The sequence below is a fragment of the Streptomyces sp. NPDC087906 genome (assembly GCF_055584925.1).
In genome coordinates, this window is the sequence record NZ_JBVJLC010000001.1 from 911,653 (window position 1) to 967,786 (window position 56,134).

55 protein-coding genes and 1 tRNA gene (2 of these 56 running past the window's edge) are annotated in these 56,134 nt (G+C 71.0%); 31 read left to right on the plus strand and 25 right to left on the minus strand.

The features are described from left to right. The 10 genes from ACZ63I_RS03955 to ACZ63I_RS04000 all read left to right on the plus strand — a co-directional run. Window positions 1-818: the 3' portion of a siderophore-interacting protein gene (locus ACZ63I_RS03955; RefSeq protein ID WP_469335046.1), read on the plus strand. 73 nt of this gene lie to the left of the window's left edge; the window shows 818 of its 891 coding nt (coding positions 74-891); its start codon lies beyond the left edge, outside the window; the stop codon is at window positions 816-818. 80 nt (window positions 819-898) lie between these two features. Continuing rightward, window positions 899-1,882: an ATP-binding cassette domain-containing protein gene (locus ACZ63I_RS03960; RefSeq protein ID WP_469335049.1), complete on the plus strand. Its 984-nt coding sequence runs from the start codon at window positions 899-901 to the stop codon at window positions 1,880-1,882. Then, a complete protein-coding gene (locus ACZ63I_RS03965; protein ID WP_469335051.1) occupies window positions 1,872-2,639 on the plus strand; it encodes an ABC transporter permease in 768 nt (255 codons plus the stop codon). Before ACZ63I_RS03960 ends, ACZ63I_RS03965 begins: the two co-directional genes overlap by 11 nt. A 94-nt stretch (window positions 2,640-2,733) precedes the next feature. Then, window positions 2,734-5,016 carry an ATP-binding cassette domain-containing protein gene (locus ACZ63I_RS03970; protein WP_469335053.1) on the plus strand — a complete coding sequence of 761 codons (2,283 nt, stop codon included), beginning with the start codon at window positions 2,734-2,736 and terminating at the stop codon, window positions 5,014-5,016. 43 nt (window positions 5,017-5,059) lie between these two features. Next, window positions 5,060-6,025 carry a threo-3-hydroxy-L-aspartate ammonia-lyase gene (locus tag ACZ63I_RS03975; RefSeq protein ID WP_469335055.1) on the plus strand — a complete coding sequence of 322 codons (966 nt, stop codon included), beginning with the start codon at window positions 5,060-5,062 and terminating at the stop codon, window positions 6,023-6,025. Window positions 6,026-6,202: 177 nt separating this feature from the next. Then, window positions 6,203-7,558, plus strand: coding sequence for a ThuA domain-containing protein (locus ACZ63I_RS03980; RefSeq protein WP_469335057.1), 1,356 nt, complete (start codon window positions 6,203-6,205; stop codon window positions 7,556-7,558). 103 nt (window positions 7,559-7,661) lie between these two features. Beyond that, window positions 7,662-8,084 carry a MarR family winged helix-turn-helix transcriptional regulator gene (locus ACZ63I_RS03985; protein ID WP_469335059.1) on the plus strand — a complete coding sequence of 141 codons (423 nt, stop codon included), beginning with the start codon at window positions 7,662-7,664 and terminating at the stop codon, window positions 8,082-8,084. Next, on the plus strand, window positions 8,081-9,850 hold the full coding sequence (locus ACZ63I_RS03990) for an MFS transporter (RefSeq protein ID WP_469335061.1): 1,770 nt from the start codon (window positions 8,081-8,083) through the stop codon (window positions 9,848-9,850). Before ACZ63I_RS03985 ends, ACZ63I_RS03990 begins: the two co-directional genes overlap by 4 nt. Further along, a complete protein-coding gene (locus ACZ63I_RS03995) occupies window positions 9,826-10,407 on the plus strand; it encodes a cysteine hydrolase family protein (protein ID WP_469335062.1) in 582 nt (193 codons plus the stop codon). Before ACZ63I_RS03990 ends, ACZ63I_RS03995 begins: the two co-directional genes overlap by 25 nt. Before the next feature lie 183 nt (window positions 10,408-10,590). Beyond that, window positions 10,591-12,264, plus strand: a complete 1,674-nt coding sequence (locus tag ACZ63I_RS04000; RefSeq protein ID WP_469335064.1) for a class I adenylate-forming enzyme family protein — start codon at window positions 10,591-10,593, stop codon at window positions 12,262-12,264. Window positions 12,265-12,305: 41 nt separating this feature from the next. On the opposite strand, the gene ACZ63I_RS04005 is transcribed toward ACZ63I_RS04000, so the two are convergent. Continuing rightward, window positions 12,306-13,601 carry a M6 family metalloprotease domain-containing protein gene (locus ACZ63I_RS04005; RefSeq protein WP_469335066.1) on the minus strand — a complete coding sequence of 432 codons (1,296 nt, stop codon included), beginning with the start codon at window positions 13,599-13,601 and terminating at the stop codon, window positions 12,306-12,308. A 306-nt stretch (window positions 13,602-13,907) separates the two neighbouring features. On the opposite strand from ACZ63I_RS04005, the gene ACZ63I_RS04010 reads away from it, so the two are divergent. Together ACZ63I_RS04010 and ACZ63I_RS04015 are read left to right on the plus strand one after the other, a co-directional pair. Continuing rightward, entirely contained in the window at window positions 13,908-14,567 is a 660-nt protein-coding gene (locus tag ACZ63I_RS04010) for a TetR/AcrR family transcriptional regulator (RefSeq protein WP_469335067.1), read from the plus strand. Between the two features lie 239 nt (window positions 14,568-14,806). Next, window positions 14,807-16,330 (plus strand): MFS transporter, encoded by a 1,524-nt coding sequence (locus ACZ63I_RS04015; protein ID WP_469335069.1) that lies wholly within the window; start codon window positions 14,807-14,809, stop codon window positions 16,328-16,330. A gap of 82 nt (window positions 16,331-16,412) precedes the next feature. Here the strand turns inward: ACZ63I_RS04015 and ACZ63I_RS04020 are convergent, their stop codons facing one another. Further along, entirely contained in the window at window positions 16,413-16,922 is a 510-nt protein-coding gene (locus tag ACZ63I_RS04020) for a MarR family winged helix-turn-helix transcriptional regulator (protein WP_469335071.1), read from the minus strand. A gap of 158 nt (window positions 16,923-17,080) precedes the next feature. On the opposite strand from ACZ63I_RS04020, the gene ACZ63I_RS04025 reads away from it, so the two are divergent. Continuing rightward, on the plus strand, window positions 17,081-17,863 hold the full coding sequence (locus tag ACZ63I_RS04025; RefSeq protein WP_469335073.1) for a dioxygenase family protein: 783 nt from the start codon (window positions 17,081-17,083) through the stop codon (window positions 17,861-17,863). A gap of 67 nt (window positions 17,864-17,930) precedes the next feature. On the opposite strand, the gene ACZ63I_RS04030 is transcribed toward ACZ63I_RS04025, so the two are convergent. Beyond that, the gene (locus ACZ63I_RS04030) at window positions 17,931-18,452 is read right to left on the minus strand and encodes a GNAT family N-acetyltransferase (RefSeq protein WP_469335075.1); all 522 of its coding nucleotides are present in this window, start codon (window positions 18,450-18,452) and stop codon (window positions 17,931-17,933) included. A 152-nt stretch (window positions 18,453-18,604) separates the two neighbouring features. Between ACZ63I_RS04030 and ACZ63I_RS04035 the strand changes: the two genes are divergently transcribed. Continuing rightward, window positions 18,605-19,600, plus strand: coding sequence for a sigma-70 family RNA polymerase sigma factor (locus ACZ63I_RS04035; RefSeq protein ID WP_469335077.1), 996 nt, complete (start codon window positions 18,605-18,607; stop codon window positions 19,598-19,600). Window positions 19,601-19,718: 118 nt separating this feature from the next. Here the strand turns inward: ACZ63I_RS04035 and ACZ63I_RS04040 are convergent, their stop codons facing one another. After that, window positions 19,719-20,696: a helix-turn-helix transcriptional regulator gene (locus ACZ63I_RS04040; protein ID WP_469335546.1), complete on the minus strand. Its 978-nt coding sequence runs from the start codon at window positions 20,694-20,696 to the stop codon at window positions 19,719-19,721. 63 nt (window positions 20,697-20,759) lie between these two features. Between ACZ63I_RS04040 and ACZ63I_RS04045 the strand changes: the two genes are divergently transcribed. Continuing rightward, window positions 20,760-22,241: an MFS transporter gene (locus tag ACZ63I_RS04045; RefSeq protein WP_469335079.1), complete on the plus strand. Its 1,482-nt coding sequence runs from the start codon at window positions 20,760-20,762 to the stop codon at window positions 22,239-22,241. Window positions 22,242-22,311: 70 nt separating this feature from the next. On the opposite strand, the gene ACZ63I_RS04050 is transcribed toward ACZ63I_RS04045, so the two are convergent. The 3 genes from ACZ63I_RS04050 to ACZ63I_RS04060 all read right to left on the minus strand — a co-directional run bounded on the left by ACZ63I_RS04050 (window position 22,312) and on the right by ACZ63I_RS04060 (window position 25,476). Further along, window positions 22,312-23,097, minus strand: coding sequence for a DUF6227 family protein (locus ACZ63I_RS04050; RefSeq protein ID WP_469335081.1), 786 nt, complete (start codon window positions 23,095-23,097; stop codon window positions 22,312-22,314). A 119-nt stretch (window positions 23,098-23,216) separates the two neighbouring features. Continuing rightward, window positions 23,217-24,257, minus strand: coding sequence for a P1 family peptidase (locus tag ACZ63I_RS04055; protein WP_469335083.1), 1,041 nt, complete (start codon window positions 24,255-24,257; stop codon window positions 23,217-23,219). Then, the gene (locus ACZ63I_RS04060) at window positions 24,244-25,476 is read right to left on the minus strand and encodes a low temperature requirement protein A (protein WP_469335085.1); all 1,233 of its coding nucleotides are present in this window, start codon (window positions 25,474-25,476) and stop codon (window positions 24,244-24,246) included. The genes ACZ63I_RS04055 and ACZ63I_RS04060 overlap by 14 nt, the downstream gene beginning before the upstream one ends. Before the next feature lie 60 nt (window positions 25,477-25,536). On the opposite strand from ACZ63I_RS04060, the gene ACZ63I_RS04065 reads away from it, so the two are divergent. Then, entirely contained in the window at window positions 25,537-25,743 is a 207-nt protein-coding gene (locus ACZ63I_RS04065) for a hypothetical protein (RefSeq protein WP_469335087.1), read from the plus strand. Between the two features lie 37 nt (window positions 25,744-25,780). Here the strand turns inward: ACZ63I_RS04065 and mscL are convergent, their stop codons facing one another. From mscL to ACZ63I_RS04105, 8 genes are all read right to left on the minus strand, one after another. After that, window positions 25,781-26,248: a large conductance mechanosensitive channel protein MscL gene (gene mscL, locus ACZ63I_RS04070; protein ID WP_469335089.1), complete on the minus strand. Its 468-nt coding sequence runs from the start codon at window positions 26,246-26,248 to the stop codon at window positions 25,781-25,783. A 123-nt stretch (window positions 26,249-26,371) separates the two neighbouring features. Continuing rightward, on the minus strand, window positions 26,372-26,974 hold the full coding sequence (locus ACZ63I_RS04075) for a hypothetical protein (RefSeq protein ID WP_469335091.1): 603 nt from the start codon (window positions 26,972-26,974) through the stop codon (window positions 26,372-26,374). A 125-nt stretch (window positions 26,975-27,099) separates the two neighbouring features. After that, entirely contained in the window at window positions 27,100-27,567 is a 468-nt protein-coding gene (locus tag ACZ63I_RS04080) for a Clp protease N-terminal domain-containing protein (protein ID WP_469335093.1), read from the minus strand. Between the two features lie 7 nt (window positions 27,568-27,574). Then, on the minus strand, window positions 27,575-27,778 hold the full coding sequence (locus ACZ63I_RS04085) for a helix-turn-helix domain-containing protein (RefSeq protein WP_469335095.1): 204 nt from the start codon (window positions 27,776-27,778) through the stop codon (window positions 27,575-27,577). A gap of 288 nt (window positions 27,779-28,066) precedes the next feature. Beyond that, window positions 28,067-28,900, minus strand: coding sequence for an S-methyl-5'-thioadenosine phosphorylase (locus tag ACZ63I_RS04090; RefSeq protein ID WP_469335096.1), 834 nt, complete (start codon window positions 28,898-28,900; stop codon window positions 28,067-28,069). A gap of 157 nt (window positions 28,901-29,057) precedes the next feature. After that, the gene (locus ACZ63I_RS04095; protein ID WP_469335098.1) at window positions 29,058-29,444 is read right to left on the minus strand and encodes an FmdB family zinc ribbon protein; all 387 of its coding nucleotides are present in this window, start codon (window positions 29,442-29,444) and stop codon (window positions 29,058-29,060) included. Window positions 29,445-29,510: 66 nt separating this feature from the next. Beyond that, on the minus strand, window positions 29,511-30,866 hold the full coding sequence (locus tag ACZ63I_RS04100) for an MFS transporter (RefSeq protein ID WP_469335100.1): 1,356 nt from the start codon (window positions 30,864-30,866) through the stop codon (window positions 29,511-29,513). Window positions 30,867-31,055: 189 nt separating this feature from the next. After that, entirely contained in the window at window positions 31,056-32,573 is a 1,518-nt protein-coding gene (locus ACZ63I_RS04105) for a potassium/proton antiporter (RefSeq protein ID WP_469335548.1), read from the minus strand. Between the two features lie 249 nt (window positions 32,574-32,822). On the opposite strand from ACZ63I_RS04105, the gene ACZ63I_RS04110 reads away from it, so the two are divergent. After that, a complete protein-coding gene (locus tag ACZ63I_RS04110; RefSeq protein WP_469335102.1) occupies window positions 32,823-35,711 on the plus strand; it encodes a penicillin acylase family protein in 2,889 nt (962 codons plus the stop codon). An 82-nt stretch (window positions 35,712-35,793) separates the two neighbouring features. On the opposite strand, the gene ACZ63I_RS04115 is transcribed toward ACZ63I_RS04110, so the two are convergent. Continuing rightward, entirely contained in the window at window positions 35,794-36,390 is a 597-nt protein-coding gene (locus tag ACZ63I_RS04115; RefSeq protein WP_469335104.1) for a 5-formyltetrahydrofolate cyclo-ligase, read from the minus strand. A 52-nt stretch (window positions 36,391-36,442) separates the two neighbouring features. Here ACZ63I_RS04115 and galU point away from each other — a divergent pair, with 52 nt between their 5' ends. The 7 genes from galU to ACZ63I_RS04150 all read left to right on the plus strand — a co-directional run bounded on the left by galU (window position 36,443) and on the right by ACZ63I_RS04150 (window position 41,812). Next, window positions 36,443-37,348, plus strand: a complete 906-nt coding sequence (gene galU / locus ACZ63I_RS04120) for a UTP--glucose-1-phosphate uridylyltransferase GalU (RefSeq protein WP_469335106.1) — start codon at window positions 36,443-36,445, stop codon at window positions 37,346-37,348. Further along, window positions 37,329-38,687 (plus strand): molybdotransferase-like divisome protein Glp, encoded by a 1,359-nt coding sequence (glp, locus tag ACZ63I_RS04125; RefSeq protein WP_469335108.1) that lies wholly within the window; start codon window positions 37,329-37,331, stop codon window positions 38,685-38,687. Before galU ends, glp begins: the two co-directional genes overlap by 20 nt. A gap of 72 nt (window positions 38,688-38,759) precedes the next feature. Further along, window positions 38,760-39,356 (plus strand): cyclic pyranopterin monophosphate synthase MoaC, encoded by a 597-nt coding sequence (moaC, locus tag ACZ63I_RS04130; protein ID WP_469335110.1) that lies wholly within the window; start codon window positions 38,760-38,762, stop codon window positions 39,354-39,356. After that, entirely contained in the window at window positions 39,353-39,844 is a 492-nt protein-coding gene (locus ACZ63I_RS04135; protein WP_469335112.1) for a MogA/MoaB family molybdenum cofactor biosynthesis protein, read from the plus strand. Before moaC ends, ACZ63I_RS04135 begins: the two co-directional genes overlap by 4 nt. Continuing rightward, window positions 39,841-40,464, plus strand: a complete 624-nt coding sequence (locus ACZ63I_RS04140; protein ID WP_469335114.1) for a GNAT family N-acetyltransferase — start codon at window positions 39,841-39,843, stop codon at window positions 40,462-40,464. Before ACZ63I_RS04135 ends, ACZ63I_RS04140 begins: the two co-directional genes overlap by 4 nt. A gap of 142 nt (window positions 40,465-40,606) precedes the next feature. Beyond that, window positions 40,607-41,677 carry a divisome protein SepX/GlpR gene (gene sepX, locus ACZ63I_RS04145; RefSeq protein WP_469335116.1) on the plus strand — a complete coding sequence of 357 codons (1,071 nt, stop codon included), beginning with the start codon at window positions 40,607-40,609 and terminating at the stop codon, window positions 41,675-41,677. Between the two features lie 61 nt (window positions 41,678-41,738). After that, a tRNA-Ala gene (locus ACZ63I_RS04150) sits at window positions 41,739-41,812 on the plus strand. On the opposite strand, the gene ACZ63I_RS04155 is transcribed toward ACZ63I_RS04150, so the two are convergent. From ACZ63I_RS04155 to ACZ63I_RS04170, 4 genes are all read right to left on the minus strand, one after another. Further along, window positions 41,794-42,177 carry a hypothetical protein gene (locus ACZ63I_RS04155; protein WP_469335118.1) on the minus strand — a complete coding sequence of 128 codons (384 nt, stop codon included), beginning with the start codon at window positions 42,175-42,177 and terminating at the stop codon, window positions 41,794-41,796. The two genes, ACZ63I_RS04150 and ACZ63I_RS04155, sit on opposite strands and share 19 nt — an antisense overlap. A gap of 234 nt (window positions 42,178-42,411) precedes the next feature. Beyond that, complete coding sequence (locus ACZ63I_RS04160; RefSeq protein ID WP_469335120.1) at window positions 42,412-42,684, minus strand: DUF6295 family protein; 273 nt, start codon at window positions 42,682-42,684, stop codon at window positions 42,412-42,414. A 25-nt stretch (window positions 42,685-42,709) separates the two neighbouring features. Beyond that, the gene (locus ACZ63I_RS04165; RefSeq protein ID WP_041988759.1) at window positions 42,710-43,453 is read right to left on the minus strand and encodes a dienelactone hydrolase family protein; all 744 of its coding nucleotides are present in this window, start codon (window positions 43,451-43,453) and stop codon (window positions 42,710-42,712) included. Between the two features lie 114 nt (window positions 43,454-43,567). Continuing rightward, the gene (locus ACZ63I_RS04170; protein ID WP_469335123.1) at window positions 43,568-44,725 is read right to left on the minus strand and encodes a damage-control phosphatase ARMT1 family protein; all 1,158 of its coding nucleotides are present in this window, start codon (window positions 44,723-44,725) and stop codon (window positions 43,568-43,570) included. A 179-nt stretch (window positions 44,726-44,904) separates the two neighbouring features. Between ACZ63I_RS04170 and ACZ63I_RS04175 the strand changes: the two genes are divergently transcribed. Beyond that, window positions 44,905-45,399, plus strand: coding sequence for a DUF5949 family protein (locus ACZ63I_RS04175; protein ID WP_328582332.1), 495 nt, complete (start codon window positions 44,905-44,907; stop codon window positions 45,397-45,399). A gap of 81 nt (window positions 45,400-45,480) precedes the next feature. On the opposite strand, the gene ACZ63I_RS04180 is transcribed toward ACZ63I_RS04175, so the two are convergent. The 5 genes from ACZ63I_RS04180 to ACZ63I_RS04200 form a co-directional block, all read right to left on the minus strand. Beyond that, the gene (locus ACZ63I_RS04180; protein WP_469335125.1) at window positions 45,481-45,672 is read right to left on the minus strand and encodes a hypothetical protein; all 192 of its coding nucleotides are present in this window, start codon (window positions 45,670-45,672) and stop codon (window positions 45,481-45,483) included. Window positions 45,673-46,186: 514 nt separating this feature from the next. Continuing rightward, window positions 46,187-46,426, minus strand: coding sequence for a chaplin (locus tag ACZ63I_RS04185; protein ID WP_469335127.1), 240 nt, complete (start codon window positions 46,424-46,426; stop codon window positions 46,187-46,189). A gap of 106 nt (window positions 46,427-46,532) precedes the next feature. Continuing rightward, the gene (locus ACZ63I_RS04190; RefSeq protein WP_469335129.1) at window positions 46,533-46,814 is read right to left on the minus strand and encodes a hypothetical protein; all 282 of its coding nucleotides are present in this window, start codon (window positions 46,812-46,814) and stop codon (window positions 46,533-46,535) included. A 139-nt stretch (window positions 46,815-46,953) separates the two neighbouring features. Then, window positions 46,954-47,709: a hypothetical protein gene (locus ACZ63I_RS04195; protein WP_469335131.1), complete on the minus strand. Its 756-nt coding sequence runs from the start codon at window positions 47,707-47,709 to the stop codon at window positions 46,954-46,956. 293 nt (window positions 47,710-48,002) lie between these two features. Further along, entirely contained in the window at window positions 48,003-48,242 is a 240-nt protein-coding gene (locus ACZ63I_RS04200) for a chaplin (RefSeq protein ID WP_469335133.1), read from the minus strand. Between the two features lie 267 nt (window positions 48,243-48,509). Here ACZ63I_RS04200 and ACZ63I_RS04205 point away from each other — a divergent pair, with 267 nt between their 5' ends. The 6 genes from ACZ63I_RS04205 to ACZ63I_RS04230 form a co-directional block, all read left to right on the plus strand. Beyond that, window positions 48,510-49,685 carry a DUF3344 domain-containing protein gene (locus ACZ63I_RS04205; RefSeq protein ID WP_469335135.1) on the plus strand — a complete coding sequence of 392 codons (1,176 nt, stop codon included), beginning with the start codon at window positions 48,510-48,512 and terminating at the stop codon, window positions 49,683-49,685. Between the two features lie 64 nt (window positions 49,686-49,749). Then, the gene (locus tag ACZ63I_RS04210) at window positions 49,750-50,985 is read left to right on the plus strand and encodes a glycosyltransferase (protein ID WP_469335137.1); all 1,236 of its coding nucleotides are present in this window, start codon (window positions 49,750-49,752) and stop codon (window positions 50,983-50,985) included. After that, a complete protein-coding gene (locus ACZ63I_RS04215) occupies window positions 50,982-52,526 on the plus strand; it encodes a sugar transferase (protein WP_469335139.1) in 1,545 nt (514 codons plus the stop codon). Before ACZ63I_RS04210 ends, ACZ63I_RS04215 begins: the two co-directional genes overlap by 4 nt. Before the next feature lie 59 nt (window positions 52,527-52,585). Continuing rightward, entirely contained in the window at window positions 52,586-53,917 is a 1,332-nt protein-coding gene (locus tag ACZ63I_RS04220) for an O-antigen ligase family protein (protein ID WP_469335549.1), read from the plus strand. Next, window positions 53,914-55,560: a lipid II flippase MurJ gene (locus tag ACZ63I_RS04225; RefSeq protein WP_469335141.1), complete on the plus strand. Its 1,647-nt coding sequence runs from the start codon at window positions 53,914-53,916 to the stop codon at window positions 55,558-55,560. The genes ACZ63I_RS04220 and ACZ63I_RS04225 overlap by 4 nt, the downstream gene beginning before the upstream one ends. After that, window positions 55,550-56,134, plus strand: the 5' portion of a protein-coding gene (locus tag ACZ63I_RS04230; protein ID WP_469335143.1) for a polysaccharide deacetylase family protein. It continues 228 nt past the right edge of the window; the window shows 585 of its 813 coding nt (coding positions 1-585); the start codon lies at window positions 55,550-55,552; the stop codon falls past the right edge of the window. The genes ACZ63I_RS04225 and ACZ63I_RS04230 overlap by 11 nt, the downstream gene beginning before the upstream one ends.

Below are 56,134 nucleotides of genomic sequence, written 5' to 3' on the forward strand. Positions count from 1 at the left end.
AGTTCAGTGCCGACCAGCTCGACGACTCCGTGGGGCATACGCCTGACCAGCAGGTCAAGCTCTGCTTTCCGCGGCCCGGCCAGCGCCTGCCGGTCCTGCCGGAGCAGAGCGACGACGCGACCGGCTGGTATCAGGCGTTTCTGGCCATTCCGGAGAGCGAGCGCCCCTGGATGCGCAGTTTCACCGTCCGCCGGCGCCTGCCCGGCACCACCACCGTCGAGATCGACTTCGTCCTGCACGGGGACACCGGACCCGCCACGAGCTGGGCCGGTGCCGCCCGGCCCGGTGACCAGCTCGGCATGGTCGGCCCTTCGGCCCTCTACGCCGCGCCCGTCTCGCTGACGGACTCGATCGCACACTCCGACTGGCTCCTCCTCGCCGGCGACGAGACCGCGCTGCCCGCCATCGGCACCCTGCTGGAGTCTTTGCCCGAGGGCGCCCGCGCCCTGGCCTTCATCGAGGTCGCCGACGCCGCCGAGCGGCAGAGCTTCGGGACCGCAGCCGACGCCACCGTCAACTGGCTGTACCGCGACGGGACTTCGCCGGGCCAGAGTGACGTGCTGATCGACGCGGTACGCAAGGCCGAGTTCCCTCCCGGCCGCCCGTTCGCCTGGCTGGCCGGCGAGTCGGGCGCGGTCCGGACGCTCCGCCGTCATCTGGTCGACGACCGGGGGCTGGACAAATCGTCGATCGACTTCAGCGGGTACTGGCGGTTCAAGCTGACCCAGGACGACGCCCCGACCACGGAGGACATGGCCGAGGCGCAGGAGCGGCTCGCGGAGTTCCAGGCCGCCGCCTCCGACGGTCGCCCGGAATGAACCACGCCGAGGGGCCCGGCAGTTGGCCGGGCCCCTCCGGCGGCCGACCGCACGCGGTAAGCGCGAGAGAGAAGGAACTCATGATCACGGTGCGAGGTCTCGCCCGGCAGTTCGCCCTCCGTGGGCGGACCGTCGACGCGGTGAAGGGCATCGACTTCGATGTGGCGGCCGGGGAGCTGGTCGGGTTCCTCGGCCCCAACGGGGCCGGCAAGACCACGACCCTGCGGATGCTGACCACCTTGCTGCGGCCCACCCGAGGCTCGGGCACGGTGGCCGGCCGCGATCTGCTCACCGACCCGCAGGGGGTCCGGCGCAGGATCGGCTACGTGGCGCAGGGCGGCTCCACCTGGCCGGAGTCCAAGGTCGGGGAGGAGATCGAACTGCAAGCGCGGCTCTACGGCCTGTCGAAAGCAGAAGCCCGACGGCGCGGCGCGCTCCTGGCGGACCGGCTCGACCTGTCCGGCCTGGACCAGCGCCCCGCCAAGACCCTGTCCGGCGGCCAGCGGCGCCGGCTCGACATCGCGCTCGGACTGGTGCACGAGCCCGAGCTGGTGTTCCTGGACGAACCCACCTCCGGACTGGACCCGCAGAGCCGGGCCAACCTGTGGGACCACGTCCGCCGGATGCGCGCCGAGCAGGGCATGACCGTCTTCCTCACCACCCACTACCTCGACGAGGCGGACGCCCTCTGCGACCGCATCCTGGTGACGGACGACGGCACGATCGTCGCCGAAGGGACCCCGGACGAGCTGAAGGCCCGCGTCGCGGGTGACGCGATCACGGTCGACGTCGCCGACCAGGCCGCCGAGGCCGCCGACGTGGCGCGGCGGCTGCCCGGTGCGCACGAGGTCACCGTCGTCGCCGACACCGTACGGTTCCGGGTCCCCCGCGGCGACGCCGTACTGCCCGAGCTGCTGCGGGCCCTCGACGGCCAGGGCATCACCATGACGTCGGTCAAGGTGAACAGGCCCACCCTGGACGACGTGTTCCTCAGCCTGACCGGGCGCTCCCTGCGCGACGGCGAGGCGGCGCCCAGGACCGTGGAGGCCACCCATGCTGCGTGACACCCAGCTCATCTTCGCCAGGGACATGAAGCTGTGCCTGCGCAATCCCACCTGGCTGATCATCGGGATCATGCAGCCCCTGCTGTATCTGTTCCTCTTCGGACCCCTCATGGTGACGGTGGTCGACCACACGCCCGGCTTCCCCTCCGGCAACGCCTGGGCCGTGCTCACGCCGGCGCTCATCGTACAGACGGCCCTGTTCAGCGGCTCGTTCGCCGGGGTCGGGCTGCTCACCGAGTACCGGGTCGGAGTGGTCGACCGCTTCCGCACCACCCCGGCCAGCCGGTCCGCGCTGCTGTTCGGCAAGGTCCTCGCCCAGGCCGTCCAGGCCACCGCGCAGTCGGTGCTCATCGTGCTCGTGACGTTGCTGGTCTTCGACCTGGACGCGCCGCCGTCCGGCATGCTGCTGAGTCTCGTGATCGCCGCGGTGCTGGCCGTCACCCTGTCCTCGGCGTCGTACGCCCTGGCCATGGTCCTCAAGAGCGAGGCGGTGTTCCCCTCCTTGATGAACGCCGTGCTGCTGCCGTTGCTCCTGCTCTCCGGTGTGCTGCTGCCGGTCAGCGCGCAACTGGCCCCCGGCTGGCTCTACAACCTGGCGCGGATAAACCCGCTGACCCATGTGGTCGACGCCGAACGTGCCGCGTTCCGCGGTGACTTGAGTTCGACGGGACTGCTGACGGGCTCCCTCGTGCTGCTGCTCATGGCCGCGCTTGCCCTGGTGTGGGGCACCAGGACGTTCCAGAAGGAGAACGCCTGACAGCGGTCTCTCTCCGCCCGCCCGCCCGTCCGACCGCCCGACCACGACCGGGGCTCCCCGCAGGGAGCCCCACCCGCACCATCGAGGAGCACATGTGAGTACCGACGCCATCAAGGTGACCGGTGCGCGGGAGAACAACCTCAAGAACGTCTCGGTGGAGATCCCGGCTCGGAGCCTCACGGTCTTCACGGGCGTCTCCGGCTCGGGCAAGTCGTCCTTGGTGTTCGACACCATCGCCGCCGAGGCCCAGCGCCAGCTCAACGAGACCTTCACCGCCTTCGTCCGCAACTTCCTCCCCGACCACGGCCGTCCGGACATGGACGCCATCGAGAACATCTCCGCCGCTGTCGTCATCGACCAGAAGCGCCTGGGCGGCAACCCGCGCTCCACGGTGGGCACGGTCACCGACATCAACCCGCTGCTGCGGCTGCTGTTCTCCCGCGCGGGCGACCCGGCGGGACTGCCGCCCAGCGCCTTCTCGTTCAACGACCCCCAGGGCATGTGCCCGGCCTGCGAGGGGCTGGGCAGGATCGTGGAACTCGACCTCGACGCGTTCGTCGACCGCACCAAGTCCCTCAACCAAGGCGCCCTGCTGCACCCCGACTTCTCCACGGAGAGCTGGTACTGGCTCAGTTACGTGAAGTCCGGCTTCTTCGACAACGACAAGCCGCTGGCCGACTTCACCGAGCAGGAGTGGCGTCTGCTGCTGCACGGGGAGCTGCCGCAGAAGCTCGGCCTGAGCTGGCAGGGCAACACCCTGAACGTCAAGTACGAGGGAGTGGCCGACAAGTTCAGCAGGCTCTACATCAAGAAGGAGGACATGTCCGAGCGCAGCCGCAAGGTCTTCCAGCGGTTCGTACGCTCGGCTCCCTGCCCGGACTGCGCCGGCACCCGCCTCGCGCCCGCCGCCCGTGCCTGCCGCATCGCCGGCCACCACATCGCCGACCTCACGTCGATGGAGGCCGAACACCTCGGCGCGGTCCTCGGGGAGTTGGACCTGCCCCAGGTGAAACCGGTCCTGGACGACCTGGTCGCGCGCCTGCGCCACCTGGCCGACATCGGCCTCGGCTATCTGAGCCTGGACCGGGAGACCCGCACGCTCTCGGGCGGCGAGTCGCAGCGGATCAAGATGGTCCGCCATCTGTCCAGCAGCCTGACCGGGATGCTGTACGTCTTCGACGAGCCGAGCGTCGGGCTGCACGCGCGCGACGTGCACCGGCTCAAGGAACTCCTCGTCCAACTGCGGGACAAGGGCAACACCGTGCTGGTGGTCGAGCACGACCCGGACGTCATGGCCATCGCCGACCATGTGGTCGACATGGGCCCGAAGGCCGGGACGCTGGGCGGCGAAGTGGTCTTCGAGGGGAGCTTCGCCGACCTCGTCGGGGCCGACACGCTCACCGGCCGCAACCTCCGCAACCGGCTGCCGGTGAAGGCCGAACCCCGCCGCCCGACCGGGAAGTTCACCGTCACCGGCGCGCACAGCCACAACCTCCGCGATGTCACGGTCGACTTCCCCGTCGGCGTCCTGACCGTGGTCACCGGAGTGGCCGGGTCGGGGAAGAGCTCTCTGGTCAACGACGACTTCCTCAGCCGGTATCCGGACGCCATCGTGATCGACCAGTCCGCCGTGGCGGGCAGCCGGCGGTCCAACACCGCCACGTACACCGGTCTGCTGGACCCGATCCGTAAGCTCTTCGCCAAGGCCAACGGGGTCAGCGCCTCGCTGTTCAGCGCGAATTCCAAGGGCGCCTGCCCCAACTGCCAAGGTCTTGGTGTGCTGTACACGGACCTCGCGTTCATGGAGACGCTCAAGTCCGTCTGCGAGGTCTGCCGGGGCCGCCGGTTCTCCGACGACGTCCTCGGTCACCGGCTGCGCGGCCGGTCGATCAGCGACGTACTGGAAATGACGGCGGTCGAGGCGGCGGACTTCTTCACCGAGCCCAAGCTCCGCCGGATGCTGAACGCGCTGAGCGAGGTGGGTCTGGACTACGTGGGTCTCGGCCAGCCGCTCAGCACCCTGTCCGGCGGCGAGTGCCAGCGCCTCAAGCTCGCGGCCGATCTGCACCGCGTCGGCAGTGTGTACGTGATGGACGAGCCCACCACCGGGCTGCACATGTCCGACACCCACCGGCTCCTCGGCATCGTCGAGCGGCTCGTCGACCAGGGCAACACCGTGATCGTCATCGAGCACAACCTCGATGTGGTCAAGAGCGCCGACTGGATCATCGACCTCGGCCCCGAGGGCGGCAGCGGCGGCGGCCGGGTCCTGTTCGAGGGCACCCCGGCGGAACTCCTCAAGACCAGCGGCTCCACCGGCTCCACCGGCTCGCACACCGCCGAATACCTGCGCCGCGACCTCGCGGGCGGTCGGTAGGGTCGGGGGCACATGGGGGCGGAGTGCGAGGAGCGTGGCGTCGATGGTGCAGGCACCGACCTTTCAGGACGTGGAGGCCGCAGCGGTGCGGGGGGCTTCCGCCGTGCACCGGACGCCCGTTTTGCGCTCGCGGCTGCTCGACGAACAGCTCGGCGTGGACGTGGTGTTCAAGTGCGAGAACTTCCAACGGGTCGGCGCCTTCAAGTTCCGGGGGGCGTACAACGCGCTCGCGCAGTTCACCCCCGAGCAGCGGCGGGCCGGGGTGGTGGCCTACTCCTCGGGCAACCACGCGCAGGCCGTCGCGCTCGCCGCGCAGTTGCTGGGGATTCCGGCGACCATCGTCATGCCGCACGACGGTCCCGCGTCGAAGATCGCCGCGACCAAGGCGTACGGGGGCCGCGTCGTCCCGTACGACCGGTACACCGAGGACGTCGTGGAGATCACGCGCACGCTCGCCGATGAGCGCGGGCTGACGCTCGTCCCGCCGTTCGACCATCCGCATGTGATCGCGGGGCAGGGCACCGTCGCCCGTGAACTGTTCGCGGAGGTCGGTGAGTTGGACGCGCTGTTCGTGCCGCTCGGCGGCGGCGGGCTGCTGTCGGGTACGGCGCTGGTGGTGCGGGAGATGGCGCCCGGGTGCCGGCTGTACGGGGTCGAGCCGGCGGCCGGCGACGACGGGCGGCAGTCGCTGCGGCAGGGGAGCCTCGTACGGATCGAGACGCCGAAGACCATCGCGGACGGTGCGCAGACCCAGCATCTGGGCGACCTCACCTTCGAGATCATCCGCCGTGAGGTCACCGACATCCTCACCGCGACCGACGACGAACTCGTCGACGCCATGCGGGCCTTCGCCACGTACATGAAGCTCGTCGTGGAGCCCACCGGCTGCCTGGGGCTCGCCGCGGTGCGCGGGGCGGCCGAGCAGTTGCGCGGGCAGCGGGTCGGTGTGGTGGTCAGCGGCGGCAACATCGACCTCGACCGGTACGCCGCGCTGCTGGCCGCCGGGTGAGCGGACCGGCCGCCGGGTGACCAGCGCCTTCGACTTATTGGTCCATACCAAAGCCTTGACACCCGATGTCTTCACTTCTTAAATCACGAGTGAGCCACGTCACTTGCCTGTAATTGGCATGGGCATGGCATATCTCGCATGGCACACCCCCCACGTGTGAAGAAGGGTCGTCGCCCGATGATCAGGAAGAGCTGGAACAGACCTCGCCCCAGGAAGGCCCGCCCGCTGCTGCTCGCGCTGCTGGCCGCGCTGTTCGGCCTGGTCGCCACCGCCACCACCGGCGGCGGAGCCGTCGCCGCGCAAGCCGCCTCCGCCGCACCCGCCGCCCCCGCCGCACCCGCGTTCAAGGTGCTGGCCTTCTACGACGGTACGTACGACGCCGCGCACATCGACTTCGTCAAGGAAGCCAACGCGTGGTTCCCGCAGACCGCGGCCGCCAACAACTTCTCGTACACCGCCACCAACAACTGGGACCAGCTCACCAACGCGAGCACCCTCGCCCAGTACCAGGTCGTGCTGTTCCTCGACAACTCCCCGCACACCGCCGCCCAGCGCGCCGGATTCGAGCAGTACATGCGCAACGGCGGCGGCTGGCTGGGCTTCCATGTCTCGGCGTTCACCACCGACTCCGGCGAATGGCCCTGGTACTACAACGACTTCCTCGGCTCCGGCGACTTCCGGACCAATACCTGGGGCCCGGAGGCCGCGACGCTGAGGGTCGAGGACCACTCGCTGCCCAACACCGCGGGGCTGCCCGCGACCTTCACCTCCGCCGTGAGCGAGTGGTATAGCTGGAGCAACGACCTCAGGCAGAACCCGGACATCAAGATCCTGGCGTCCGTCGACCCGGTGAGCTTCCCGCTCGGCACCGACCCCAACCAGGACTGGACCAGCGGCTACTACCCGATCCTGTGGACCAACACCCACTACAAGATGGTGTACGCCAACTTCGGGCACAACGACATGAACTACAGCACCAACCAGCGGCTCTCGTCCACGTTCGCCAGCGCCACCCAGAACAAGTTCCTCATCGACAGCCTCACATGGCTCGGTACGGGATCGGTGGGCGACGGCGGTACGCCACCGCCCACCGGGCCGATCTCCGAGACCGCCTGGTACGCGCTGGTCAACAGCGGCAACGGCAAGTGCGTGGACGCGAAGGCCGCCGCCACCGCCAACGGCACCCCCGTCCAGCAGTACGCCTGCAACGGCACCCAGGCGCAGCAGTACCAGGTGCGCGCCACCGACGGCGGCTTCTCGCGGATCGGCGTCCGTGCCGACCCGCAGCAGGTCGTCGACGTCACGAACGTGTCCGCCGCCGACAACGCGCCGCTCCAGCTCTGGAGTTACTCCGGCGGCAGCAACCAGCAGTGGAAGGCGGTCGCCGAGTCCTCCGGCGCGTACCACTTCACCACCCGCGCCACCGGCAAGTGCCTCAGCGCTCCGGCGAGCGCGGCGGACGGTGTGCAGCTCGTCCAGCGCGCCTGCGACGGCTCCGCCGCCCAGTCGTTCAAGCTGCTCCAGCAGCCCTGACGAAGGCGCGACGGAGCCGTATCACCGCACGTAACCGACCTCGGCGCCGCCTCGGTGGTGTCGAGGTCGTTACATGCTCTTGATAAGTCTATTGTTACTACTTATGGATGAAGAGATTGGAGCGGCGCTCCGCCTGTCCGTCGCCCGGATCGCCCGGCGGCTGCGCCAGAAGCACGCCGTCGGGGACGTGACCCTCTCCGAGGTGTCCGTCCTCTCCCGGCTCAGCCGGGACGGGGCCGATTCCCCCGGCTCCCTCGCCGACCTGGAGCGGGTACGCCCGCAGGCGATGGCGACGACGCTCGCCGCGCTGGAGGAGCGCGGGCTCGTCCTGCGCACCCCCGACGCAGCCGACGGCCGCCGCGCGGTGATGACGGTGACCGACCAGGGCCGCAAAGTGCTGATCGACCGGCGCTCCGAGTCCGTCCAGCGGCTCACCACCGTCCTGAACGAGGAGTTCACCGACGAGGAGCGCGCCGCGCTGCGCGGCGTACTGCCGCTGCTCGACCGGCTGGCGGAGCGGCTGTGACCGGGGCGCCGAAGGGCCGCGCGGCCCGCGAGGCGGCCCGCGGGCCCGTCACCGACCGCTACAAGTGGGTGGCGCTGTCCAACACCACCCTCGGCGTCCTGATCGCCACGATGGACAGCTCCATCGTGATCATCTCGCTGCCCGCGATCTTCCGGGGGATCGACCTCGACCCGCTCGCGCCCGGGAACATCGGCTATCTGCTCTGGATGATCCTCGGCTATCTGCTGGTCTCGGCCGTGCTCGTCGTCGTCCTGGGCCGGCTCGGCGACATGTTCGGCCGCGTCAAGATGTACAACCTCGGCTTCGTGATCTTCGCCTGCGCCTCGATCGCGCTGTCGCTCGACCCGTTCAAGGGCGGCAGCGGCGCGCTCTGGCTGATCCTGTGGCGGATCGTGCAGGCCGTCGGCGGCTCGATGCTGACGGCGAACTCCGCCGCCATCCTCACGGACGCCTTCCCGGCCGGGCAGCGCGGCATGGCGCTCGGCATCAACCAGGTCACCGCGCTGGCGGGGCAGTTCCTCGGGCTGCTGGCCGGCGGGCTGCTTGCCGTCGTCGACTGGCGTGCGGTGTTCTGGGTCAGCGTCCCGATCAGTGTGATCGGCTCCATCTGGTCGTACCGCAGCCTGCGCGAGACCGGCACCCGCAAACCCGGCCGGGTCGACTGGTTCGGCAATGTCACCTTCACGGCGGGGACGGGCATCCTGCTCGCCGCGATCACGTACGGCATCCAGCCGTACGGCGGGGACGCGACCGGCTGGTCCAACCCCATGGTGCTGGGCGGGATCTTCGGCGGCATCTTCCTGCTGATCGTGTTCTGCTTCGTGGAGACGCGGGTCAAGGAGCCGATGTTCCAGCTCGCGCTGTTCCGGGTACGGGCGTTCGCCGCGGGCAACCTCGCCGCGCTGCTGACCGCCATCGCCCGCGGCGGGCTCCAGTTCATGCTGATCATCTGGCTCCAGGGCATCTGGCTGCCGCTGCACGGCTACGACTTCGAGGACACCCCGCTGTGGGCCGGTGTCGCGATGCTGCCGCTCACGGTCGGGTTCCTGATCGCGGGCCCGGTGAGCGGCTATCTGTCGGACCGCTTCGGCGCCCGGCTGTTCTCGACCGGCGGGCTGCTGCTGGTCGCGGCCTCGTTCGGCGGGCTGCTCACCCTGCCGGTGAACTTCAACTACTACCTGTTCGCGACGCTGCTGCTGGTCAACGGGCTCGGGCAGGGCATGTTCTCCTCGCCCAACACCTCGGCGATCATGGGCAGCGTCCAGCCGGAGTACCGCGGGGTCGCCTCCGGGATGCGCTCCACGTTCCAGAATTCCGGTACGGCCCTGTCGATCGGCGTGTTCTTCTCACTGATGATCTCCGGCCTCGCCTCGTCCCTGCCGCACACCCTCAACTCCGGGCTCCAGGCCCAGGGGGTACCGGCGGCGACGGCGGACCAGGTGGCGTCGCTGCCACCGGTGAGCACCCTCTTCGCCACCTTCCTCGGCGACAACCCGATCGGACACCTGCTGGCGCCGAGCGGGGTGCTGGACAAGCTCTCGCACGCCCAGGTGACCACGCTGACCGGGCACAGCTTCTTTCCCCAACTGGTCTCGGGTCCGTTCCACGACGGACTCGTGATCGTCTTCAGTGTGGCCGCCGGCATGGCTCTGGTCGCCGCGGTCGCCTCCCTGCTGCGCGGTGGGCACCAGCGTGCCGACCAGCAGCCTCCCTCGGACAAAGATGAGAAAGGACAGCCCAAATGGCGAAAAGCGCCCTCCTCGTGATGGACGTCCAGCGCGGCATCACGGACCGGTTCGACGGGGACGCCGGCTATCTGCCACGGCTGCGCCGGGCCGTTGACGCGGCCCGCGCCGCCGACATCCCGGTGGTGTACGTCGTGATCGGCTTCCGGCACGGGCACCCCGAGGTCAGCGCCCGCAACAAGACGTTCGCCGCGATGGCCGCGCACGCCGCGAGTTCCGGTACGCCGGGCGGTTTCACGGACGCCGATCCGCAGGCGCGGATCCATCCCGACGTCGCACCGCGCCCGGACGAGGTCGTCGTCACGAAGAAGCGGGTCAGCGCCTTCGCCGGCAGCGACCTCGACCTCGTCCTGCGCGCGGGCGGGATCGACCGGCTCGTCCTCACCGGCATCGCGACGAGCGGTGTCGTGCTGTCGACCGTCCGCCAGGCGTCCGACCTGGACTTCGGTCTTACGGTGCTGGAGGACGGCTGCCTCGACGCCGACCCCGAGGTGCACCGGGTGCTCACCGACAAGGTGTTCCCGCGCCAGGCGGATGTCGTGACGGTGGACGAGTGGGTCGCGACGATCGGCAAGTGATCGCGAGTGATCGGCAAGTGATCGGCACGTAAGGGCCTGTGACGTCGTGCCCATGCCCGTGCCCATGTTCGCGGTCCGGTTGACCGCGTACCGGGCGCGGGCATAGCGTCACCGGGTCACTGAGCAAGCGCTCAGGCCCAGGCCCAGGCCCGTGCCCAGGTCAGGAAGGTGCTCCAGGTGCCCGTGCCCCACACCGAAGCCGAGGCCGGCGCCGCGCTGACCGCACCCGGCGCGCCCTTCGCCGTCGTACGCGCGGAGGACGGCTCGCTGATCTACGAGAGCGGTCCGCGCACCCTGCGCGAGTTCGTCGAGGCCACGTGGGCGTACGGCGACCGGCCGTTCCTCGTCGGCGAGGGCGGCACGTACACGTACGGCGCGTTCTTCGCCGCCGCGACCGCCCTCGCCAACCGCTTCGTCGAGACGTACGGGCTGCGCCCAGGCGACCGCGCCGCCATCGCGATGCGCAACCACCCCGAGTGGCAGATCGCCTTCTGGGCGACCCAGCTCGCCGGTCTCGTCGCCGTGCCGCTCAACGCGTGGTGGACCGAGGACGAGTTCCGTTACGCGCTGGCCGACTGCGAGCCGCGCGTGCTGCTGGTGGACGGCGAGCGGCTGCCGCGCGTCAGCGGCTGGGCGGCGAGCGCGGGTGCGCGGACGCTGGTCTTCCACTGCGAGGGCCCGGTGGAGGCGGGCGGCGTGGAGCGGTACGAGGACCTGCCGGCCCCCGATCCGGCCGCCGCCCCGCCCGACGTCGAGGTACGGGCCGAGGACGACGCCACCATCATCTACACGTCCGGCACGACGGGCCGCCCGAAGGGCGCGGTCGCCACGCAGCTCGCCCAGGCGGGCGCGGCGACGAACCCCCGCTACCTCGCGGCGCTCGCCGCGCTCGGCCGCGGCGAGATCCCGGGCCAGGGCCCGGCCCCGGTCGGTCTGATGACGTTCCCCTTCTTCCATGTGGCGGCCTTCACCAGCGTCTACTCGGTGATGGCGGCGGGCGGGACGCTCGTCCTGATGCGCAAGTGGGACGCGGCGCGCGCCCTGGAGCTGATCCGCGCCCACCGGGTGACGTACTTCGCGGGCGTCCCGTCCACCGCGCTCCACCTGCTGGACGCGGCTGCCGAGGCCGGAGACGACCTGCCGACGCTCACCATGCTGAACACCGGCGGCGCCGCCGCCCCGCCCGGCCTCGTGGGCCGCATCACCGACCGCTACGGCGAGCGCGTCGAGCCGCGCAACGGCTACGGCCTCACCGAGACCTGCGGCGGCGTGACGGCCAACTTCGGCGCGGCCTACCGCGCCTTCCCGGGCAGCGTGGGCCGCCCGACCCCGGTCACGGAGACCCGCGTCGTGGACCCGGCGGGCGCGCCGCTGGAGGCGGGCGAGGTGGGGGAGCTGTGGCTGAGGGGCCAGTCGCTGGTACGGGGCTACTGGCACGCCCCGGAAGCGACGGCCGAGGCGTTCACCCCCGCCGGCTGGTTCAGAACGGGCGACCTCGCGACGGTACGCGAGGGCCGCGTCAGCATCGTGGACCGGATCAAGGACATGGTCGTACGGGGCGGCGAGAACGTGTACTGCGTGGAGGTCGAGACCACGCTGTACGACCACCCGGACGTCCTCGAAGCCGCCGTATTCGGCGTACCGCACCCGGTACTCGGCGAGGAGGTCGTAGCCGTGATCCAACAAACCCCGACCGCGACGACAAGCGCGGACGACCTACGCGCGTACTGCGCCCTGACCCTGGCCCCGTTCAAGGTCCCCGCCCATGTACTGCTGCGAACGAACCCCCTCCCACGCAACGCGACGGGCAAGGTACTCAAACGCGAGCTGCGCGCCGCGGCTGCCGAGCTGTTCTAGCCGGAGTGGCGGCCCCGGATGCCGCGTCCCCCCGCCCCCGCTCAGGACCGTGTCACCCGCACCCGGTAGTCCCCGCTCGGTTCCTGTTTCAGGACCGTGATCTTGATGTGGTTGTCGGCGTCCGTGAACGACTCGCCCGCCTGGTACGGCGCGTCCGACAGTTCTGCCTGGACGTTCGGGAGGCGGGTGCAGCCGCCGCTGTCCTTCTTGCTGTCTTCGATGCTCACCGGGCCCCTGCCGGTGTCCACGGTCGAGTCCACGTGGTAGATCAGCACCCCCGGCTCGCACACCGCCTCGTCGTTGCCCGCACGCGTGCGTACCTCCGCCGCGTACCCGGACTGGCCCGACACGGGTATGAAGATCAGCTTGGAGCCACCGGGGGTGGCCAGCGGTTTCAGGGTGTATTCGCTGGTGCCCGGCGACGAGGCGCAGTTGATCTGGTTGTCGTCGAGCCAGCCCAGCTTCCACTTGTGCCAGCCCAGCAGGTCGTTGTCGGCGCCCCAGTCCTCGGACATGATGTCCCAGTGCCCGACGGCCCCGCCGCCGTCCGTGGTGTACAGGTCTGGCAGGCCGAAGACATGGCCGTTCTCGTGCGGTAGCACCCGGAAGCCGGTCTCCGCGTACGAGCCCGAGCCGTCGTCCTGGCGGCTGTAGACGAAGGACGTGTTGGACAGCGGCACGCCGTCCGCGTGGGGGGCGTCGTCGTTGCCCGAGAACGTCACGGACAGGACGGTGTCCAGCGCCGAAGGGCCGGCGTTCGGGGTGACCAGGATGTTCACCAGGTCGTACGCGCTGAAGTCCACCCGCGCGTCGGCCTCGCGCACGATGTCCTTGACGAGGTCGTGGTAGCCGGGCTCGTACGGTGAGCCGCGCTCGATCCCGTAGGCGGAGAACGCCTTCGGCATCCGCAGCCAGTCCTTCAGCGGGGCCTCGGGGTGGTAGTCGAGCCGCCCGTAGGAGCTGGTCCTGAACCACTTCGTGGTCTGCGGGAAGAATTCCGCGAGCCGGTCGAGCGCCCGCCCCTTGCCCGGCGCGTCCGGGAAGTCGATCATGAGGTTGAGGGCGTGCACCGAACCGGTCGAGGGCGAGTAGCCGGGCGGCGTCGGCAGCCCCTCGGACATCTGCACGGTCGTGGTGGAGGCGATCCGGCACGGGCCGAGCACCGCGTCGTTGTCGACCGCGGGTCCCGCGGAGGCGCGGCTCGGGTTGGGGAGCGTGCCGCTCGCCGTGGTCAGCGCCGCGAGGGTGAGGGCGGCCAGTCCGGCGAGCGCGCCGACCCGATGGGGCCTGCGGTGCCTGCCGTGAGGGCCTCCACGTATCCCGCGCGTGTGCTGCATACGGTCGCCGCCTTCGGGTCACCGGCAGCCGGCCGTCCTGACTGCCCGGGGCCGAAGGGGACCGCCCAGGGCCGACTGCGCTCTGTTCGATCACCCTGCGTCGCCCGGCGTGTCGGCGCTCGCTGGGTGCGCCGATCGTGGGTTCTTCCGATGCCGATCATGGGTTCTTCCGATGGTGTGACCCACGTCACGCGAACGAGTGAAATAACCGGGGATCTCTTCCCCGTTTGCACCTGTGTCCGAGCCAAACGGGGAAGCCATCCCCGGTTACGGCCGAGTTACCGCCCACTACGAGGGAAGGCCGACGTGACCGCCACAGCCGCCGTCGAGACCGAAGCGCGCCGGGCTCCCCGACCGCGCGCGGACGCTCTGCGCAACAGGGAGCGGATCGTCGCTGCGGCCCGGGAGATGTTCGTGGAGTACGGGCCCGAGGCCCCCCTCGACGAGATCGCCCGCCGCGCGGGTATCGGCAACGCCACGCTGTACCGGCACTTCCCCGACCGGGACTCCCTCATCCACGACGTCGTGCTCTCCGTCCTGGCCCGCACCGCGGACCTGGCCGAAGAGGTCGCGATGCGGGAATCCGACCCCTCGTTCGCCCTCCGCCGCTTCGTGCACGCGGCGGCAGACGAACGGGTGGGGGCCCTGTGCCCCCTGCTCTCCGGTGATTTCGACCGAGCCCGCCCCGAACTCGACGCGGCGCGCGAGCGCCTCGAAGGCGCCGTAGAAGCGCTGATGGAACGGGCACGGCAGGCCGGACGGCTGCGCACCGACGTCGCCGTCGGCGATCTGATGGTCGCGCTGTCCCAGCTCACCCGCCCGCTGCCCGGCACCGGCTGCGTCAACATGGACCGGTTCACCCACCGGCATCTGCAGCTTTTCCTGGACGGCCTCGAGGCGCCCGCCCGGTCGGAACTGCCCGGCAAGGCCGCGACTCTGGAGGATCTGCGCCGCGCCGCTCCGTGACGCGCCCTGAACCCACTCGACATACCTGACCCAGCGGCTCCGGCCCTTCGGCCCCCGCCCTCGGCCCCCGGCCCTCACCGGTTCCGGCCGTCACGCACACCAGCGGCAGGCGCTCGACCCCGCCTGTCCATCACACCGTCACCTCATGACCCGGGTGACTCAACGACCTCGTAAGACCGGCAGCGTCGCCTGTACTTACGCACCTTTTCGCCTTTTCGCACCCTTAGGTGGATACCTCCATGTCTCAAACAGCCGACACCCGGCTTCCCGATCCCAGGCGCTGGACGGCGCTCGTCTTCATCGCCGTCGCCCAGTTGATGGTGGTCCTCGACGCGACCATCGTGAACATCGCGCTGCCGCACGCACAGGCCGACCTCGACATCTCCGACGCCAACAAGCAGTGGATCATCACCGCCTACGCCCTCGCCTTCGGCGGGCTGCTGCTCTTCGGCGGACGCATCGGTGACCTCTGGGGCCGCAAGCGCGCCTTCGTCATCGGCCTGACCGGATTCGCCGCCGCCTCCGCGGTCGGCGGCGCCGCCGTCAACGAGGCGATGCTGTTCAGCTCGCGCGCGGCTCAGGGCCTGTTCGGCGCGCTGCTCGCGCCGGCCGCCCTGTCGCTGCTCGCCGTGACCTTCACCGAGGCCAAGGAGCGCGCCAAGGCGTTCGGCATCTTCGGTGCGATCGCCGGTGGCGGTGGCGCCGTCGGCCTGCTGCTCGGCGGCTTCCTCACCGAGTACCTGAACTGGCGCTGGACGTTCTTCGTCAACATCCCGTTCGCCGTTGTCGCCGCGCTCGGCGCGTACTTCGTCATCCGCGAGCCCGAGGGCCAGCGCAACCGCTCGCCCCTGGACGTCCCCGGCGTCGTGCTCTCCACGCTCGGCCTGGTCTCGCTGGTCTACGGCTTCACCCGCGCCGCCTCCGACGGCTGGTCCGACCCGATGACGGTCGGCCTGTTCGTGGCCACCGTGGTCCTGCTCGCCGCGTTCGTCTACGTCGAGTCGAAGGTCAAGGCCCCGCTGCTGCCGCTGCGCGTCGTCGCCGACCGCAACCGCGGTGGTGTCTACGCCTCGCTGGGCCTCGCCATCATCGGGATGTTCGGGCTCTTCCTCTTCCTGACGTACTACCTCCAGGTCGTGCAGGGCTACTCCTCGGTCAAGACCGGGTTCGCGTTCCTGCCGATGGTCGTCGCCATGATCACGGGCTCCACCCAGATCGGCGCCCGGCTGATGACCCGGGTCCCGGCCCGGCTGCTGATGGGTCCCGGCTTCGCGCTGGGCGCCGTGGGCATGCTGCTGCTGACCCGTCTTGAGGTCGGCTCGTCGTACGCCGGAGTGATCCTGCCCGGCATGGTCCTGCTGGGCCTCGGTATGGGTACGGCGTTCATGCCGGCCATGTCGCTGGCCACGCACGGCATCGAGCCGCGTGACGCCGGTGTCGCCTCCGCGATGGTCAACACCTCGCAGCAGGTCGGCGGCGCCATCGGTACGGCGCTGCTGAACACCATCGCCGCCTCGGCCACCACGTCGTACCTCGCCGCGCACCTCGCGGGCGCAGGCGCCAACGCGAAGCTGGTCCAGGCGCAGGGTCTCGTGCACGGCTACACGAACGCCATCTGGTGGGCCGTCGGCATCCTCGCCGTCGCCTCCGCCATCGCGTTCACCTTCATCAACGCCGGACGGCCGGGCGCGAGCACGGTCAGCGGCGGTACGAAGGACGCCGGTTCCGAGGACGAGGTCAAGATCCCGGTGGCGATGCACTGACGGTCGCCCCCGCCGGCCTGAGCCGGTCGTGAAGGCGATCACGTGAACACGTACGACGGATCTGCCCTGGTGCCGCGGTTTCTCAGCGGCGCCAGGGCAGATCCGCGTCCGCGCCCGCGCGGCTCTCGGCCTGCAGCCCCTCGGCCAGCACCCGCATGATCTCGCCGAGCTGGACCACCTGCACCGGGCTGAGCCGGTCGAAGATGGCCTCCCGTACGGCGGCGACATGGCCGGGCGCCGACCGCCGCAGCACCTCGCCGCCCGCCTCGGTCAGGAACGCGTTCTGCCCGCGCTTGTCGGACGCGCAGTCCTCGCGCCGTACCCAGCCGTGCTTCTCCAGGCGGGCGACCGCGTGGGAGAGCCGGGACCGGGTGATCTTGGCGTCCTTGGCGAGCTGGGTCATCCGTATCCCGTCCGCCGGAGCCCTGGAGAGCTGGACGAGCAGCGCGTAGTAGATGTGCGGCATCCCCGCGTCGCGCTGGAGCTGCCGGTCGAGATGGTCCTCCAGCAGGGTCGTGGCATGCAGATAGGCCTGCCAGACGCGCTGCTCCTCGGCGCTGAGCCAGCGGGGCTCCGTGGGTGACGTGGTCATGAAGGCACCCTATCTGTTATTGAAAGTTTAACTAGATTCGGTTACCGTCATGGGTGAGAACGCTTGAGGTTTCAAGCAGCCGGATGTCAAGCAGTCAAGATTTCGAGCAGTCAAGATTTGAAGCAGCCAGGATTTCGAGTGGCCGGGAGTGAAGAGCCGTGAACGCAGTCGCCGAGCGCATGCCCGCCCTCTATCTCTCCCACGGCGCCCCGCCGCTCGCCGACGACCCGCTGTGGCCCGCCGAACTCGCCGCGTGGTCGGCCGACCTGCCGCGCCCCACGGCGATCCTGATGGTCTCCGCCCATTGGGAGGAGGCGCCGCTCGCGCTCGGCGCGGTCGAGACGATACCGCTCGTGTACGACTTCTGGGGCTTCCCCGAGCACTACTACCAGGTGCGGTACGCGGCCCCCGGCGCGCCGGAACTCGCCGACTCCGTACGGAAATTGCTGCGCGGCGCCGGGATGCCCGTGCAGGACGTGCCGGACCGCGGCCTCGACCACGGCGCGTACGTGCCGCTGGTCGAGATGTTCCCGCTGGCCGACATCCCCGTCCTCCAGGTCTCCATGCCGACGCTCGACCCGCAGCGGCTGCTGGAGATCGGCCGCAAGCTGGCGCCGCTGCGGGACGAGGGCGTGCTGATCATCGGCAGCGGCTTCTTCACCCACAACCTCGCGGCTCTGCGGCACAGCGGCCCTGGCGTGCCCGGCTGGTCGGCGGAGTTCGACGACTGGGGGCAGCGGGCGCTGCTCGCGCAGGACGTCGACGCGCTGCTGGACTTCGAGCACAAGGCCCCGGCGGGCCGGCTGGCCCACCCCCGCACCGAGCACTTCGCCCCGCTGTTCGTGACGCTGGGAGCTGCGGAGGGTGAGCTGGCCGAGGGCCGGAGCGTCATCGACGGCTTCTGGATGGGCCTCGCGAAGAGATCACTCCAGTTCGGCTGAGCGACTGAGCGGCTGGGCGGCTGAGCGGCTGAGCGGCTGAGCGGCTGAGGAGCCGCGTCCCGGTCTCTCAGCCGAGCGGCTTCTCGTACCAGGCCACGTCCCAGTAGCGGCCGAACTTCCGGCCGACCTCCTCGTACGTCCCCACGTAACGGAACCCGAAGCGCGCGTGCAGCCGCCCCGAGGCTTCGTTGGGCTGCGCGATGCCCGCGTACGCGCGATGGACGTCCTCGGGTTCCAGGGCCGCGAAGAGCGCCTCGTACAGCAGCGTGCCGATGCCGCGCCCGGCGGCGTCCGGGGCGCAGTAGACGCTGACCTCCACAGAAGGGGAGTACGCGGGCTTCGCCCGGAAGGGGCTGCTGGTTACATAGCCCAGAATCCGGGCAGACGGGACATCCTGAGCAACCAAAAGCCGGTGCGGGCCGTCTTCAGGGTGGGAGCGCAGCCACGGCAGCCGCTCCTGCGGGGTGAAGGGGACGGTGTCGAAGGTGACGCCGGTCTCGCGGACGTAGTGGTTGTAGATGTCGGTCAGCGGGCCGATGTCGGCCTCTGTTCCCGACCTGACCTGCACTTCTCGGGCCGTCGATGCCATCTGCTTCCTCCCTGCGGCGGGACAGGGTACTGCATGATCACAAAAATCCAGGCACGCAGGGGAATTCTGTCCGGATTCCAGTCGTTCTTACCGACAGATGCAGGGCACCCGGGAGGGTGTCGCGACCTACTCAGTCAAGTAAGGGAGCTCGCATGGCAACCCGTGCCGTCGCCCGTCGTACCGCCACCCGCGGAACGAACGCGGCAAGCAGTGTTCGCGCTGTGGGCGGGGAGATCGCCGACCGCGACCTGGTCGGCATGTACCTCGACGAGATCGCTCGCACACCGCTGCTCGACGCCGCAAAGGAAGTCGAGCTGTCCCAGACCATCGAGGCCGGGGTGTTCGCCCGGCAGATCCTCGACGGAGACGTCGAGAGCGAGGCCGGCGGGGCCTCGCGTGAAGAGCTCGAAGCGCTGATAGCCGAAGGCGAGCGCGCCAAGGACATCTTCATCAAGTCCAACCTCCGCCTGGTCGTCGCCGTCGCCCGGCGCTACCCGCGCAGCGGCCTGCCCCTGCTGGATCTGATCCAGGAGGGCAACGCCGGCCTGGTGCGCGCCGTGGAGAAGTTCGACTACGCCAAGGGCTTCAAGTTCTCGACGTACGCGACGTGGTGGATCCGCCAGGCCATCACCCGCTCGATAGCCGACCAGTCCCGGACGATCCGGCTCCCCGTCCACCTCGTGGAGGAGCTGGGCAGGATCCGGCGTGTGCAGCGCGAGTTCAACCGCGAGCACGGCCGCGACCCCGAGCATGCCGAGGTCGCCAAGGAACTGGGCTCCACGCCCGAGCGCGTCACCGACGTGCTGGACTGGGCCCGTGACCCGGTCAGCCTGAACATGTCCGTGGACGACGAGGGCGACACGCAGTTCGGCGATCTGCTGGAGGACACCTCCGCGGTCTCGCCCGAGCAGTCCGTGATGACGCTGCTGCGCAGCGAGGAGCTGGAAGACCTCATCGGCAAGCTCGACCAGCGCACGGCCTCCATCATCAAGATGAGGTACGGCATCGAGGACGGCCGCGAGCGCACGCTGACCGAGGTCGGCAAGGAGCACGGGCTGACCCGCGAGAGGATCCGTCAGATCGAGAAGCACGCGCTTCTGGAGCTGAAGAAAATGGCCAGGGACACAGGTTTCGACGCGGCGGCGTGACGCAGCCGCTCCGCAGCCGTAGTGTCACCCGTATCCGCACAGTCCGCTTGTGCGCGTCGGCCGATTCGTCGGCCCCCTGAGACGAGCCCCGGCACCAACCCCCCCCAGGTGCCGGGGCTCACCCATGCCCGGCACGGCCGGCCGCCCGGGTGAGCCTGGCGCCCAGGTCCTTCAGATGGTCCGTCAGCGACGCGGGTGCGTGGACGGTGAACTCGCAGTCCACCAGAGCCAGTCGCAGCGCCAGCCACTCCGGCGAGTCGGTCGACTCGGTCCGCAGCCGGCAGGAGTCAGGGCCCGTGGCGGTCGGTGCGCCGAGGAACGACGGCAGCCGGGCCGCCACGAAGTCGGCGGGCGCCGCGAAGCTCACGTCGACCTCGAACCGCGGCTGCGTCCGGGCGGACATCGACCGCTTCAGCAGCTCGGCCGCGTCACCCGCCGGCAGTGCGCGCGGCGTGAACCTCGCACCGGTGGCCAGGGGGTCGCTGACCCGGTCGACCCGGAACGTACGCCAGTCCGCCCGCCCCAGGTCGTACGCCACGAGATACCAGCGCCGGTCGGTGGAGACCAGCCGGTACGGCTCGACCTGCCGCTTCGTCCGCGTACCGTCGCCCGAGCGGTAGCCGAAGCGCAGCCGCTCCGTGCCGGTGACGGCGGACGCGATGGTGGTCAGGGTGCGCGGCGCGACCGTACCGCCGTCGCCCCGGGTGAGCGGCATGGTGGCCGCCTGGAGCGTCGAGACCCGGCGCCGCAGCCGGGACGGCAGCACCTGCTCCAGCTTGGCGAGAGCCCGTACGGACGCCTCGTCGATGCCCTCGATGGCATGGCCCGCGCCCGCCCGCAGCCCCACGGCTATCGCGACGGCTTCCTCGTCGTCGAGCAGCAGCGGCGGCATGGCGCTCCCCGCGACCAGCCGGTAGCCGCCCACGGCGCCCTTGGACGCCTCGACGGGATAGCCGAGTTCGCGCAGCCGGTCGATGTCGCGGCGGATGGTGCGCGGGCTGACGCCGAGCCGTTCGGCCAGCTCACTGCCCGGCCACTCGCGCGGGGTCTGGAGCAGCGACAGCAGGCTGAGGAGTCGTGCCGGGGTGTCCGCCATGGCTTCCATGATGCGGCCCGTATAGGACATGACCTGTCCTACATGACTTCTAACGTGAGCCCCATGAGCACCCGAACCGCCGTACTGGATACGGCTCCCGCCCCCGCGGCCGACCCCGCCCCCGGCGACCGCAGGCGCTGGCTCGCCCTGGCCGTCATCATGACGGCTGCCTTCATGGATCTGGTCGACGTCACCATCGTCAACATCGCGATACCCAGCATCGAGCGCGACATGAAAGCCTCGTTCGGCTCGATCCAGTGGATCACCGCCGGGTACGCGCTGGCCTTCGCCGCCGGGCTGATCACCGGCGGCAGGCTCGGTGACATCTACGGCCGCAAGCGGCTCTTCCTCATCGGCATCACCGGTTTCACCCTCGCGTCCGCGCTGTGCGGCTTCGCGGCCGATCCGGAGATGCTGGTCGCCTCCCGGCTGCTCCAGGGCGCCATGGCGGCGATGATGGTGCCGCAGGTGCTCGCCATCATCCACGCGACCTTCCCCGCGCACGAACGCGGCAAGGTCTTCGGGATGTTCGGCGCGATCGTCGGCCTCGGCGCCGTCTCGGGACCGCTGCTGGGCGCGCTGCTGACGCAGTGGAACGTGGCGGGCCTGGAGTGGCGGCCGATCTTCCTGATCAACCTGCCGGTCGGGATCGCCGGGGTGATCCTCGGCCGGAGGTTCATCACCGAGTCCAAGGCGCCCACAGCGCTGCGCCTCGACCTGGTGGGTGTCGTGCTGGTGACGCTCGGTCTGCTGATGCTGATCTATCCGCTGACGCGCGGACGTGAACTGGGCTGGCCGCTCTGGGGACATCTGTGCATGGCCGGCAGCGCGGTGGTCTTCGCCGGCTTCGTGGCGTACGAGCGGTACAAGACGCGCAAGGACGGATCGCCGCTGGTGGAGCTGTCGTTGTTCAAGGTGAAGAGCTTCGCCGCCGGTATCGCCGTGCAGTTGACCTTCGGTGTCGCGCTCGGCATCTTCTTCCTGGTCTGGACGCTCTACATGCAGACAGGCCTCGGCTGGACACCGCTGCGGGCCGGGCTGACCGGACTGCCGTTCTCGATCGCCGTCTCCACGGCGGCGGCGCTCTCCGTGCAGAAGCTCGTGCCGCGCTTCGGCCGCAAGGTGCTCCAGGCGGGCGCGCTGCTGATGATCGCCGGACTGCTCCTGTACATCGGCGAGTCGGCCCGGTACGGGACCGGGATCCACACCTGGCAGATGGTCCTGCCGCTGGTGGTGATGGGCCTCGGCATGGGGCTGATCGTGGCGCCGCTGACGGACGCCGTGCTGTCGGACGTCCCCCGCGAGCACGCGGGCTCGGCGTCGGGTCTCATCAACACGACGCAGCAGATGGGCAACGCGCTGGGGCTGGGGCTGGTGTCGGTGGTGTTCTTCGGCGTCATCGACGGGGCGAAGGGTCCGGTGGGTCCTGCGTTCGTGGCCGGCTTCCAGCACGCGCTGTGGTGGGTCGTCGCGGTGCTGGCGGTGATCTTCGCGGTCATGTTCGCCCTGCCGGCCAGGGCGCGGTCGGCGGCGGCCGACCACTGAGCCGCGCGGGGGGAGGGCAGGCGCGGGCGGCCCGGGTGCGTCCTTTGCTGACGCTGACCTGGGCCGCCGGTCAGCCCTGGGGGCCGACCCGGGACCGTACCCGCATCGCCTCGCGCGCCGCGCTCTCCTCCTCGTAGACCTCACACATGTGGCGGCGGTCCGGGGTGGCCGTGTGCTCGACTTCCCAGAGGCTGGTCTCCGAGCCGTCGATCAGCAGGAACGCGTGCTCGTAGAGCGTGAATCCGACGCTCTTGCCGTCGATCTGGGCCTGCTTGCCGTAGACCTGCGCGATGTGGTGCGCGAAGGCGGTACGCAGCAGCCGCGCCGTCTCCTCGCCCGGCCGGTCCGGGTTCTCCGCGCGGCGCAGCACCCGGCGGGCGTGGTCGGGGGAGTTGTCCGCGACGTACATCCGCTGCGGGGTGGCGGCGGGGGTCACCAGCAGACTGCCCAGCAGGGTGAACTCCGCGCCGAAACCGCCCGCCCCGAAATCGGCCGTGCTGTCCCCGCCGGGTCCCTGGCCTGCCGTGCCGTCAGGGGCCGCCAGCCGGGAGGCGGCGAGGCGGGCGTCCGCCTCCTCCGTGTACAGCTCGTGCACCTGCGCGCCGTCGCGGCAGGCATTGTGCACCAGCTCCCACACGGTGAGCGCGCTGCTGTCCGTGAGCAGATACGTATGCCGGTACAACTCGCGGTGCAGTCCCGCACCGTGGTGTGCCGAGGTGAGCGTACTGGCGTGGGCCAGCGCGCCGTGGAGCCTTTCGATCAGTGTGTCGGGCAGATCGAAGGAGTTCAGCGCACGGCCTAAGAGGCGTTCGATCTGCCTCTCGGTCGGCTCGGTCGTCTCGTACGGACCGTTCAAGTTGGCTCTCCAGGACGTCGCCACATGTCACTTGGTGATTGCATAACGTAGCCCCTGGGGCTGACATCGGGTCCGTAATTTGGAGAAAAGTAGACGTTCGTAGCGGAAGCTTTTCATACTCATTTCCTTCCGCCGGTGCCGTAGAGATCCGTGTAGGAGGGCAACATTCCACCCGGGCCCGTCATTCCTCGCGCGGCGAGGACCGCGCGCACGATCGCGCGCGTCACCACGTCCGCACCCGCGGCCAGTACCTCGTTCAGGGCCAGCGGATCGCCTTCGGCGAACGGGAGTTGGCCGGTCGCGAGGGTGAAGACGGTGTCACCGTCGTTGAGCAGATGTACGGGGCGCACGGCGCGCGCGATGCCGTCGTGCGCCGTGCCGGCGAGCTTCTGCGCCTGGGCACGGGTCAGTTGGGCGTCCGTGGCGACGACGGCGAGCGTGGTGTTGAGCGGAGGGGAAGCCCCCTGCGCTCGTACCTCTGCCAGTCTCCGCAGCGCCGCCTCGTGGACCTCGGCGGCGGGATGGTCCGTACGTCCGTCGTAGTACTGCCCGTACAGCACCCCTGTGAGGGGATCGACCGCCGATCCGGCCGCGTTGGCGACGACCAGCGCAGCGACGGTGATGCCCGACTCCAGCCGCTGACTCGCCGTACCGACACCGCCCTTGAGCAGCCCCACCACCGCGCCCGTACCGGCGCCGACCCCGCCCTCGGCCACCGGCGCCCCGGCCGGTGACGCTGCCGCGGCCTCGACGGCGGCCCGGCCCGTCGCCGCGTCGGGGCGCACCCGCCAGTCACCGCCGCGCCCGAGGTCGAAGATCCCGGCGGCCGGCACGACCGGCACCACCTGGGCCGGGTCGGCCGAGACCCGTACCCCGCGGCCCCGCTCCTCCAGCCACGCCATCACCCCCGACGCCGCGTCCAGGCCGTACGCGCTGCCGCCCGTGAGGACGACCGCCTCGATCCGCTGGACGAGATTGCGCGGGTCCAGCGCGTCGGTCTCCCGCGTCGCGGGCCCGCCGCCCCGTACGTCGACGGCGGCGACCACCCCGCCCTCCGGGGCGAGCACGACCGTGGTCCCGGTGAGGGCGTGCTCCCCCTCGACCTGTGCGTGGCCGACCCGCAGTCCCGCCACATCGGTCAGTGCGTCATTCGCTGTCACGGTCATCCTCCGTCTCGCTCTCCGTGCCGCCCCTGACCAGTGCCACCCCGACGGCCACCGACGCTGCCGCCACCAGACCGGCGACGAGCACCGCCCACGTACCGGCGAACGTGACGGCGGCGATCGCCACCGCCGCGCCCGGCAGCACCATCTGCTGGGCCGGGCCTGACTTGAAGTGCCGCGCGTGCAGCAGCCAGACCGTGAGCAGGAAGACCGCGGCAGGGACGGTGACGGCCGCAGCCGCCGCCAGGGTGGAGATATGCGCCTCACCGGTGGCCTGCTCCACCGCGACCTCAAGTCCCGCCCCGATCGCGGCGGCCGAGCCGAAGATGACGAAGTGCCCGTAACCCCAGGGAATGGCCTGCCGGTTGCCGCTCAACCGCCGCTGCGCCGGGACGGCGAAGTAGATCCACCAGGCGGAGAAGACGATCAGGACACCGCCACCCGCGATGGGCAGCAGCCGGTGCAGCACGTCATGCTCGTCGAGAGCCGACTGGACGGCCACGGTGGCCGCCGACATCGTCTCGCCGAGGACGATCAGCGTGAACAGCCCGTAGCGCTCGGCGATGTGGTGCGGATGCCACGGCGTCTCGTGCCCGTGCTCGGCGATCATCGGCACCAGCATCTCGGCCGCCCCGACGACCAGGAACAGCCAGTGCTTCAGCTCACCCGGCACGGCCAGCAGACCGAGCCAGGCCACCTGGCAGATCACCAGCCCGACGGCGTAGGTCACATTGGTCCGCCGCCCCGCACTGCCCGCCGGTTCGGCGGCCGTCGCCCGCAGCCACTGCGTGGTCAGCGCCAGCCGCATCACGACATAGCCGACGACGGCGACGGTCCAGTTGTTGTCGTCGAAGGCGCGCGGCACCCCCGCGGCGAAGATCAGCACGCCGCAGATCTGCACCAGGGTCGCGATCCGGTACGGCACGTCGTCGATGTCGTACGCCGAGGCGAACCAGGTGAAGTTCATCCAGGCCCACCACACGCCCCAAAAGATGAACAGATACCCGACGACGCCGGTGCCCACATGGCCCTCGGCGAGCGCGTGCACCAGCCGGCCCCCGGCCTGGGCGACGGCGACCACGAAACACAGGTCGAAGAAGAGTTCCAGCGGGGTCGAGGCGCGATGCGCCTCGTCCCGGCTGCGGGCGGTCATCCGGCGGTGCGGGCGCACCGCCGCGTCATGCGCTGCGCCATGCGTAGCGTCGGTCGGCGTCATGGGACCAGCACAGCAGAGGGCTCCGACGCGGCGCGACGCGCACCGCCGTACGCTTGCGGTATGAGCAGTGGCCCCGCACCCGACCCGCAGCCGGCCGACCACGGCCGGCCGCCGCGCCCGCACCCCGGCCTGGTCTTCGACGATCCGCTGGACCAGCAGTCCTCGGACGACACGGACAGCGGCTGGGGAGAGCGGCCCTCCGGCGGCGGCGACAGCGCCGCCGACCTGGCCCGGTTCCTCGACGAGAAGCCCCCGCACCACATCTGAGTGAGGACGGCCAGGACGGCGGCCACGAGCATCGCTCCTAGCCGTCGCGCCCGGGGCCGCGCTGGGTGACCAGGGTGTCCCTGATCTCCTTCAGCACCTCCAGCTCGCTGACCTCGATGATCTCCTGCTGCTCTTCCTTGACTTCCTCGTGCCTGGCCCGCCGGGCGAGGTACCTGGACATCGGCAGCACCATCAGGAAGTACACGACGGCCGCGGTGATCAGGAAGGTGAGCGTCGCACTGAGCACCGTCCCCCACATGATCTGAATGCCCTCGGCTTCCCCGGCGGCGTTCGTCTTGCAGGGTGCCTTGAGGCACGAGCTGTACTTGTCCAGATCCTTCGTGCCGAACGCGCCGACCACGGGATTGATGATGCCCTTGACGACCGCGTTCACGATGTTGGTGAAAGCGGCGCCGATGACGACGGCGACCGCCAGGTCGATCACATTGCCGCGCATCAGGAAGGCTTTGAAGCCCGCCAGCACGCTCTCCTTCTGCTCGCTCACGAGTGAGCCTTTCTTCGCCTGTGGGGTAGGGATCGCACACTGCACCGCAACCTACGGCAGCGCGTGCCCACGCTGTCCAATCCGCACACGCGATCTGCTGACCCGACGGTTCGCCAGTACGAATCAGCACAGCGTCACCGCCAGTTCGGAGCCCGCGGCAGCCCCGGCGAGCGCCGTCGCCGTGGCACGCGGCACGGACAGAACGAGCAAAGCGCCCCGGTCAGGGGTGAGTTGCCCGTCACCGTACGACTCCGGCATCTCCGGCATGTGGGATGCTTCCGGCGCCTTCGGGATCTCGGTCACCCGGGCGCCCGCCGCGACCACCCGCGCCTCGGCCTGTGTCCCAGGGGCGCCCGTCGCGATCACATCGACCCGGTCGCCGCGCCGCAGCAGCCGGACCGTCGCCGCGTCCGCGATCCGGACCGGCGCCGACACCAACTCCCTTGCCCTGCGCGCCGGCGGCGGCGCCTCGGCCCCGGCCGGCGTCCGGGCGACGGCCGCCGCGGCGGCGCTCACGCGGCCGTCACTGTCGGCCGCCGCACCGCCCGACCCGCTCGCGGCCAGAGCCGCCGCCGTCACGGCGAGACCGGCCGCCACGGCACGCCGCCGCCGGAGCAGCGCCCTGTGCAGCCGCTGACCACGGCCGCGTACCAGCAGCGGCTCGAAGGGCGGCACACCGCGTGGGGGAGAGGGCAGGGGAGGCAGGGGAAGAGGGACACGGGACATCGCGATCACCGTCCGACGTGAGGAGTTGTGCGGTCGCTCCTCACGATCCACGCTTCCGTGAAATCCCGCTCAAGCCTGTGGATAACTGGACGATTGTGGATAACTGCCCCACCCCGCTTGGTGATTCACCCGGCCTGGCGGAGGCGCTCCCGTACGGCGTCGCGGTCCACGCCCAGCCGGTCCAGCAGCTCGGCCGCCGGATCCGGCCGCTCGCACCGCAGCAGCGACAGCAGCAGATGCTCGCGCGCGATGCGCCGGCCGCCCGTCCTCCGGACCTCCGCCACGGCGCGCGGCAGCACCGCGCGTGCGCCAGAGGTGAACGGGGTCCGCTTGCGCGAGAGCGGCACCGGCGGCCGGGCGACGCCCTTGACGTCGATACCGAGCACCGCCAGCGCGGCCTGGTCGAGGGCGTCCAGAGCCCCGCGCGCGCTCTCCAGATCGACATCGAGCGCCCGGACGGCCGGTGACTCGGGGGCGTCCAGCAGCCCCAGCAGCAGATGTTCGGTGCCGATGCGGCGGTCGCCGCGCTGTTGTGCGGCCTCCAGCGCCGAGGTGACGGTCGTGCGGGCGTCCGCGGTGAACTGTTCGAACATGCTCGTCTCACTTCCCGTGCTTGGTGTGCACCGACTGTCGCGAGACGCCGAGGGCGTCCCCGATCTGCTCCCAGGTCCAGCCCTGCTCCCTGGCCCGCGCCACGGCGGCCGACTCGACCTGTTCCGCCAGCCGGTGCAGGGCGCCCACCGCCCGCAGCCCCACGGCCGGTTCTCGCGACCTGAGTCGTGCTGAGAGGTCATCCGGTTCCATGTCGTCAGTCTGGGCTGACAGGCTTCCAATTGTCAACCCAGACTGACACTGTCAACCCAGACTGACACGTCGAAGGGATCCCCGATGAACACTGCCGAGGTCGTGATCGCGCGGGTGGCGGCCCCAACGGGCTGCTGCTCGCCTGTGAGCTGCGCCTGGCCGGCGCACGCCCCGTGGTGCTGGAGCGGCAACCGGCGCCGGATCGCGGCGCTGATGGCGGGGCGCCCGCCGCCGGGCCACCGTACGAGGGGCTGCGCGAGGCCCTGGCCGAGTGGTTCGGGGCGGCGGCTACGGCAGCTTGAGGCCGGTGTCGATACCGTCCAGCGCGTGCGAGCACAGGCAGTCCCGCTCGTCGCTCGCAGGCAACCCGCCCACCGCGTCGAACAGGACCGTACGCAGTCGGCCCACGTTGGCCGCGAAGACCTTCAGCACCTCTTCGTGCGACACGCCCTCGCCCGTCTCGGCCCCCGCGTCCAGGTCCGTCACGAGCGTCATGGACGTGTAGCAGAGGCCCAGTTCGCGGGCGAGGACCGCTTCGGGGTGGCCGGTCATCCCGACGACCGACCAGCCCATCGCCGCGTGGAACACCGACTCGGCGCGGGTGGAGAACCGGGGCCCCTCGATGACGACGAGTGTCCCGCCGTCCACCGGCTCCCAGTCGTGCGTACGGGCGGCGGCGAGCGCGGCCGTGCGGCCGTCGGGGCAGTAGGGGTCGGCCGGCGAGATGTGGACGACCTTGGACGCGCTGCCGTCCGGCAGCGGCACCCCGTCGTAGTACGTCTGGGCGCGGGCCTTCGTACGGTCCACGAACTGGTCAGGTACGAGCAGGGTGCCGGGACCGTACTCGGGGCGCAGCCCGCCGACGGCGCACGGGCCGAGCACCTGCCGCACGCCGACGGAGCGCAACGCCCACAGGTTGGCGCGGTAGTTGATGCGGTGCGGCGGCAGGTCGTGGTCGCGGCCGTGCCGCGGCAGGAAGGCGACCCGGCGGCCGGCGATCTCGCCGAGGAAGAGGGAGTCGCTGGGCGGTCCGTACGGGGTCTCGACGGGCAGCTCGGTCACATCCTCCAGGAAGGAGTAGAAGCCCGAGCCACCGATCACACCGATCTCTGCGTTCGCCATGCCCGTCACACTATCGGCACCCACCGACAGCCAGGCCGAGCGGCCGAGTGCCGAGCGGCCGGGTGCCGGGCGGCCGGGCGCATGCCGAAGACCCCGCCGTGCGACACGGCGGGGTCCTCGAAAGCAAAGGTTCCGGAGCGAAAGATCCGGAGCGGGGTCAGGCTGCCGACGAGCCGCTGGAGCTGCTGGACGAGCCCGACTTCGAACCCGAACCGGAGCCCGACTTCGAACCGGAGTCCGAACTCGACGAACCCGTCGAACTCGAAGAGCCGGCAGACGAGCCGGCGGTGGCCGCCGCCTTGGAGTCCGACTTCGACTCGCCACCGGAGGCCGACTTGGCCGCGGCGGGCGCGCTGCTCGTGGACGAGCCCCGGCTGTCGTTCCGGTAGAAACCGGAACCCTTGAAGACAATGCCGACCGCCGAGAACACCTTCTTCAGGCGTCCCTGGCAATTGGGGCACACGGTGAGGGCGTCATCGGTGAACTTCTGCACCGCCTCAAGGCCCTCGCCACATTCGGTGCACTGGTACTGGTAGGTCGGCACTTGCTCCTCCTGGCACTCTCACTCAATGAGTGCTAACGACGCTCCATAGTGACGTATTCCGAGCGATCAGTCCACTGCCACCGGCTCGCGGTGACTCATCCCACGCGCCGCGACAAGGCCCGCGGACCGTACCGTGAGCCGTGAGCGCAGGACGAACAGGGTGATCAGCGCCAGTGCCGTACCGGCCAGCGGCACCACGAACCCGGCGCTCGCGCCGTGCGTGTCAGCGAGCTGTCCGGCGACGGTGACGGCCGCCGCCTGGCCGAGCGCCACGGCGCCGGTGAGCCAGGTGAACGCCTCGGTGCGCCCTTCGGCCGGCACCAGCCGCTCGACCAGCGTGTAGCCGCTGATCAGCGCGGGCGCGATGCAGAGCCCGATCAGCAGCCCCAGTCCGGCGAGCAGCGGCACGGAGTGCACCGCCCACAGCGCCGAGGCGAGCAGGGTGAGCCCGGTGTAGCCGGCCAGCAGCCTGCCGCGCGGGCCGGTCTTCCAGGCGACGGCGCCGCAGACGATCCCGGCGAGCATGTTGCCCGCTGCGAAGATCCCGTACAGCACCCCGTTGACGCCGGGTTCGCCGATCTCCTCGGCGAACGCCGTCAGCGACACCTGCATGCCGCCGAAGACCGAGCCGATCCCGAGGAAGGCGACCGCGAGCACCCGCACACCGGGGACGGGCAGCGCCGACGTGCGCGTACGCCCCACGGCCTGACGATCCCCGCCCGCCGTCGCGTCCGTACGTCCTACGCCCGTACGACCTACGCCCGTACGACCGCGGCTCGGCAGCGGCTGCGTACCGCGCCGCGCGGCGAACAGCAGCCCGCCGGCCAGCGTCAGCGCCGCCTCGGCGATGAGTCCCGCCGCCGGATGCACGCCGGTGCACAGGGCCGTGGTGAGCACAGGACCGATGACGAACGTGAATTCGTCGGTCACCGATTCGAAAGCGGCGGCCGTCGGCATCAGTGGCGAGGTCTCGCCAAGTGCTGTCGTCCACCGCGCCCGCACCATCGGACCGATCTGCGGCACGGAGGCGCCGGTCGGCACGGCCGCCAGGAACAGCGCCCACAGCGGGGCGCCGGCCAGCGCGAGGGTCAGCAGCGCCAGTACGGACGCCGTGTGCGCCAGTACGCCGGGTACGAGCACGGCCCGCTGCCCGTAGCGGTCGGCGAGCTTGCCGCTCTGCGGCGCGAAGAGCGCCATGGAGACGCCGGTGACGGCGGCCACCGCGCCCGCCGTGCCGTACGAGCCCGACGTGTGCTCGACGAGCAGGACGATGCCGATCGTCAGCATCGCGAAGGGCTGGCGGGCGGCGAAGCCGGGGAGCAGGAACGTCCAAGCGGAGGGGGTACGCAGCAGCCGCCCGTACCCCGGGCGCCCCGAGCGCGACGTGTCCTGTTCGGGAGCGTCTTTGACCGTGTATGACACGGTCCTTGCCTTTCTGCTGCCTGGTGACACGCTCCACGCGAGCGGCCGAGAGCTGTCCTCTTGCGCAGAACTGCGGTAGATACCGGGGCCCGCCGAGTGGGGGCACCGCGGCCGCCTTACGGTCGCGCCAGCTCTGCGTCAGACAGAGGTGGTCAATCTGTGGTGATCAAAATGTTTTTCGTCTGCCGATCACGGTCGATCGGCACCGTTATCGTACCGCGCGTCCGTCCCCAGCCAGCCCGCCAGCTTGCCGCCCTGTCCGACCGCCCGCAGCCGTCGTTCCGCGGCGTCCCGTACCGGATCCGTCGCCACCACCAGCAGCTCGTCGCCCCGGTGCAGCAGGGTCGACGGCAGCGGTACGAAGCTGCGGTCGTCCCGTACGACCAGGGTGACCGCCGCCCCGGCCGGCAGCCGCAGCTCGGAGACCTCGACGCCGTGCATCTTCGAGTGCGCGGGGATCGACAACGAGAGCAGATGCCCGCGCAGCCGCTCCAGCGGCGCCGACTCGATGCCCAGGTCGGCGGCGTCCGAAGCGGCGCCGAGCCGCAGCGCCTTCGCCAGCCAGGGCAGTGTCGGCCCCTGCACCAGGGTGTAGACGACGACCAGCACGAACACGATGTTGAAGATCCGCCGGCTGCCCTCGATGTCCGACACCATCGGAATGGTCGCCAGGATGATGGGCACGGCGCCGCGCAGCCCCGCCCAGGACATCAGGGCCTGCTCCTGCCAGGGGATGCGGAACGGGAACAGGCTGAGGAAGACCGAGAGCGGTCGCGCGACGACGGTGAGGATCAGCCCCACGATCACCGCGGGCCAGAAGTCGTCGCCCAGTTCGTGCGGGGTCACCAGCAGTCCGAGCAGGACGAACATGCCGATCTGGGCGATCCAGCCGAGCCCCTCGGCGAAGCCGCGGTTGGCCGGCGCGTGCGGCAGTTTGGAGTTCCCGAGGATCATCGACGCCAGATAGACGGCGAGGAAGCCGCTGCCGTGCGCGGTCGCGCCGACGGCGTACGCGGAGACCGCGATGGCCATGACGGCGATCGGGTAGAGCCCTGAGGCCGGCAGCGCCACATGCCGCAGTCCGAAGGCGCCGAGATAGCCCACCACGATCCCGATGCACGCCCCGATGGCCAGTTCCAGCGCGATCTCGCCCACCAGCACGTACCAGTGTTCGACGTGACCCGACGCGGAGAGCGCGACCACGATGATCACCACAGGGGCGTCGTTGAACCCCGACTCGGCCTCCAGCGCCCCGGTCACCCGGGTCGGCAGCGGCACCCTGCGCAGTACGGAGAAGACGGCGGCCGCGTCCGTCGACGAGACGACGGCGCCGACGATCAGGGCCTGCCGCCAGTCGAGTCCGACGAGGTAGTGCGCGGCTGTCGCCGTCACCCCCACGCTCACGCCGACACCCACGGTCGAGAGGGCGACAGCCGCCGGCAGCGACTGTTTGACCTCTTTCCACTTCGTGCCGAGACCGCCCTCGGCCAGGATCACGACCAGCGCCGCGTACCCGATGACCTGGGTCAGCTCGGCGTTGTCGAACTTGACGTTGAAGATCCCGTCCTGGCCTATCCCGATCCCGATGCCGAGATAGAGCAGCAGACTGGGCAGCCCGCTCCGGGAGGAGATCCGCACGGCCACGACCGCGCTCAACAGCACGAGCGAGCAGATGAGCAGGAGTTCATTGAGCTGGTGGACAGTCAGCGGCCGATCCTTCCACTCGCGCTCGCCGGATCGTTCCTCCGGCGGCCGGTACTTCGTTACCTTACCTAATCTTTAACGTTTTCTTGACGCGTTCGGGCGTCTGTGCGATCACTCCCGGAATCCTTGTGTGATCGTCCGACGGGTGGCGTGATCGGGAGCACTTCCTGACACCGCGTCCAGGCGGGTGAAGCGCTGCGCCTATGGTTGCTCCAGCATTTCCAGGACCACCCTGCCCCTCGAAGGACAGCGATGCCCGCCAACACAGCTCCCTCTTCCGTCAAAAAGAAGGGGCGACGCGCCCGTCTGATCGTGATCGTCCTGGTGCTGGCACTTGTCGCGGGTGTCGGCTACGGGGCGTACTGGGGCGTGAGCACTGTGCGCTCCTCGTTCCCGCAGACCACAGGCACGCTCAAGCTCCAGGGCCTCGCGGGCCCCGTCGACGTCAGACGCGACAGCTACGGCGTCCCGCAGATCTACGCGAACAGCGACGCCGACCTGTTCCGCGCACAGGGGTACGTCCAGGCGCAGGACCGCTTCTACGAGATGGACGTCCGCCGCCACATGACGTCGGGCCGGCTCTCCGAGATGTTCGGCAAGAGCCAGGTGAAGACGGACGAGTTCCTGCGCACCCTCGACTGGCACGGGGTGGCGCAGCGGGAGTACGACACCCAGCTCTCCGCCGACACCAAGAAGAACCTCCAGTCGTACGCGGACGGCGTCAACGCCTACCTCAAGGGCCGCGACGGCAAGGGCATCTCCGTCGAGTACGCGGCGCTGAGCTTCACCAACGACTACAAGCCGGCGAAGTGGACCCCCGTCGACTCGGTGGCCTGGCTGAAGGCCATGGCGTGGGACCTGCGCGGCAACATGCAGGACGAGATCGACCGCTCGCTGCTGACGAGCAGGCTGAGCCAGAAGCAGATCGACGAGCTGTACCCGGCGTACCCGACCGAGAAGAACGCCCCGATCGTCAGCGAGGGCGGGATCGACCCCGTCACGGGCAAGTTCGACCCGAAGGCGGAGCCGACTGACGACGCGGGGGACGGCACGGGCACCGGGGACTCGGGCGACGGGACGGGCACAGGGCTCGGAGACGGCACCGGGACCGAGACCGGCGGCGGGACGGGGCTCGGCGACGGTACGGGAGTGGGTACGGGCACCGGAGCCGACACCGGCTCCGGTACGGACACCGCCACCAACGCCGCGGCGCACACCCCCGCCGAAGCCACCGAGGGCCTGAACTCCCAGCTCAGCTCGCTCTCCGGCACCCTCGACGAGATCCCGCAGCTCCTCGGCCCGAGCGGCAGCGGCATCGGCTCCAACTCCTGGGTCGTCTCCGGCAGTCTCACCACGACCGGCCGGCCGCTGCTCGCCAACGACCCGCACCTGGCGCCCCAGCTCCCCTCCCTCTGGTACCAGATGGGGCTGCACTGCCGCAGCGTCAGCGAGACCTGCCAGTACGACGTCGCCGGCTACACCTTCTCCGGCATGCCCGGTGTGATCATCGGCCACAACCAGAACATCGCCTGGGGCTTCACCAATCTCGGCGCCGACGTGACCGACCTCTACCTGGAGAAGGTCGAGGGCGAGTCGTACCAGTACGGCGACGAGGAGAGGAAGTTCACCACCCGCAAGGAGACCATCAAGGTCGCCGGCGGTCCCAGCAAGAAGATCACCGTACGTTCGACGGTCCACGGGCCCGTGGTCTCGGACCGGGACAGCGAGCTGGCGAAGGTCGGCGACAAGGCACCGGTCGACAACGCGGCCCCCGACCGGGGCGACGGCTACGCCGTCTCGCTGGAGTGGACGGCCCTGGAGCCAGGCAAGACCATGGACTCGGTCTTCGCGCTCAACAAGGCGAAGGACTTCACCGAGTTCCGCGCCGCCGCCTCGAACTTCGAAGTCCCCTCGCAGAACCTGATCTACGCCGACACCAAGGGCAACATCGGCTACCAGGCCCCGGGCAAGATCCCGACGCGCGCCAAGGGCGACGGCTCGATGCCCGCGCCCGGCTGGGACCCGCGCTACAAGTGGGAGAAGCCGATCCCCTTCGACCAGATGCCGTACGAGTACAACCCCAAGCGCGGCTACATCGTCACCGCCAACCAGGCGGTCATCGACGCGAAGAAGTACCCGTACCTGCTGACGAAGGACTGGGGCTACGGCACCCGCAGCCAGCGGATCAACGACCTCATCGCGTCGAAGACCAAGGACGGCGGGAAGATCTCGACCGACGACATGCAGACCATGCAGATGGACAACACCAGCCAGATCGCCAAGCTGCTGGTGCCCCTGCTGCTCAAGATCGATGTCTCGGACCCGGCCGTGCGCGAGGCCCAGAAGCTGCTGGAGGGCTGGGACTTCACCCAGGAGCCCGACTCGGCCGCCGCCGCGTACTTCAACGGTGTCTGGCGCAATGTGCTCATGCTCGCCTTCGGCGACAAGCTTCCTAAAGAGGTGCGCGTCAAGGGCCAGTGCCTGAACGTCCGTCCGGCCAACAGCACGGGCCCGCCGGACGACCTGGAGAAGCTGGTACGGGAGTGCGGCCAGCGCGCTCCCGACGCGGCGCAGCCGGACGGCGGCGACCGCTGGTTCGAGGTGGTGTCCAACATCATCAAGGACAACGACAACGCCTGGTGGACCAGTGCCGAGGCGCCGAACCAGCGGGACAAGGCCACCACGACCCGCGACGGCCTGCTGCTGCGCGCCATGAAGGACGCGCGCTGGGAGCTGACGGCCAAGCTCGGCAAGGACGTCTCCACCTGGAGCTGGGGCCGGCTGCACCAGCTCCAGCTCAAGAACCAGACGCTCGGCACCAGCGGGCCCGGCTTCCTGAAGACGATGCTCAACCGGGGCCCGTGGAATCTGGGCGGCGGCGAGGCGGCGGTCGACGCGACCGGCTGGAACGCGGCAGGCGGCTACGACGTCATCTGGGTGCCGTCGATGCGGATGGTCGTCAACGTCGGCGACTGGGACAAGTCACGCTGGATCAACCTCACGGGCGCCTCGGGGCACGCGTACAGCGCGCACTACACCGACCAGACGGACAAGTGGGCCGAGGGCGAGCTGCTCGACTGGTCCTTCACGCCCAACGCGGTGGAGGCCGCCACCTCCGACACGCTCAGACTGACGCCCTGAGCCTGCCGGCCCCTGAGCCCGCAGGCTGACGTCCTGAGCCCGCCGGGCCCTGAGCCCGCCGGCCACTCGGCCACCCGGCCCGTCAGGCAGGCAGGTCGAACCGCCTGACGCCGCCGGGGGTCACCACGGCCCGTACGGGGTGGTCGTGCGGCTCCGCAGGGACCCGCGCGACCACCTCGTCGTCGTAGAGCAGCACCGCGAGCGCCGGGTCCGCGCCCGCACGCGCCAGCCGGGCGAGGACCCGGTCGTACGAGCCGCCGCCGCGCCCGAGCCGCATACCCTGCCCGTCCACCGCGAGCCCCGGCAGCAGCACCACATCGGCCGCCAGTACGGCGTCGGGGCCGAGCGGTGGCCCGTCGGGCTCCAGCAGCCCGCGCCCGGCCCTCCGCAGCCGGTCGGCGCCCTCGTACACCGCCCAGTCCAGGTCGTTGTCGGCCAGCAGCACCGGCAGCAGCACTCGCACGCCACGCGCGTGGAGCGCGTCGAGCAGCACGCGTGTGCCGGGCTCCCGGCCCACCGACACATAGCCGGCGACGGTACGGGCCGCCGCCAGCTCCGGCAGCTCCAGGGCGCGCCCGGCGAGAACCGCGGCAGCCTCAGCCGCGTCCTCAGAGGACAGCAGGGCCCGCGCGGCGAGCAGTTCACGGCGTACGGCGGCTTTCGCTTCTTTGTTACTCACCGGTGTCATAACCCTCTCGTATGTGTTCATATGCGTCTGTACTGTGCCAGTCATGACGCACTCGCCACCCCCAGGCATCATGAAAGCTGTCATCCCGGCCGCAGGGCTCGGTACCCGCTTCCTGCCGGCGACCAAGGCCACCCCGAAGGAGATGCTGCCGGTCGTCGACAAGCCGGCGATCCAGTACGTGGTCGAGGAGGCGGTCGCGGCAGGGCTCTCCGACGTCCTGATGATCACCGGCCGCAACAAGCGCGCCCTTGAGGACCACTTCGACCGGAACTACGAACTGGAAGAGGCGCTCACCCGCAAGGGAGACACCGAACGCCTCGCCAAGGTCCAGGAGTCCAGCGACCTCGCCACCATGCACTACGTGCGCCAAGGCGCGCCCCGCGGCCTCGGCCACGCCGTGCTGTGCGCGGCGCCGCACGTCGGCGACCAGCCGTTCGCCGTCCTGCTCGGCGACGACCTGATCGACCCGCGCGACCCGCTGCTCTCCCGGATGATCGAGGTCCAGAAGCGCGAAGGCGGCAGCGTCATCGCGCTGATGGAGGTCGCGCCCGAGCAGATCCACCTCTACGGCTGCGCCGCCGTCGAGCCGACGGCCGACGCCGACGTGGTGAAGGTGCACGACCTGGTCGAGAAGCCCGAACCGGCCGACGCGCCCAGCCACTACGCCATCATCGGCCGGTACGTGCTGGATCCGGCGGTCTTCGGGATACTGCGCGGCACCGCGCCGGGGCGCGGCGGCGAGATCCAGCTCACCGACGCCCTGCAGCAGTTGTCGGCCGACGAGAAGGCCGGCGGGCCCGTGCACGGCGTCATCTTCACGGGCCGCCGCTATGACACTGGTGACCGCGGCGACTTTTTGCGTGCCATTGTCAGACTCGCATGCGAACGTGAAGACCTGGGTCCGGACTTTCGGGCCTGGCTCCGCAGTTATGTCAGCGAGGAGATGTAGCGCCTTGACCAGCACGGCAGAATCGGCACCCGCGGCTCACCACGAGCACCTGTGGTCGGTGGATGAGCATCTGGCGGACATCCTCGCCACGGTGCGCCCGCTCGACGCCACGGATCTGCGCCTGCTCGACACTCTGGGCTGTGTGCTCGTCGAGGATGTCGTGGTGGCGGTCTCCTTGCCGCCGTTCGACAACAGCTCCATGGACGGTTACGCGGTCCGGACGGCGGATCTCGTGGGCGCCACCGACGAGTTCCCCGCCGTGCTGACCGTCATCGGCGAGGTGGCGGCGGGCAGCGGCGTGCTGCCGCAGGTCGGCCCGGGGGAGGCCGCCCGCATCATGACGGGCGCGCCGCTCCCGCCGGGCGCCGAGGCCGTCGTACCGGTCGAGTGGACCGACGGGGGCGCCGGCGGCGGCGCCGTCACGTCGATGCGCCCGGCGGCCGAGGCCCCGGACGGCGCCTCGGGCGAGGTGCGGGTGTACCGGCCGGCGGAGCCGCGCGCCCATGTGCGCGCCGCCGGCAGCGACGTCCAGGCGGGCGACCTGGCGCTGGAGGCCGGCACGGTCATCGGGGCGCCGCAGATCGCGCTGCTGGCCGCCATCGGCCGGGGCACGGTGAAGGTACGGCCGCGTCCGCGCGTGGTCGTCATCTCCACCGGCAGCGAACTGGTCCAGCCGGGCGGGGATCTCGGCGAAGGGCAGATCTTCGACTCGAACAGCTTCGCGCTCACCGCCGCCGTCCGCGAGGCGGGCGCCATCGCCTACCGGGTCGGCGCGGTCAGCGACGACGCGGACACCCTCCGGGCCACCGTCGAGGACCAGTTGGTCCGCGCGGACCTCGTCATCACGACGGGCGGTGTCAGCGTCGGGGCGTACGACGTCGTGAAGGAGGCGCTGTCCTCGGTCGGCGACGAGGACGAGCCGGGCAGCGGCATCGACTTCCGCAAGCTCGCCATGCAGCCGGGCAAACCGCAGGGCTTCGGCTCGATCGGCCCCGAGCACACCCCGCTGCTGGCCCTGCCGGGCAACCCCGTCTCGTCGTACGTGTCGTTCGAGCTGTTCGTCCGCCCGGCCATCCGCGCCCTGATGGGCCGTGCGGACGTCAACCGCCCGACGGTGCGCGCGCGGCTGGAGAGCGACCAGCCCCTGTCGTCCCCCGCCGGGCGCCGCCAGTTCATGCGCGGGGTGTACGACGCGCAGTCGGCCTCCGTCAGGCCGGTCGGTGGCGCGGGATCCCATCTCATCGCGGCCCTCGCCCACGCCGACTCGCTGATCGTCGTCCCCGAGGGGACGACGTCGGTCGAGCCCGGCACGGAACTCGACGTGGTCCTGCTCGGCTGATCCCGTGGCCGTGGCGGTACCGTATCTGCCCACACAGGCCCGGTCGGGCCCGGACCGGGAGCACCACACCGAATGACTGTGTTTTCCCGGGGGGAATCCCCCGGACCCGAGCAAGAGCCGCCTGGGCAGGGCCGCCTGACGCATCTCGACGATTCGGGCGCCGCCAGGATGGTCGACGTGTCGGCGAAGGACGTCACGTCCCGCAGCGCGAGCGCCAGCGGCCGGGTGCTGGTCTCGCCGCGCGTGGTCGAGCTGCTGCGCGGCGGGGGAGTGCCGAAGGGCGACGCCCTGGCCACCGCGCGGATCGCGGGCATCATGGGCGCCAAGCGGACCCCTGAGCTGATCCCGCTCTGCCATCCGCTCGCCGTCTCGGGCGTCACGGTCGATCTGTCGGTCGCCGACGACGCCGTACAGATCCTGGCGACGGTGAAGACGACCGACCGCACCGGCGTCGAGATGGAGGCGCTGACCGCCGTCTCGGTCGCCGCGCTCACCGTGGTCGACATGGTGAAGGCGGTCGACAAGGGCGCGGTCATCACGGACGTACGGGTGGAGGAGAAGCGCGGCGGCAAGTCGGGGACCTGGTCGCGCACGACAGCCGCCGCCGAGACCCCGCCCGCCGCGGCCACTCCTGGCGCGCCGTCCGCTGCGGACGGAGACGGCGCATGACCGGCTACCGCGCGCTTGTCGTCACGGCGTCCAACCGCGCCGCCGCCGGCGTCTACGCCGACACCGGCGGCCCGGTCGTCGCCGAAGGACTCACCGCGCTCGGCTTCGCCACCGAGGGCCCGCGCGCCGTCCCCGACGGCGACCCCGTCGAGGAGGCGCTGCGCGCCGGCGTCACCGCCGGGTACGACGTGATCGTCACCACCGGCGGTACGGGCATCTCGCCGACGGACCGTACGCCGGAGGCGACCGGGCGCGTCATCGACTACGAGATCCGCGGCATCGCCGAGGCGATCCGCGCCGAAGGGCTCGCCAAGGTCCCGACGGCGGCCCTCTCCCGGGGAGTCGCCGGGGTGGCGGGCCGGACGCTGATCGTGAATCTGCCGGGCTCGACCGGCGGGGTACGCGACGGCCTCGCCGTGCTCGGCAGACTCCTCGTCCACGCCGTGGACCAGCTCCACGGCGGCGATCACCCCCGTACCTCCGGATGACCCCCTCCTGGCCCGTGATCCTGGTGGACGGCGACATCGCCCTCCGCCCGATAAGGCTGCGCGACCAGCGCGCGTGGCGTGAGGTCAACCGGCGCAACCGCGACTGGCTGCGCCCCTGGGAGGCGACGATCCCGCCGCCCGCGCCCGGCGCTCCGGTCACGCAGCGGCCCACGTACCGCCAGATGGTCCGCCATCTGCGCAGGGAGGCGAACGCGGGCCGGATACTGCCGTTCGTCATCGAGTACCGGGGCCGGCTCGTCGGCCAGTTGACGGTCGCCGGGATCACCTGGGGCTCGATGTGCTCGGGCCATGTCGGGTACTGGGTCGACCGCGAGGTCGCCGGACGCGGCGTGATGCCGACAGCGGTCGCGCTCGCCGTCGACCACTGTTTCCGGATGGTCGGACTGCACCGTCTGGAGATCTGCATTCGCCCCGAGAACGGGCCGAGCCGCCGTGTCGTGGAAAAGCTCGGATTCCGCGAGGAGGGGCTGCGCCCGCGCTATCTCCACATCGACGGAGCCTGGCGGGACCATCTCGTATTCGTACTGACGTCCGAAGAAGTGCCCGACGGACTGGTCCGCCGCTGGCACCAGGCGAGACGCGGTACGACACAAAAATAAAATGTATGTTCGAAATTGGCTGCCATGTGACCATGAGTCGATCCGAACAATCACAAAAAAAGTCCGTGATATCAGCCAGATCGTGCGACACACCGGCTCAATTGGCCGATGCCCTCGCGCGAACCCCTCTACGGTGTGAACCGTGAGCAGCAGCGGCCTCATCTACGCAGTCATTGTCGGGGCCTGGGCCGCCTACTTGGTGCCGATGTGGCTCCGCAGGCAGGACGAGCTCAACGAGGCGCGTCCGACGGAACGCTTCAGTACCGCCATCCGGCTGCTGTCCGGAAGGGCGGCGATGGAGCGCCGTTACGCCAAGGAGCTGCAGGAGCGCACCGCTGAGGAGGCGGGTCCCGACACCGAGACGGGCGGCCGGACGGAATCGATGAGTTCCGTCGACGTCCGGTCCTTCGCCGCGCCCAAGGCGCGCACGGAAGCCCGGCTGGAGATCCCGGCCCCGTCGCCCCCAGCCAGACCCGCGCCCGCGCCGGCGCGCCGACGGCGCACCCGCCCGGCGGACGGCGCGGCGGCCGAACGCGCCCGGCGCTCGAAACTCCTCGCGCGCCGCCGCCGTACCACCGTGGTCCTCTTCATCGCCTTCACGCTGGGCGCTGTCGTCGCGGGCGTCGGCGGCCTGGGCTTCCTCTGGGTGCCCGCGGTCCCGGCCATACTGCTGAGCGTCTACATCGTCCACCTGCGGGCCAAGGAGCGGCGCCGGTTCGCCTTCACCATGGACCGGCGCAGGGCGGAGGCGGCGGCGCAGCGCCTGCGCGAGAACCGCCCGCGCCGCCACCAGCCCTCCTCGGCGGCCCCGGGCGACCCCGCCGAGGAACCCGAAACGGGCCCCGACCCCGAGCCGGCCCCCTCGGTCTCCCCGCAGGAGGCAGGCCGCCGCGCCCTGGTCGAGCAGACCGACCACGCGGAGTGGCTGGACCAGCAACGCGACCGCGGCCCGGCCGGCGGCGAGAGCTGGGAACCGGTCCCCGTCCCCCTCCCGACGTACGTGACGGCCCCGGTGGCGCCACGCGCGACGAGCGGGGTCGACGTCAGCGACCCGGAAACCTGGAGCGCGGCCCGCTCCTCCACCTCGGACCCGACCCCGCACCCGGCCCACCCCCCCACGGCTCCCCCGCCCCGCCGCACCCGCGACCACGGACGAACCCCCCTCTTCGACCAGTACGACGAAGCGGACCGCCCCCGCGCCGCCAACGAGTGACCAGGCACCCAACGGATTTCCGAGCACCCCGACCGGGGTGCTAAAGTTTCACTCGTTGCAAGGGCCTGTGGCGCAGTCTGGTAGCGCACCTCGTTCGCATCGAGGGGGTCTGGGGTTCAAATCCCCACAGGTCCACCGCAGCTCAGAGCCCCAGCCGGAGAGATCCGGCTGGGGCTCTTTTGCGTCGCACAGCGGCGAAGGGTGCACGTCGAGGGCGGCGAGCGACGAGCCGGCGCGGTCACACAGATCTGCGGCAGCGGCAGCATGGCCGTGGACGCGTCGGTCTCGGTCCCGTCGTGGACCAACTGTCGGTTGATCCGCTGTAGCTGCATCCGCACCGTGATCTCCCCGGCGTCCAGGTCCACGCTCTCCCAGGTGAGGCGGAGCACTTCATCCCGCCGGAAGCCGAGAACGAGGATGTCCTCAGTGCGCAGGGTCACCATCATCTCGGCGAGCGGCGCGACCGCCTGGACGGTGGTCCAGCATGGTGCCGTACTCACCGCGTCTCCCGGCGACTTCGTCCGGTACGGCAGCAGGCCGCCGCAAGCGCGCTTCAACTACGACCGGCAGCCCGACCGACAAGGACACCCGCAGCCAGGACGGCATACGCCTCACGCGCCCCACACCCCCCGTGTGTCACAACGGCGTTCGGCTCGCGAACCTGCCATCGGCCCCACCGCTTCCGGCCGTCAGGTGACCGGAGCGATGGGGCCGATACGGGAGAGCCGGGGGTTTCAGGCGGCCGACGAGGCCAGGCCGGGCGGGGCCGACGCCAGGGCGCTGCGGATGGACTCGATGAGGGCGAGCGCCGCCTCTTCGGTCAGCTCCACCGCGACCCGCGCCGACGGGCCTTGGCCGGGGTTGAGGAAGTCGATGTTGACGGTGTGCTCGTACGGGGCGTGCTGCGGGTGGTCGACGTAGACCATCGCCTCGGTCAGCGGGAAGTACCCCTGCGGGCCCTTGCCGCTGCCGGAGATCGCGGTCTTGACGGTGAGGTAGGTGCACATGGGGCTAGTCCCTTCAGGACGCGAGTCAGGACGCGAGCGTGCGGCCGTAGAAGCTCAGGATGCGGTTCCAGCCGTCCGCCGCCGCCTGCGGGCGGTAGCTCGGCCGGTCGACGGCGAAGAACGCGTGGCCCGCGTCCTCGTACGAGTGGAACTCGTACTCCTTGCCCTGGGCCTTCAACTCCTGCTCCAGCTCGGCGACATGCTCGGGCGACGGGTACTTGTCGTCGGCGCCGAAGAGGCCGAGCAGCGGGCAGGACAGGTCCTTCGAGCGGTGGGCGATCGGCTCCAACTGGAGCGGGAAGTCCTTCGGCGGGATACCGCTGACGAACGCGCCGTAGCAGTCGACGGCCGCCTGCAGATCGAGACTGACGGCGGCCAGGAACGACTGGCGTCCGCCGGAGCAGTAACCGATCGTGCCGACGCGGCCGTTGCTGGACGGCAGACCGCGCAGATAGCGGGCGGCGCCGGCCACGTCGCCGACCAGGCGCTCGTCGGGCACACCGCCCTGCGCGCGGGCGGCAGCGGCGGCGTCGTCCGGGGAAGCGCCGGGGGCCTCGCGGGTGTAGAGGTTCGGACAGATCGCCGCGTAGCCTTCGGCGGCGAACCGGCGGGTGATCTCCTTCGTCGGCCCGTCGTAGCCGGGCATGTGGTGGATGACCACGACGCTGCCGATCGGCCCTGGGGTCATCGGGCGTGCGACGTACGCCTCCACTTCGTCTCCGCCATGGCCGGTGATGGTGACAGTCTCCGCCAGTAGCGCGTCGTACATGAGATGCCTTTCCGATCGGCTGATGTCACGCGTGGCCGCTCGCGTGGCCACACCATTTGCACAGTAGACCGGGTAGCTGTCAGCCGTTCCGGCGGTGGCCCACCCCGGCGAGGGTCAGGGTCGCTCCCGCACCTGGACGAGGCCGTGCGTGCCGCTCGTACGCCATGCGTCACGTTCCGCTTCGAGCGCGGCGAGGGTCCCCCCGTCCAGGCCGACGATCACGTCGGACTTCAGGGTGCGCAGCGCGGCGACCGGCGTGGGGAAGTACGTCGTGAGGGCGGTGAACGGCGTCGTGGCGGGCCACATCCGGTCGCCGACCAGACGGCGGTAGTTGAGGTCGCCCTTCAGCAGCGTCACCGCACCGCCGGACAGCTCGGCCCGCAGATCGTCCGGCATCGCGCTGTACGGCAGCGGCGCGCGGAAGAAGTCGTGGGCGCGCAGGCTGAGCCGGCCGTCGGCCAGGGCCGCCCAGAGCCTGCGGCCGGTCGGCGCGGCGCTGCCGTCCGCGTCCGCGATCCGGCGCAGGCAGTCGACGACGTCCGACGTCGTGGCGTCGGAGACGTAGTACGGGCACGGCTTGACGTGTAGGACCACCCGCCCGGCCCGGCCGCTCTCCAGCAGGTGGTCGACGAGGACGAGATCGGGGATGAGTTCGCGTCCCGCGTTGTCCGCGATCAGATGGACCGTCGCGGAGGCGCCGGGCGGTAGCAGCGACCACAGCCGCGCGCTGTCGTCGGCGACCAGCCGGTCGTCCCGCTCGGCGGCCTCGCCGTCGGCGGAGTCGAGCCGGAAGCCGAGGTCGGCGCGGTTGCCCCAGAGGGAGGCGCGCAGCAGCGCGTCGGCCCGCTCGCGCTCCGGGAGCGGTACGAGCAGGTCGAGGGCGGCGAGTTCGCCGTCGACGGTGTCGCCGCGCAACTCGGCCCGCTTGAACGGGGCGAACGGGTCGACCGACTGCCAGGGCCCCGGCGCGAAGTAGCCCACCGCGCCGAGCAGCAGCCGGTAGAAGTAACTCTCCGCCCACAGGAACGGCGCGTCGCCCCACGGCCGCCCGTACTGCTCGCCGCCGCCCCACGCCTCCCACCGCGCGGCGTCATGGGCGCCGGGCGGCAGCGGTTCGATCACGCCGTCGGTGACCGAGGCCAGCAGGGCGTCCAGCGCGCTGTGCTGCCACGGCTCGTAGGGGAAGGCGTCCCGCACCTGCTTGATGAGGGCCGGGTGACGCCGGGTGAGCACCCCCCAGGGGAAGGAGCCCGGCGCACTGCTCACGATCACCGGCGCTGCTCCCTGGCCGGCTCCGGCTCCCGAAGCCGTCCCGGGGCCCGCCCCGTCGCCCGTCCCGTCCGTCACGTTCCGTTGATTACGCACGCCGGCGAACGTACCCGAGATCGCCGTCGCCCACATGGGTGACATGGGCTCACAGGGAGTACCCGCAGGCCAGTACTGTCCGCAACATGACCTCTACCAACACCGCGTCACATGCCCCGCTGCTGGGCACCCTCTCGGTGATCCCCTGGACCAGCGACCCCTCAGAAGGCGAGCGCGACGCCCCGTTCCTGCTCGCCTACTCCCTCGGTGACGGCCGCGAGGGCGCCGAGGCGGGCGAGGAGACGATGCGTACCGTCCTCTCCGAGATCGGGCTCAAGCCGGGCGGTGACATCGTCGACGTGGCGAAGAAGCCCAGCGTCGCGATCACCCTGCTGGTGGAGGCGGGCAGGGCCGTACTGACGATGCCTTACCTGAACGCGCAGTGCCCCGTGCCTCCGGAGTGGGAGCAGGACGCGCGCGAGAGCGGGCAGGTCTACTTCATCGTCGCCACGAAGCCGTGGACGGACGGGACACCGGGCGTGCCGGTCACCGAGGAGAAGCTGCGGGCGTTCGTCGGCGACGACACGATGCTCGCCACCGCGGCGCACTGCCTGCTCCCGGTGCGCAGCCTGACCGGCTGACGGGGCGCCAGTTCACTTGAGGGGGAACGACGCGGGCCCCGGCCGACGGATCGATATCCGTCGGCCGGGGCCCGCGGGACGTCAGAGGAGATGAAGGCCCAGGCCGAGCAAGCTGTGGTCGTGGTAGTGGTGATTGTGGTGGTTCCAACCACAGTTCTCGTCCTGGTCGCAGCGGTCCTGCCGCGGGGCGGCCTGGGCAACGCCCGCCAGCGGGACGACAACAGCGGCGGCCAGGGCGGCGGCAGCGACACCACGCGCGATTATGGTCTTCATGTTCGAGGTCCTCACATGCATGGGGGCAGGGACGTGTACGACGCTAGCCAGGCGGCGGGGACTTGGCGCGCCGAGAGCGTCTCCACTACTGCAAGCGGGAACGGACGCCGTTCTCCGATGTTTCGCCCTGCGCCGGTACCGTTCGGCCCGCGGCGCGCCATTCCCGTACCAGCGCGGAATAGATCGGCGTCGGCGCCGGCGGGAAGAGGGGGTCGTTGATGAGGAATTCGGAGGGTGCCGCTGAGCGCTCCCAGCGGGGAGCGCGGACGGAGTTCATGCAAGGGGAACGCACACAGCGGGCCAACGGTCACTCAAGGGGCGCTGTGACGAGGGAAGGCTGAAACGCCTCTTCGACCTCGCGGCGCGGATCGCGCGATTTCTTCGGATATACGTCCGGTGGCGTTCGATATGCGCCCCATACAGTCCCGGCATGACGGAGCGGCTGCGCGAAGCCCCAACTCCGCGCAGCCGCTCTGCATTCGGCAGGTACGTCAAAGACGACCGGTCAACGGTGTCAGTTGTTGACGGCCGCGTTGCCGAACGCCGGGTTGAGCAGACCGATGACGTTGACGGTGTTGCCGCTCAGGTTGACCGGGACGTGCACCGGGACCTGGGCGATGTTGCCGGACAGCACGCCGGGGGAGTGCGCGGCGACGGCACCGGCGCCGGCGTCGGCGAAGGCGCTGCCCGAAGCCGCACCGGCGGCCATTCCGGCGGCGGCGATAACGAGTGCGACCTTCTTGGTGTTCTTCATATGAATAACCTTCCTCAACGGTTTGTTTCAGTGTAGGGACCGGCGGAAGCCGAATTCGCCACCTGACGCCGCGACGCGGGGAAATCCGTCGTTCGGCGTAAGGGGATTACTTGCCGAGCGGGAGCCCGCCGAGCAGCGAGCCGCCCTTCTGCGACTTGTTCAGACCGTCCGTCGCGTCCTTCACTGCGTTGACGAGAGAGCCGTCGTTCTCCGTGTCCAGCGCGTTCGTGTTCAGCGGCTTCGCCTCACGCAGCCCCTGGGACGCCACGGTGTCGAGAGCGCCGTTCAGGCTCATCGGGGACAGTCCGTCGGCGGCGAACGCCGGGGCGGCGGCACCGAGAGCCATCACGGAACCGGCGACGACGACGGCGACCTTCATGGGCTTCATTCTTCGAATCCTTCTTTCAGCGTTGCGTGCTGTGTGGAACAACTCTCTCTTTCGTAACGAACATTGGCCGCACCGGAAACGGCCCGGCCCCCGTCACGTCGTGGTGACGGGGGCCGGGCCGCTCGTGCGAGGGCTCCGGTCAGCCGGGAACGCCCGGCAGCGCGGGGGTCGCCGGGACCGCGGGAGTCGCCGGCAGCGCGGGGGCCGCGGGCAGGGCCGGGGCGGCGGGCAGGGCGGGGAGCGCCGGCAGGCCCGGCAGGTCGGGGGCGGGCAGCCCGCTGCCGAGTACGGTCGCGACGACGAGGTTGACGAGGGACGTCAGCACGGCCTTCACCTGGGTCGCCACGGCCGCGGGGTCGCCCGCCTGAGCGGCCTTCAGCAGCGCGTCGGTCGCCTTCTGTACGGAGGCGACCGCGTCGCTCTTGAGGTCGGCCGCTTCGGCGGCGCCGGCCTCACCCGTCCTGGCCTGCGCACCGGGCAGCGCCGGAGCCGCGGGTGCGGCGGGGACTGCCGGTGCGGCGGGAGCGGCGGGGACTGCCGGTGCGGCAGGCGCGGCGGGTGCGGCCGGGGCGGCGGCCTTGAGCTTGTCCAGCGCGTCCTTGACCGCCTTGGTGTTCTGCGTGACCTGATCCGGCGTGAGTTTGCCGCCGTCGGCCTTCAGTACGGCGTTGAGCAGGTCGGTGACGGGCGTGAGCGCGCCGCCGATGTCGCCGAGCGCCTTGGTCTGCGAGGTGAGCGCGTCGGCGCCCGGGACCGGGGCCAGTGCCTCGGCGCCCGCGCTGTGCGCGGTGTGGTGGGCGGAGTAGGCGGCTGCGGCGGCGGGACCTGCCGTGCCGAGGACGAGGGCTGCGCAGACGGCGGCGGTGGCGGCGCGGCGGGAAACCAGGGGACGCATGCAGGGTCCTTTCGGGGACGCGTCGGGGACGTTGCCTTCACCGTGGGTTCCGCGCGTACAGCCCGCAACCGTTCCGTCACCCTGTGCGCTGACCGCCAACCGGCTGACTTACCCTCACTGACCTGCGGCGACCCGATCGGTCGGATGATCGCACCCAGGGCAGGGCGGGTGCTCGTTCGGCCCAAGGCCCGCGCCGAGGTCCGGCCCAGGAGCGGCGCCTGGACGCAGCAGAGCCGCCCTGCCCATGACGGGAGAGCGGCTCAACCGGGACGTCGAAACGACAGGGGAAGCTGTCAGTTGTTGACGCAGGTGTTGCCGAAGGTCGGGTTCAGCAGGCCGATGACGTTGACGGTGTTGCCGCAGACGTTGACCGGGATGTGCAGCGGAACCTGGACGACGTTGCCGGACAGGACGCCGGGGGAACCGACGGCCGCACCCTGGGCGCCACTGTCGGCCAGGGCAACGCCGGAAGCGCCGGCGACAGCGGCGGCGGCCGCGGTGGACAGAACAACAGCCTTGGCGATACGCGACATGGGGGAGGGCTCCTCGGTGGTGAAAGAAACGACATGACGGGCGCAGTTGCCCGACATACCGATCAACGCCGAGCGGGTCGATCGGTTGCGCCCCCGAATGAGTGAACCGCTTTCCCGGCCCGGTCGAACGGTTGTGCATCGGCACGCTTCCCTAGCCGTTACGAGTGCTTTTGTACGTTCAGAGCGTTTCCGCGCGTTAGACGTGATTTTCAGCTCACCCTCTGTAAGGGTGCCTTCTTGTTTCGGCATTCGGACGGAGAGCCTGTTATGCGGAATTCCGCGGTTCATGCGGTAGGGCGCGGTGTGCTGTGCGCTCTGACGGTGTATCTGCTGTCGGCGGCGGCTCCGCCCGCCCCGGCCCCCACACCCGGTCCCGCCCCCGCGGCGGCTCCCCGGGAGGCGTCCCGGATCCCCTTCGCCGAGCGCTACTCGACCGTGCAGCACGGCGGGATCGTACGGGCGGCCAACTCGGCCATCAGTTGCCGCTCCGCCGCCGGTGCGGCGTGCACGTCGGCCCGTAACGGCTCAGGCGCCGGCTCGGGCGCCGGGGCGGCCGGGGCCGGCGCCAGGGCCGCCAACCACGACTTCGACATGTTCTACACGGACGTCGACAAGGACCCGAACACCTACAACTCCACCCGCGCCGAACTCCGCGTCCCGAAGGGCGCGACCGTCAGCTACGCCCGGCTGTACTGGGGCGGCAACCTCCGGGTCGGCGAGCAGAAGCCGCCGAAGGACAACGGCCGCGTCCTGGTCGCCGAGCCCGGCGGCGCGTACAAGCAGGTCCTGGCCGACAGCCTGATCGGACACCGCGTGGTCGGCGGCGCCGACGCGTACCAGGCGTCGGCCGACGTGACATCGCTCGTCCGCGCCAGCGGCCCCGGCATGTACACCGTGGCGCAGCTCAATGTCGCCATGGGCAAGTCGCGGGTCGGCGCCTGGGGCGGCTGGACGCTGGTCGTCGCGTACGAGAAGGAGGACGCGCCGCTGCGCAGGATCGCCCTGTGGGACGGCTTCGAGTCCTTCGACGCCGCGCACCACAGCGGCCATGTCGACTTCGGCGCGATGCGGGTCCCGGCCGGCGGCTCGGGGCTGCTCGGCGTCGTCGCGTACGACGGTGACAGCGGCATCAGCGGCGACTCGCTCAAGGTCGTGACGAATGCCGCCGGATCGAATTCCGCTTCGAACCGCGACAAGGGTGTGTCGCTCACCAACAAGGCAAACAAATCTGGTGATGTGATGAACTCAAGCATTACGGACGCGGGTTCGAACCAGATCAAGAGACAACCTGCTTATGCGAACAATCTTGGCTACGACTCAGATGTGTTCGATTTGAAAGCCGCCTTTTCGCGGGGCGGAGATCGATTTGGCGTTCGATTCGGTACGGGGCGTGACTCCGTCTGGCTCGGTGCGTTTTTCGTAGAAGCAGAAGCTCGGCACTGAGTCGTGCGCCCCTGGCCTGGCCCGGAAGCGCACCCCTGAATTCGGACACGGAAAAGAGTCGCGCGTGCAGCCACAACGGCACCGGCCCGGGACCGGCTTCACGGCACTCCATCTCGTCCAGCCGGTCGACGGCGGGGTGGCCAGGGTGGTCACCGACCTCGTCCGGGCCCAACTGGACAGCGGGGTACGCGCGGTCGTCGCGTGCCCCGACGAGGGACCTCTGCCGCGGGCGGTGGCCGAGCTGGGCGCCGACGTGCGGGTGTGGCGCGCGGTCCGCAGCCCCGGCCCCCGGCTGCTGGACGAGACGCGTCAGGTCTCCCGACTGGTGGACGAGGTACGGCCCGACCTCGTCCACGCGCACAGCGCCAAGGCCGGGCTCGCGGGCCGGCTCGCCGTCAGGGGCCGCGTCCCCACCGTCTTCCAGCCGCACGCCTGGTCGTTCGAGGCCGTCGGTGGTGTGACAGCGGGGCTCGCCCTGCGCTGGGAGCGCTGGGCCGCCCGCTGGACCGACCGCGTCATCTGCGTCAGCGACGCCGAACGGCGCACCGGCGAACGCGCCGGTGTCCACGCCGCATGGACCGTCGTACGCAACGGCGTGGACGTCACCCGCTTCGGTCCGGGGACGGGGACAGGGACGGGGATGGGCACGGGGACGGAAACAGAGGCAGGAGCGGAGTCGAGCGCCACGGCGGCATCGGCCCGCGCCGCGCTGCCGCTGCTCGCCGGGCTCTCGCCCGCCGCCCCCGTCGTCGTGTGTGTCGGACGGCTCTGCCGGCAGAAGGGCCAGGACGTTCTGCTGCGCGCCTGGGAGCTGATCGCCCACCGGTCGCCGCAGGCCAGGCTGGTCCTCGTCGGCGAAGGGCCCGACGAGGCGCTGCTGCGCGCCACCGCACCGCGGTCGGTGCTCTTCGCCGGATCCGTGTCCGACACCGCGCCCTGGTACCGGGCCGCCGATCTGGTCGTCCTGCCCTCCCGCTGGGAGGGCATGGCGGTGGCGCCCCTGGAAGCCATGGCGAGCGGCCGGCCCGTCGTCCTCAGTGACGTGGACGGCGCGCGCGAGAGCCTGCCGCCGGGACGGGAGGACCACTGTCTGGTCCCGCCCGACGACCCCCGGGCGCTGGCCGCCGCCGTGAGCGCTCTGCTCGCCGACCGGGTCCTGCGCGAAGCCCTTGGCCACGCGAGCCAACAGCACGTACTCAGCACCTTTGACGTGCGGCAGACCGCAGCGGCCGTCGCGGGCGTGTACCGCGACGTCGCCGCCGCGCCGCACCCCGAGCGCAGGGAGCCGATCCCCCAGTGACCACGGAAAGCACCAGCGTTCCCTCGCCTTCGGGGCCCGCGCACGCGGGTGGACAGGGCAGGGGGCGCGTCTCGCTCGCCCCGCCCCGCGACCGGGACCGTGACACACCGGACCGCGTGGCGCTGCCCCCGCGCAGGCCCGCGGGGACCCCGCTGCGCTACGGACTCCCGCTGCTCGCGACGGACTGCGCCGCCGCGCTGCTGGCGTCCGCCGTCCTCAGCGACGAGCAGCGCGGCGCCGTCCTCGCCGTGCAGCTCGTCGTCTGCGTGACCGTGTTGAACGCGCACGCCGGGCTCTACCGGCCCGCCGTCGCCCCCTCCGCGCTCGACCAGCTCCCCGCGCTCGCCGCCCGCGCCGCCGTCGCCTGGTGCGCCGCCGCCGCCGTCATCGCGGCCCTGCTGCCCGGGGACTCGCTGAGCCTGACCACCCTGCTCGCCGGCATCGGCGTCCAACTGGCCTTCGCCTGCTGCGCCCGCGCCCTCGTGCACGCCCGCAGACGGGCCGCCGTCCGCTCCGCCGTACGCGCCACGCTCGTCGTCGGTACGGGCGCTTCGGCGCGCCGGCTGGCCACCGTACTCACCCAGCACCCCGAATACGGGCTGCGGCCCGTCGGGATCGCCAACCCGGGGCCCGAACGGTACGAGGACGGCGGGGACGCCGGGGGCGAGGCCGCCACCGACGGCGGGCTGCCGGTGCTTACCTCCATCGAGGAGATCCACCGCGCCGTCGTACGGGACGGCGTACGGGAGGTCGTCCTCACCGGTGACGCCGGCCTGTGGGGCGCGGCGCGGCGCGCCTCGCTCGTCGCGCAGTTCCACCAGTACGGCTGCGCCACCTGGTTCGTCGGCGACCCCGCCAGGACCGCCACCGCCCAGCCGCTCGGCGCCGTTCCCGACCGCCGGATGGCCGAGCACCTCTGGGGCTTCGGCTGCCACCGCGTCGCCCCGCCCGCCGTACGCCGCTCCGGCACCGTCGCCAAGCGGCTGCTCGACATCGCCGTCGCGACCCCGGCGCTGCTCGCCGTCTCCCCGGTGCTGCTCGTCTGCGCCCTCGCGGTACGGCTCGGCGACGGCCCCGGTGTGCTGTTCCGGCAGGAGCGCATCGGGCAGGACGGCCACCCCTTCACCCTGCTGAAGTTCCGTACGCTGCGCCCCGCGGACGACTACGAGGCCGCCACCCGCTGGAACGTCGCGGGCGATCTGCGGATGAGCCCGGTCGGCCGGGTACTGCGCCGCACCTCGCTGGACGAGCTGCCGCAGCTCTGGAACGTGCTGCGCGGCGACATGAGCCTGGTCGGACCGCGCCCCGAACGGCCGTACTTCGTCGCCAACTTCAGCAAGACCCTGCCCGGCTACGCGGCCAGGCACCGGATGCCGGTCGGCATCACCGGGCTCGCCCAGGTCAACGGATTGCGCGGCGACACCTCCATCGAGGACCGGTCGCGCTTCGACAACCACTACATCGACCACTGGTCGCTCTGGCAGGACGTGTGCATCCTGGTGCGGACCGCCGTCTCCCTCGTCCGTCCGGCGGGAAGCTGATGGCCGCCGCCGACGCGCTCGCACTGACGAGCCGTCAGCAGACCTTCCCCTGGCGGGAGATGCTGCGCCGCTACGCGCCGCTGCTGCCCGTCGTGGCCGTCGTCGCCCTGCTCGCCGTCCCCGCGCCGACCGGAAATGACGGTGCGTCAGGTACGGGTACGGTCGCCGACGCCGCCTCCGGGCTGCTCGTCGTCTACTGCTTCGTGCTGCTGCTGCGGCAGCGGGCCCGCCCGCTGACCCGGACGGCCGCCGTGGTCCTCGGACTGCCCGTCCTCGGTGTGTCGGCCGCCGCCGTCACCTCGTACGACCCGGCGGCCAGCCTGCCGGGAGTCGCGCGCTACCTGCAGATCTTCGTGCTCGTACCGGCCGCGCTGCTGCTGCTCGTCCGCGACCGCAAGGACCTCCGGTTCGTGGCGAGTTCCGTCGTCGCCCTCGCTCTCGTCCAGGGCGCGATCGGCGTCGTGCAGTATCTGACCGCCACCGGCGCCTCGTACATGGGCAAGGACATCAGGGCCGTCGGCACCTTCGGCCCCACCGATGTGATGGGCATGGCGACCGTCGTCGCGTACGGCCTGGTCATCTGCGCCGGCTTCGCGCTCGGCGACGACCACGACGTGCCGCGCGGACAGCGCACCCTCGCCGCGGTCTGCGCCGGGCTGCTGCTCCTGCCGCTCGTGCTGTCCTTCAGCCGGGGCGCCTGGATCGCCACCGCCGTCGCGCTCGTCCTGCAACTGGCCCTGTCCGGGCTGCGCAGGGCGGCCAGGATCGCGCTCGTCGCGGGCGCGCTCGGTGTCGTACTCGTCGGCGGGCTCGGCATCGGCTCGCAGATGATCACCGACAGACTCGACTCCATCACGCAGGTCACGGCGGCGCCCGACCAGTCCGTCACCGACCGGTACACGATGTGGGCCGCCGCCACCGACATGTGGCGCGAAGAGCCCGTCACCGGCGTCGGGTTGAAGGGCTTCCCCGCCTACCGCGACAGCCACGCCTCGCTCGCGCTGTCCTCGGGCAGCGACACCGACGGCGCCGGCGCGGGCTTCCAGCGCCAGCCGCTGCTGTCCCCGCACAACATGTATCTGCTCGTCCTCAGCGAACAGGGGCTCCTCGGAGTCGTCGCCCTCGTCGGCAGTTGGGCCGCGCTGCTGGTCTGCGCGCTGCGCAGACTGCCCGCCGCGCGCCGCTCCCGTACCGGCGCCGGCTGCGCCATCGCCATCACCGGGCTGCTGGTCTGGCAGCTCGTCGACTTCAGCTACGCCGACATCGGCGGCCCCTCGACCGTTCTGACGGCCGTGATGCTCGGTCTCGCCGCCTGCTGGGCGCTGGGCCCGATGCGTGAACAACCGCCTTCCGCGCGCGGCGAGTTCGACAAGGGGGCCGCCCACGCGTGAGCGAGACCCGGCAGTCCCCGCCCTCCGTACCGTCGCTGCCCGCCGTCCCCACCCAGCCGGGCCCGCCCGGCACGGACACCACAGGCCCGTCCTCCGGGCGGTTCCTGGCGCGGGCCGCCTTCCTGACCGCCGCGCTGACGGCGGCGGGCGCGCTGCTCGGACTCCTCCGCGACCAGACCATCGCCCATCTGTACGGCGCCGGGCCCGACACCGACGCGTTCCTCGTCGCCTGGACCGTGCCCGAGGTCGCGTCCACGCTCCTCATCGAGGACGCCATGGCGCTGATCCTCGTCCCTGCCTTCAGCCTCGCCATCGCCCGCAGGGCCGACCGGCAGTCGTCCGACCCGGTGCTCGCGCTCGTCCGCTCCACCCTGCCCCGGCTGTTCCTCGTGCTCAGCGCGGGCGCCGCCCTGCTCGTCGCCATGGCCCCCTGGGTCGTCGCCGTCCTCGCGCCGGGACTGCCCGAACCGCAGGTCGCCGTCGACTGCACCCGGCTGACCGCCACCTGCGCCTTCAGCTTCGGCCTCGCCGGGTACCTCAGCGCCGCGCTGCGCGCGCACGGCTCGTTCGTGGCACCCGCCACGATCTACGCCGTCTACAACATCGGCATCGTCACGACGATGCTCGCCCTGCGCGACCGCATCGGCGTACGGGCGGCGGCTGCGGGCGTCGCCGTCGGCGGAGTCCTGATGGCGCTCGTACAGGTGCCCGCCCTGTGGCGCAGGCTCAAGGAGCGCGCACCCGCCACCGGCGACCGGCCGGAGTCCGAGGCCAAGAGCGGACCGCCCGTCGCGCTCGGACTGCTCGCCCCCGTCATCGTCTTCGCCCTCAGCAGGCAGTCGCAGGTCCTCGTCGAACGCTTCCTCGCCGCCCCGCTGCCCGCAGGCGCCATCTCGCATCTGAACTACGCCCAGAAAGTGGCCCAGATGCCGATGACCCTCTCGCTGATGCTGTGCACGGTCACGTTCCCCGTCGTGGCCCGCGCCATGGCGGCCGGCGAGACCGACGTGGCGCGGCGGCGCGTCGAACGCGACCTGGCGCTGGCCGGGATCATCGTGCTGGTCGGCGCCGCCACCGTCATCTCCTGCGCGCCGCAGATCATCGAAGTGCTCTTCCAGCGCGGCGCCTTCGTCAAGGCCGACACCGCCGCCACCGCCTCCGTCATGCGCGTCTACGCGCTCGGGCTGCTCGGCCAGACCCTGGTCGGCGCGCTCGTCCGCTGCTACTTCTCGGCCGCGCGCCCGCTGTGGTTCCCCGCCGTCGCCATGCTGACGGGGCTCGCCGTCAACGCCGTCGCTGGCGCCCTGCTGCTGCACCTCTGGGGCGTCCTCGGCATCGCGGCAGCCAACGCGCTCGGCATCACCGTCACCGCCGCCCTGCTGCTCGCCGGGGTCGGCCGGCACAGCGTGCCCGTCCGGATCGCGCACACGACGGGCGGCCTCGTGAAGCTCAGCGCCGCCGCCGCGGCGGCCACCGGCTCCGGGTGGCTGTGCGGGGCGCTCGTCCCCTCCCCCCTGCTCGGCGCCTGCGCCGCCTGCGTCGCGGTCGCCGCGGTGTTCCTCGTCATCGCGCGCGCCCTGCGCGCCCCCGAGATCGACACCATCCTCCGTCCCGTCACACGAAGGCTCGCGCATGCCCGTTGACGACACCTCCGCCGGCCCCCTGTGGGCAGTCATGTACCACTCCGTCGCCGACCCCACCGACGACCCCTACCAGGTCACCGTCTCCCCGGCCCGGCTCGCCAGGCAGTTGGACTGGCTGCGCCGCCGGGGCCTGACCGGTGTCTCCATGGACCGGCTGCTGCGCGCCCGCGCGGCCGGGCGCGGCGCCGGCCTCGTCGGCCTGACCTTCGACGACGGCTACGCCGACTTCGCCACCGCCGCCGTACCGCTGCTGCGGCAGTACGGCTGCACCGCCACCGTCTACGTCCTGCCGGGCCGGATCGGCGGCAGCAACGAATGGGACCGGCTCGGCCCGCGCAAGCCCCTCCTCACCGAGGACGGCATCCGCGCCGCCGTGGACGCGGGGATGGAGATCGGTTCCCACGGTCTGCTGCACACCGACCTCACGGGCCCGGCCGTCGACGACGAACTGCTCGCCGCCGAGACCGCCCGCAGCCGCGCCGTGCTGCGCGCCGTCACCGGCCGCGAGGTGACCGGCTTCTGCTACCCGTACGGCGCGGTCGACGCGCGCGCCGTCGACGCCGTACGGGCCGCG

Coding starts and splice junctions, on each gene's coding strand:
- ACZ63I_RS04040 (WP_469335546.1), bottom strand. CDS start 20,696: ATGGCGGACACCCCGGCACGACTCCTCAGCCTGCTGTCGCTGCTCCAG.
- ACZ63I_RS04140 (WP_469335114.1), top strand. CDS start 39,841: ATGACCCCCTCCTGGCCCGTGATCCTGGTGGACGGCGACATCGCCCTC.
- ACZ63I_RS04080 (WP_469335093.1), bottom strand. CDS start 27,567: ATGTTCGAACAGTTCACCGCGGACGCCCGCACGACCGTCACCTCGGCG.
- ACZ63I_RS03980 (WP_469335057.1), top strand. CDS start 6,203: ATGATCAGGAAGAGCTGGAACAGACCTCGCCCCAGGAAGGCCCGCCCG.
- ACZ63I_RS04075 (WP_469335091.1), bottom strand. CDS start 26,974: ATGTCCCGTGTCCCTCTTCCCCTGCCTCCCCTGCCCTCTCCCCCACGC.
- ACZ63I_RS04020 (WP_469335071.1), bottom strand. CDS start 16,922: ATGACCACGTCACCCACGGAGCCCCGCTGGCTCAGCGCCGAGGAGCAG.
- ACZ63I_RS03965 (WP_469335051.1), top strand. CDS start 1,872: ATGCTGCGTGACACCCAGCTCATCTTCGCCAGGGACATGAAGCTGTGC.
- ACZ63I_RS04195 (WP_469335131.1), bottom strand. CDS start 47,709: ATGCGTCCCCTGGTTTCCCGCCGCGCCGCCACCGCCGCCGTCTGCGCA.
- galU (WP_469335106.1), top strand. CDS start 36,443: ATGACGCACTCGCCACCCCCAGGCATCATGAAAGCTGTCATCCCGGCC.
- ACZ63I_RS04200 (WP_469335133.1), bottom strand. CDS start 48,242: ATGTCGCGTATCGCCAAGGCTGTTGTTCTGTCCACCGCGGCCGCCGCC.
- ACZ63I_RS03960 (WP_469335049.1), top strand. CDS start 899: ATGATCACGGTGCGAGGTCTCGCCCGGCAGTTCGCCCTCCGTGGGCGG.
- ACZ63I_RS04220 (WP_469335549.1), top strand. CDS start 52,586: ATGCTGCGCCGCTACGCGCCGCTGCTGCCCGTCGTGGCCGTCGTCGCC.
- ACZ63I_RS04045 (WP_469335079.1), top strand. CDS start 20,760: ATGAGCACCCGAACCGCCGTACTGGATACGGCTCCCGCCCCCGCGGCC.
- ACZ63I_RS04160 (WP_469335120.1), bottom strand. CDS start 42,684: ATGTGCACCTACCTCACCGTCAAGACCGCGATCTCCGGCAGCGGCAAG.
- ACZ63I_RS04110 (WP_469335102.1), top strand. CDS start 32,823: ATGCCCGCCAACACAGCTCCCTCTTCCGTCAAAAAGAAGGGGCGACGC.
- ACZ63I_RS04015 (WP_469335069.1), top strand. CDS start 14,807: ATGTCTCAAACAGCCGACACCCGGCTTCCCGATCCCAGGCGCTGGACG.
- ACZ63I_RS04005 (WP_469335066.1), bottom strand. CDS start 13,601: ATGCAGCACACGCGCGGGATACGTGGAGGCCCTCACGGCAGGCACCGC.
- ACZ63I_RS04185 (WP_469335127.1), bottom strand. CDS start 46,426: ATGAAGAACACCAAGAAGGTCGCACTCGTTATCGCCGCCGCCGGAATG.
- glp (WP_469335108.1), top strand. CDS start 37,329: ATGTCAGCGAGGAGATGTAGCGCCTTGACCAGCACGGCAGAATCGGCA.
- ACZ63I_RS04030 (WP_469335075.1), bottom strand. CDS start 18,452: ATGGCATCGACGGCCCGAGAAGTGCAGGTCAGGTCGGGAACAGAGGCC.
- ACZ63I_RS04135 (WP_469335112.1), top strand. CDS start 39,353: ATGACCGGCTACCGCGCGCTTGTCGTCACGGCGTCCAACCGCGCCGCC.
- ACZ63I_RS04035 (WP_469335077.1), top strand. CDS start 18,605: ATGGCAACCCGTGCCGTCGCCCGTCGTACCGCCACCCGCGGAACGAAC.
- ACZ63I_RS03985 (WP_469335059.1), top strand. CDS start 7,662: ATGGATGAAGAGATTGGAGCGGCGCTCCGCCTGTCCGTCGCCCGGATC.
- ACZ63I_RS04060 (WP_469335085.1), bottom strand. CDS start 25,476: ATGACGCCGACCGACGCTACGCATGGCGCAGCGCATGACGCGGCGGTG.
- ACZ63I_RS04165 (WP_041988759.1), bottom strand. CDS start 43,453: ATGTACGACGCGCTACTGGCGGAGACTGTCACCATCACCGGCCATGGC.
- ACZ63I_RS04205 (WP_469335135.1), top strand. CDS start 48,510: ATGCGGAATTCCGCGGTTCATGCGGTAGGGCGCGGTGTGCTGTGCGCT.
- ACZ63I_RS04190 (WP_469335129.1), bottom strand. CDS start 46,814: ATGAAGCCCATGAAGGTCGCCGTCGTCGTCGCCGGTTCCGTGATGGCT.
- ACZ63I_RS04175 (WP_328582332.1), top strand. CDS start 44,905: ATGACCTCTACCAACACCGCGTCACATGCCCCGCTGCTGGGCACCCTC.
- ACZ63I_RS04090 (WP_469335096.1), bottom strand. CDS start 28,900: ATGGCGAACGCAGAGATCGGTGTGATCGGTGGCTCGGGCTTCTACTCC.
- ACZ63I_RS03975 (WP_469335055.1), top strand. CDS start 5,060: ATGGTGCAGGCACCGACCTTTCAGGACGTGGAGGCCGCAGCGGTGCGG.
- ACZ63I_RS03995 (WP_469335062.1), top strand. CDS start 9,826: ATGGCGAAAAGCGCCCTCCTCGTGATGGACGTCCAGCGCGGCATCACG.
- moaC (WP_469335110.1), top strand. CDS start 38,760: ATGACTGTGTTTTCCCGGGGGGAATCCCCCGGACCCGAGCAAGAGCCG.
- ACZ63I_RS04180 (WP_469335125.1), bottom strand. CDS start 45,672: ATGAAGACCATAATCGCGCGTGGTGTCGCTGCCGCCGCCCTGGCCGCC.
- ACZ63I_RS04085 (WP_469335095.1), bottom strand. CDS start 27,778: ATGGAACCGGATGACCTCTCAGCACGACTCAGGTCGCGAGAACCGGCC.
- ACZ63I_RS04065 (WP_469335087.1), top strand. CDS start 25,537: ATGAGCAGTGGCCCCGCACCCGACCCGCAGCCGGCCGACCACGGCCGG.